A 55,290-nucleotide genomic window follows, 5' to 3' on the forward strand; every position below is an offset into this window, starting at 1 on the left:
GACACCCCCCACCCCGCACCCGACCCACCCACCGAACCCGAAGCGATTAGGGGCGCGGGGAACTGCGCAAAAAACGCCCGCCCCCACCGAACCCGTCACCCTCCAGACGTGTCCAGCTCCGCGTCCTCCCCGATCCCCGCACAGTCGTACGGGTCCTTCAACCAACCGTCCGGCAGGACAACCCTGTTGTTGCCGGAGGTACGCCCGCGGGGCCCGTCGGCGCCGGCCGGCCAGGCCTGGTCGAGATCCAACTCGTCCAACCCGGACCGGAGTTCCTCCAGCGAGGACGTGATCGCGAGCCGCTTACGCATCTCGCTGCCGACCGCGAACCCCTTGAGGTACCAGGCCACGTGCTTGCGGAAGTCGACGACCCCGCGCGCCTCGTCGCCGATCCACTCACCGAGGAGCGTGGCGTGCCGGACCATGACATCGGCGACCTCCCGCAGCGCGGGCCGGGCGATGTCGTCCGGGCGCCCCTCGAACGCGGCCACCAGGTCCGCGAACAGCCACGGCCGCCCCAGGCACCCCCGCCCCACAACCACCCCGTCGCACCCGGTGGCCCGCACCATCCGCAGCGCGTCCTCGGCCGACCAGATGTCGCCGTTGCCGAGCACCGGAATCTCCGGCACATGCTCCTTGAGGCGGGCTATGGCGTCCCAGTCGGCGGTGCCGCCGTAGTGCTGGGCGGCGGTACGGCCGTGCAGGGCGATGGAGGTCACACCCTCCTCGACCGCGATGCGCCCGGCGTCCAGATAGGTGATGTGGTCGTCGTCGATGCCCTTGCGCATCTTCATCGTGACCGGCAGATCACCCGCCCCGCTCACCGCCTCGCGCAGGATCGCCCGGAGCAGCGGACGCTTGAACGGCAGCGCGGAACCGCCGCCCTTCCGCGTCACCTTGGGGACCGGGCAGCCGAAGTTCAGGTCGATGTGGTCGGCGAGGTCCTCCTCCGCGATCATGCGGACGGCCTTGCCGACGGTGGCCGGGTCGACGCCGTACAGCTGGATCGAGCGCGGCTTCTCGGTCGCGTCGAAGTGGATCAGCTGCATGGTCTTCTCGTTGCGCTCGACCAGCGCCCGGGTCGTGATCATCTCGCTCACGAACAGGCCCTTGCCGCCACTGAACTCCCTGCACAACGTGCGGAAGGGCGCGTTGGTGATCCCGGCCATGGGGGCCAGGACGACGGGAGGCTGGACGAGGTGAGGACCGATCTGCATTCCCCCATTGTCACGCATCCCTCCGGGCCCCCCGTCCCCTGTCCACCGCCCCCGTCCAGCGATCATGTAGAGACCATTAGTTAGACGCACTATCGAACTCGGCGTACGATGGCGCGCATGCCCGAGCTCAGCCAACGCCGACGCATGCTGGTGCTCGCGATCTGCTGCATGAGCCTGCTGATCGTGAGTCTCGACACCACCGCGCTCAACGTCGCCCTGCCCGCCATGCAGCGGGACCTGGACGCGAGCACGGCCGGACTCCAGTGGACGATCGACGCGTACACGCTGGTCCTCGCCTCGCTGCTGATGCTCGCCGGCTCCACGGCCGACCGGATCGGCCGCAGGCGCGTCTTCATGGCCGGCCTGGTCGTCTTCACGATCGGCTCCGCGCTGTGCTCCCTCGCGCCGAACCTGGAGGCCCTGGTCGGCTTCCGCATGGTGCAGGCGGTCGGCGGCTCGATGCTCAACCCGGTCGCCATGTCGATCATCACCAACACCTTCACGGACCCGCGTGAGCGGGCCCGCGCGATCGGTGTGTGGGGCGCGGTCGTCGGCATCTCCATGGCGGCGGGGCCGCTGGTGGGCGGAGCGCTCGTGGACTCGGTCGGCTGGCGCTCGATCTTCTGGGTCAACATCCCGGTCGGCATCGCGGCCCTGCTGCTCACCCTGCGATACGTCCCCGAGTCCCGAGCGCCCAAGGCCCGCCGCCCGGACCCGGTCGGGCAGCTGCTGGTGATCGCGCTGTTCGGCTCGCTGACGTACGCGATCATCGAGGCGCCGGCGTCGGGGTTCTCGTACGTCCTGCCCTTCGCCCTCGTGGCGGTCGCCGCGCTGGCCGGGCTCCTCTGGTACGAGCCCCGCCGCGACGAACCCCTCATCGACCTGCGGTTCTTCCGGTCCGCTCCGTTCAGCGGGGCCACAGTGATCGCGATCAGCGCGTTCGCGGGGCTGGGCGGGTTCCTGTTCCTTTCGACGCTGTATCTGCAGAACATCCGGGGGCTGGACGCGCTGCACGCGGGCCTGTGGATGCTGCCGATGGCCGTGCCGATGTTCCTGTGCGCGCCGCTGGCCGGCCGGCTGGTGGGCAGCCGGGGGCCGAGGCTGCCGTTGGTCGCCGCGGGAGTCATGATCACCGCCAGCGGGGTGCTGTTCGCGGCCTTCGACGCGGAGACGTCCGACGGGACACTGTTCCTCGGGTACGTGCTGTTCGGGATCGGGTTCGGGCTGGTCAACGCGCCGATCACGAACACGGCGGTGTCGGGGATGCCGCGGGCCCAGGCCGGGGTCGCCGCCGCCGTCGCGTCCACGAGCCGTCAGCTCGGTATGACGCTCGGGGTCGCGGTGATCGGCGCGGTCCTGGCTTCCGGGGTGGGCTCGTCGTCGTACAAGGAGACGTTCGTGTCCGCCGCCGTGCCGGGGTGGTGGATTCTCGCCGGGTGCGGGCTCGCGGTGCTGGTGCTCGGAGCGGTGACCAGCGGACGGTGGGCTCGCGGAACCGCCGAGCGGACGGCCGAGCGGCTGGAGTCGGCCGAGGTGCGCGAGGCGGCGGGGGTCGTCGCGTGACCGGTCGACGGCCTCGCGCGTACTGAACAGAGGAACTCGGCCGTGCGGAAAAGGTAGTTGAGATCTCGCTCACACCCGTCCGCCGGGGCGTCGCCATGCACGATCATGACCGGAATGGACGCCCATTTCCTTGGCATCTCCGAGCTGACCGAAGTCCCGGCCGTGGCGGTCGTGGTCGACGTCATGCGCGCTTTCACCGTGGCCGCCTGGGCGTTCGCCCGGGGCGCGGAGAAGATCGTTCTCGCCGAGTCGCCGGACGAGGCCCTGGCCCTCAAGGCCCGCCACCCGGACTGGGTGGCGCTCAAGGACGGTGCGCCCGCGCCCGGGTTCGACACCGTCAACTCGCCGGGTCTGCTGCGGACCGCCGACCTCGGCGGGCGGACCGTCGTACAGAAGACCACCGCGGGGACGGTCGGCGCGCTCGCGGTCAAGAAGTCCCAACTGGTGCTGTGCGCCTCCTTCGTGGTGGCGGAGGCTACGGGTCGGCTCCTGCGGGCGCACGGGAGCGACCGCGTCACGTTCGTGGTCACCGGCGAGGACGGGCAGGGCGACGAGGATCTGGCGTGCGCCCAGTACATCGCCGGCCGAGCCGCAGGGGCCGGGACGGACGCCGCCCCGTTCCTGCGCCGTGCCGGCGCGTCCCGTGCCGCCGCCGAGCTGGCGCAGGGGGTACGCCAAGGAGTACACCCCGATGACGTCGCGCTCTGTCTCGAACTCGACCGGTTCCCCTTCGCCATGGTGGCGGCCCCGGAGGGCCCGCTCATGGTCCTGCGCCCGCACGCCGTGCCGTCGGCGGCCGGCGACACCCCGGTCTGACCCCATGCCCGACACCCGCGACTTGGCGAACGCCCCGTGAAGATACTGCTGTTGATGTTGTTCTTGCTGCACACTCCTAGCCGGAGGCGAGGTGCATGGTGCAGGCCAACACGAGCAAGGTGAGCCGCTGGGACGGGCGCGGCCGCGAACACGTCGTCCAGGTGCTGCGCACAGGCGCCCGGCGCACGATCAGCTGCGACACCTGCGGCTGGCGCAGGGACGCGCAGTTCCTGCCGTGGCTGAAGGCGGAGGAGCACCTGGCGGAGGAGCATCAGGCGACGGTGGATCCGTCGGCGGGCTGACCTTCAGGGACCCTCGGAGCCCGCGGGATGCTCCGGGGTGTCCAGGTCGCCGACCAGGCGCCGCAGCAGCGGGCCGTACTCGGGGTGGGCCAGGGCGTGGGCCATCTGGGCGACCAGGTAGTCGGCCGGATTCCCGGTGTCGTACCAGCGGCCCTGGATGACCTGGCCGTACACCGCCCGGGTGGCGGCGTAGGCGTTGATGGCGTCGGTCAGGTAGATCTCGCCGGTGCGGTGCTCGTACCAGCGGCGGGTCCGCTCCCGCAGTTCGTCGATGATGCCCGGGGTGATGACGTAGCCACCGATGGCCGCGTACGACGAGGGGGCGGCTGCCGGGTCGGGCTTCTCGACCAGGCCGGTGATGCGCAGGGTGCCGCCGCCGAGGTCCTCCTTGACGAGGGGCACGCCGTAGCGGCGTGATTCGGTGGGGTCCATGGGCAGCAGGGCGAGGACGGGGCAGCCGGTCTGCTCGTAGGCCCGGATCAGCTGCTGGGCGCGCGGCACCTCGGCCACGAACACGTCGTCCGGCCACAGCACCAGGACGGGCTCCTCGCCGAAGGAACGGGCGGCGTTCAGCACCGGGGTGCCGTTGCCGTAGGGGCCGTGCTGGTCGAGGTAGGTGATGTGGCCCCTGCGGGCCAGCTCGGCGATCTCCTCGACGGCGTCCGCGTAGGCCGTCTTGCCGTCGGCGCGCAGCTGTCCGACCAGGGCGGGGTTGGGGCGGAAGTGGTCCTGGATCAGGGACTTGCCGCCGGAGACGACGATGGTGATGTCGGTGATGCCGGAGTCCACCAGCTCCCGCACGGTGTGTTCGATCACCGGTTTGTCGCCGACCGGGAGCATTTCCTTCGGCGTCGCCTTGGTCAGGGGCAGCAGTCGGGAGCCGAGTCCGGCGGCGGGGATCACAGCCCTGCGGATGGTCGGGGGCATCGGGTCTCTCGGCTCTCTCTCGGGGCGCTGTCAGTCGGACGGTACCGCCCCGGCGCCGGGCCGGTACCGCAGCCCCTTGAGCAGCAGGTCCACGAGGGCCTCGAAATCCCGTTCCGCGCCCGGCTCCTCCCACTCCCTGGCGTAGGCCGGGTCGTGGAAGCGGCCGGTGGCCTGGAAGAGGGCGCGGGCCGTGGTGGCGGGGTCGGTGACCGCGAAGGCGCCCGCGTCGGCGCCGGCCCGGACCAGCTGCGTCACCTGGTCGGTCAGCTCGGCGATGTGCTCGGCGACCACACCGCCGTTCTCGGCCGTGAGCACCGTGTACGTGGCGAACAGCTCCGGGTCGGCGCCCGCCTTGCGGCGCTTGGCCGCGAACAGGGCGGTGAACCAGTCCCGCAACCGGGTCTCCGGGTCCCCGTCCTCGGCGACGATGCCGGCGAGGACCCCCGTGGTGCGGTCCAGCCACCGCTTGGTCACGGCGCCGCGCAACTCGGCCTTCGTCCCGAAGTGCCGGTAGACGCTGCCGTGGCTGACGCCGAGCGCTCGGGCCACGTCGACCACGGTGGCCTTGGCCGGGCCGTAGCGGCGCAACACCTCCTCGGTGGCTTCGAGGATGCGCTCGGCGGTCAGGGGCTGCGGGGGCGGTGCCATGGGTCAGACCGTACCGGTCCGGCCGATCACCGCTCGACCTGTGCCAGTTGCGCCGCCGCGTAGCGCTCGCCCGCGGCGGCACCGGCCGGCACCGCCTCCTCGATGGCCGCGAGCTCGGCGGTGTCCAGGGTGACGTCGAGCGCGCCCAGGGACTCCGTGAGCCGCTCGCGGGTGCGGGCGCCGACGAGCGGCACGATGTCGTCGCCGCGGGAGAGCACCCAGGCGATCGCGATCTGGGCCACGCTGACGCCCTTCTGTTCCGCGATCTTCCGCAGCGCCTCCACCAGGTTGAGGTTGTGCTGGAGGTTGTCGCCCTGGAAGCGGGGGGAGTGCGCGCGGAAGTCGGTCGCGGAGAGCTGCCGGTCGTGGGTGAAGTGGCCGGAGATCAGGCCGCGGGACAGGACGCCGTACGCCGTGACGGAGATCCCCAGCTCCCGGGTGACCGGCAGGATCCGGTCCTCGATGCCGCGCGAGATGAGGGAGTACTCGATCTGGAGGTCGGCGATCGGCGTGGTGGCGGCGGCCCGGCGGATCGTCTCGGCGCCGACCTCGCTGAGGCCCACGTGCCGGACGTACCCCTGCTCGACGAGTTCCGCGATCGCGCCGACGGTCTCCTCGATCGGTACGTCCGGGTCGAGCCGGGCGATCCGGTACACGTCGATGTGGTCGGCGCCGAGGCGCTGGAGCGAGTAGGCGGCGAAGTTCTTCACGGCGGCGGGGCGGCCGTCGTAGCCGGACCACTGGCCGTCGGGGGTGCGCAGGGCGCCGAACTTCACGCTCAGCAGGGCCTGTTCGCGCCGGGCGGCGGGGGCGGTGCGCAGCGCCTCGCCGATCAGCATCTCGTTGTGCCCCATGGCGTAGAAGTCGCCGGTGTCGAGCAGGGTGACTCCGGCCTCCAGGGCGGCGTGGATCGTCGCGATCGACTCCGCCCGGTCGGCCTCGCCGTACAGCGCGGACATGCCCATGCAGCCGAGGCCGAGGGCGGAGACCCGGGGGCCGGACGTTCCGAGGGTTCGGGTTCGCATCGTCATGCACCCACCTTGGCATGACAGCTGACAGATTTCAATATCTGTCAGTCGAGGTCAAAAAAACGCAGCCCCGCACCCACCCAGGGGTGCAGGGCTGCATCGATCTGCGGCTTCGCCGCGTGGCCGCGACCAGCCACGACGGACTAGCAGCCGACGAGCCGCCCGGCCAGGTAGCCCTCGATCTGGTCCAGCGACACGCGCTCCTGCTTCATCGAGTCACGCTCGCGGACCGTCACCGCGTTGTCCTCAAGGGTGTCGAAGTCGACCGTGACGCAGTACGGCGTACCGATCTCGTCCTGGCGGCGGTAACGGCGGCCGATCGCGCCGGCGTCGTCGAACTCGATGTTCCAGTTCTGGCGCAGCGCCTGGGCGAGGCCCTTGGCCTTCGGGGACAGCTCGGGGTTGCGGGAGAGCGGGAGCACCGCGACCTTCACCGGGGCCAGGCGGTGGTCGAGGCGCAGCACCGTGCGCTTCTCCAGCTTGCCCTTGGCGTTGGGGGCCTCGTCCTCGATGTACGCGTCGAGGAGGAACGCCAGCATCGCGCGGCCGACACCGGCCGCGGGCTCGATGACGTACGGCGTCCAGCGCTCCTGGGCCTCCTGGTCGTAATAGAAGAGGTCCTGGCCGGAGGCCTTGGAGTGGGCGGTGAGGTCGTAGTCGGTGCGGTTGGCCACACCCTCCAGCTCACCCCACTCGTTGCCGCCGAACTGGAAGCGGTACTCGATGTCGGCGGTGCGCTTGGAGTAGTGGGAGAGCTTCTCGGCCGGGTGGTCGTACCAGCGCATGTTCTCCTCACGGAGACCGAGGCCGGTGTACCAGTTCCAGCGCTGCTCCATCCAGTACTCCTGCCACTTCTCGTCCTCGCCCGGCTTGACGAAGAACTCCATCTCCATCTGCTCGAACTCGCGGGTGCGGAAGATGAAGTTGCCGGGCGTGATCTCGTTGCGGAAGGACTTGCCCATCTGCGCGATGCCGAACGGCGGCTTCTTGCGCGAAGCGACCTGCACCTGGGCGAAGTTGGTGAAGATTCCCTGCGCGGTCTCGGGGCGCAGGTAGGCCACGGAGCCGGAGTCCTGGGTCGGGCCGAGGTGGGTGGAGAGGAGGCCCGAGAACTGCTTGGGCTCGGTGAACTGGCCCTTGTTGCCGCAGTTGGGGCAGTTGATGTCGAGGAGGCCGTTCTCCGGGGCGTGCCCCTTCTTGGCCTCGTACGCCTCTTCCAAGTGGTCCGCGCGGTACCGCTTGTGGCAGGAGGTGCACTCGGTGAGCGGGTCGGAGAAGGTGGCGACGTGACCGGAGGCGACCCAGACCTCGGGGGCCAGGATGACGGACGAGTCGAGACCGACCACGTCCTCGCGCGACGTCACCATGTAGCGCCACCACTGACGCTTCAGGTTCTCCTTGAGCTCGACACCCAGCGGTCCGTAGTCCCAGGCGGCCTTCTGACCGCCGTAGATCTCACTGCAGGGGAATACGAAGCCACGGCGCTTGCTCAGGCTGACGATGGTGTCGATCTTGTCGGCGGCCACGGTGCTCTCTTCATTACGACGACGGGCGACGAAGCAGTCTCAACGGAGCAGTGCTTCAGAGCGAATGCCTCAGGTTACCGGCGGGGCCGCCCTCTCAATCAAATCGGTTCGGCTTGTGGGCCGCTTACGGGCCGCTCACCAGCTTTGTTGACAACGGTTTCCATATTTGATGAAAATGACTGTCATGAACGTACGACGACGCTCCATACCCGTCGCAGTGACCGCCGCGGCCGCCGCACTCGGCCTGACCACCCTCTCCGCCTGCTCCACCGACAGTGCCGCCGCGGGCAACACCGACCGGTTCGACGTCGTCGCGTCCTTCTACCCGATGGCCTTCCTCGCCGAGCAGATCGGCGGGGACCACGTGCACGTCACCACGCTGACCCAGCCCGGCCAGGAGCCGCACGACCTGGAGATCAGCGCCAAGCAGACCGCCGCGCTCCAGGAGTCCGACGCGGTGCTCTACCTCAAGAACCTCCAGCCCTCCGTCGACGACGCGGTGTCCCAGTCGGGTATCAAGACCAAGATCGACGCCGCCTCCCTCACCTCGCTGGAGAAGCACGGCAACGAGGTCGGCGGCCACGCGGCCGACCACGACGACCACGAGAACGAGGAGCTCGCGGGCCTGGACCCGCACATCTGGCTCGACCCGGTGCGCTACGCCCAGGTCGCCGAGGGCGTCGGCAAGGCCTTCGAGAAGGCCGACCCGGACAACGCGGCCGCCTACAAGGCCAACACCGCGGCGCTCGTGAGGAAACTCGGCGCCCTGAACACGCAGTTCGCGACGGGCCTCAAGGGCACCGGGACCAAGGTCTTCATCACCACCCACGCCGCCTTCGGCTACCTCGCCGAGCGCTACGGCCTGACCGAGGAGGCCATCAACGGCCTCGACCCCGAGTCGGAGCCCAGCGCCAACCGCGTCAAGGACCTTGAGAAGATGGCGAAGGCCGACGGCGTCACCACCGTGTTCTACGAGACGCTCGTCAGCGACAAGACCGCGAAGACCATCGCCTCCGACGCCGGGCTGAAGACGGACGTCCTCGACCCGATCGAGGGCATCACCGCCAAGTCCCGCGGCAAGGACTACTTCTCGGTCCAGGAAGCCAACCTCAAGGCCCTCCAGTCCGCGTTGGGGGCCAAGTGAGCACGAACCGGAGGACGGTATGAGCGAGTCCGTCGTATCGCTGCGCGGTGTCCGCGCCGACCTGGGCTCGCGCCCCGTCCTGCGCGGCATCGACCTCACCGTGAACCGCGGTGAGGTCGTCGCGCTGCTCGGCGCCAACGGCTCCGGCAAGTCCACAGCGATCCGCACGATCATCGGCCAAGTGCCCACGTCCGCAGGGGAGATCGAGCTCTTCGGCACCCCGCGCGCGCGGTTCAGGGACTGGGCGCGGGTCGGGTACGTCCCGCAGCGCACCACCGCCGCGGGCGGCGTCCCCGCGACCGTCACCGAGATCGTCTCCTCCGGGCGCCTGTCGCGCGCCCGCTTCGGCGTGCTCCGCAGGGCAGACCACGAGGCCGTGCGCCGGGCCCTGGAGCTGGTCGGCATGGCGGACCGCGCGAAGGACTCCGTGAACGCCCTGTCCGGCGGCCAGCACCAGCGGGTGCTGATCGCCCGCGCGCTCGCCGCCGAACCCGAACTGCTGATCATGGACGAGCCGATGGCGGGCGTGGACCTGGCCAGCCAGGAGGTGCTCGCACAGACCCTCACCCGACAGGTCGCCGAGGGCGCCACCGTCCTGCTCGTGCTGCACGAACTGGGCCCCCTGGAGCCCCTGATCGACCGGGCGGTCGTCCTGCGCGACGGCTGTGTGCAGCACGACGGACCCCCTCCGCGTGCGGTCGGCCAGCACGCGCTCCCCGGCCACGACCACGTCCATCCCCACGAACACGAACCGATCCGCACGGGACTGCTGAGCTGATGGATTTCCTCGACTACGCCTTCATGCAGCGGGCCCTGCTCGCCGCCGTCCTGGTCGGCATCACCGCCCCCGCCGTCGGCATCTACCTCGTCCAGCGCCGCCAGGCCCTCATGGGCGACGGAATCGGCCATGTCGCGATGACCGGCGTCGGCCTCGGCTTCCTGCTCTCCTGGTCGCCGGTGTGGATGGCGACCGTCGTCTCGGTGCTCGGCGCGGTCCTCATGGAGCTGATCCGCTGGTACGGCAAGACGCGCGGTGACATCGCCCTCGCGATGCTCTTCTACGGCGGCATGGCCGGCGGCGTGATGTTCATCAACCTCGCGCCCGGCGGCTCGAACGCCAACCTGACGTCGTACCTGTTCGGTTCGCTCTCCACGGTCTCCGAGTCGGACGTCACCGCGATCTGTGTGCTGGCCGCGTTCGTGGTCCTCGTCACCCTCGGTCTGCGCCGCCAGCTCTTCGCGGTCAGCCAGGACGAGGAGTTCGCCCGGGTCACCGGGCTGCCGGTGCGCGCACTGAACCTGCTGACGGCGGTCACGGCCGCGGTGACGGTGACCGTCGCGATGCGCGTGGTCGGACTGCTGCTGGTCAGCGCGTTGATGGTGGTTCCGGTGGCGGCGGCGCAGCAGCTCACCCGGAGCTTCGCGGCGACGTTCGCGATCGCCGTGGCCATCGGGGTGACGGTGACCATCGGCGGCACCGTGACCTCGTACTACCAGGACGTGCCGCCCGGTGCGACGATCGTGCTGCTGACCATCGCGGCCTTCGTCCTGCTGACCGTCCTGGCAACCCCGCTGGCCCGTCGTCGCGCCCGCGCGGTGGCAGCCCGGCAGCCGGCCGGCGATCCGGCGGAGTGCGTGATTCCGGCCAGTCGGGAGGCGGACGGCACGGTCGGCGTCCGACCCGGCACGGGCGGGGCTGGCACAATGGCCCGGCAGGCGCCGATGCAAGACGTGTGAGAGCCGAAGGGGCGCGGCGCGGCCCGGAGGGCCGAGCCCGGTCTCGGCCCCGGCACCGGAGCCCCGTAGGCGATCACGCCAGGTGAAGGAGGAACCCGTGACGACCGCAGGACCGCCCGTGAAGGGCCGCGCCACCCGGCAGCGGGCCGCAGTGGCGGCGGCGCTCGACGAGGTCGACGAGTTCCGCAGCGCGCAGGAACTGCACGACATGCTCAAGCACAAGGGCGACGCCGTCGGTCTGACCACGGTCTACCGCACGCTCCAGAACCTCGCCGACGCGGGCGAGGTCGACGTCCTGCGCACCTCCGACGGCGAGTCCGTCTACCGGCGCTGCTCCACCGGCGAGCACCACCACCACCTCGTCTGCCGGATCTGCGGCAAGGCGGTGGAGGTCGAGGGCCCGGCCGTGGAGAAGTGGGCGGACGCCATCGCGGCCGAGCACGGATACGTCAACGTGGCCCACACCGTGGAGATCTTCGGGACCTGCGCGGACTGCGCGGCGGCCAAGGACTGACCTGACCTGGAGTGACCTGATCTGACCTGATCTGACGTCAGGGCGACACGGACCCCACCCATGGAGCGACGGGTGGGGTTCTTTCATGGCCTCCTCACAGTCTTGTCGAGGGTTAACCCTTGAGTCACCCGCTCGTGAATGACATGGCCAGGTCAACCGTGCGACTCTCCGTCCTGTTCTCACGCAGTTCCCGCACGGCACCTCCACCCCACGTCGCAGTAGGAGTCACGAGTGAGACGTTCCCCCCGAAGATCGGCCGCCGCCGCCTCCCTGGTCGCCGCCGCATCTCTGCTCGCTGTGGGCATCCAGTCGGTCCCCGCGACTGCGAAGCCCGCGGCCCCCCACCCCAGCCCCCTGCGCACCGGAGGCCAGGAGGCGAAGGTCACCCCGGCCCAGCGCGCCACGCTGCTCAAGAACGCGGCCGGCCGAACCGCGGCCACCGCCCAGTCCCTCGGCCTCGGCGCCAAGGAGAAACTGGTCGTCAAGGACGTCGTCAAGGACAACGACGGCACCCTCCACACCCGTTACGAGCGGACCTTCGCCGGTCTGCCCGTCCTCGGCGGCGACCTGGTCGTGCACACGCCCCCGGCCTCGCTGGCCGCCGGCACCGTGAGCACGACCTTCAACAACAACCGCCGTACCGTCTCGGTCAAGTCCACGACCGCCACGTTCGGCAAATCGGCCGCCGAGACGAAGGCGCTCAGCACCGCCAAGGCGCTCGACGCCGAGAAGCCGGCCGCGCAGAGCCCCCGCAAGGTGATCTGGGCCGGCACCGGCACACCGAAGCTCGCCTGGGAGACGGTGGTCTCCGGGTTCCAGGACGACGGCACGCCCAGCAAGCTGCACGTCATCACCGACGCCACGACCGGCGCCGAGCTCTCCCGCTTCGAGGGCGTCGAGACCGGCACCGGCAACAGCCAGTACAGCGGCACGGTCACCATGAACACCACGCTGTCCGGCTCGACGTACCAGCTGTACGACACCACGCGCGGCGGCCACAAGACGTACAGCCTCAACAACGGCACGTCGGGCACCGGCACCCTGATGACGGACGCCGACGACGTCTGGGGCACCGGCTCCGGCTCCAACACCCAGACCGCCGGCGTCGACGCCCACTACGGCGCCCAGACCACCTGGGACTTCTACAAGAACACCTTCGGCCGCAGCGGCATCAAGAACGACGGAGTCGCCGCCTACAGCCGCGTCCACTACAGCTCGGCGTACGTCAACGCCTTCTGGGACGACGACTGCTTCTGCATGACGTACGGCGACGGCACCAGCAGCACCCACGCGCTGACCTCGCTGGACGTGGCCGGTCACGAGATGAGCCACGGTGTCACGTCCAACACCGCGGGCCTCGACTACTCCGGTGAATCAGGCGGGTTGAACGAGGCGACCTCCGACATCTTCGGCACCGGTGTGGAGTTCTACGCGGCCAACTCCACCGACGTCGGCGACTACCTCATCGGCGAGAAGATCGACATCAACGGCGACGGCACGCCGCTGCGTTACATGGACAAGCCGAGCAAGGACGGGGGCTCCGCGGACAGTTGGTACTCGGGCGTCGGCAACCTCGACGTGCACTACTCCTCGGGCCCGGCGAACCACATGTTCTACCTGCTCTCCGAGGGCAGCGGCAGCAAGACCATCAACGGTGTCACCTACAACAGCTCCACCTCCGACGGGGTCGCCGTCGCGGGCATCGGCCGGGCCGCCGCCCTGCAGATCTGGTACAAGGCGCTGACGACGTACATGACGTCCAGCACCAACTACGCGGGCGCCCGCACCGCCGCCCTGAACGCGGCGGCCGCCCTCTACGGCACCAGCTCCGCCCAGTACGCCGGGGTCGGCAACGCCTTCGCGGGCATCAACGTCGGCAGCCACATCACCGTGCCGTCGACCGGCGTGACGGTGACCAACCCGGGCAGCCAGTCCGCGACCGTCGGGACGGCCGTCAGCCTTCAGGTCAGCGCGAGCTCGACCAACAGCGGCTCACTGACGTACGCCGCGACCGGTCTGCCCACCGGCCTGTCGATCAGCAGCTCCACGGGCGTGATCTCCGGCACCCCGACCACGGCCGGCAGCTACAGCACCACGGTCACGGTCACCGACAGCACGGGAGCCACCGGCACGGCGGCCTTCACCTGGACGGTCAGCACGTCCGGCGGTGGCGGCACCTGCACCGTCACGCAGCTGCTCGGCAACCAGGGCTTCGAGTCGGGCAACACGACCTGGACCGCGTCCAGCGGGGTCATCACCAACTCCACCAGCCAGGCCGCCCGCACCGGCTCGTACAAGGCCTGGCTGGACGGCTACGGCTCCACCCACACCGACACGCTCTCCCAGTCGGTGACCGTGCCGAGCGGCTGCACGAAGACCACGTTCACCTTCTACCTGCACGTCGACACGGCGGAGACCACCACCAGCAGCCAGTACGACAAGCTGACGGTCACCGCCGGTTCGACGACCCTGGCCACGTACTCCAACCTCAACGCGGCCAGCGGTTACGTCCAGAAGTCCTTCAGCCTGTCGGCCTTCGCGGGGACCACGGTCGCCCTGAAGTTCTCCGGCGTCGAGGACTCCTCGCTCCAGACCAGCTTCGTGATCGACGACACGGCGGTCACCACCGGCTGAGCCACGGGGGAACCGCAGGGGCGGGTCGGAGGTCAGTCCTCCGGCTCGCCCTTCATCGCTTCCTCCATGGCGAGCAGCTCCTCGTTGGGTACGGCCCCGCCGAACCGCCGGTCCCGGGACGCGAACTCGACGCACGCCCGCCACAGGTCACGGCGGTCGAAGTCGGGCCACAGGACGTCCTGGAAGACCATCTCGGCGTAGGCGCTCTGCCAGAGCAGGTAGTTGGAGGTGCGCTGCTCGCCGCTGGGCCGCAGGAAGAGGTCCACGTCGGGCATGTCCGGGTAGTACAGGTACTTCGCGAGGGTCTTCTCGTTGACCTTGGACGGGTCGAGACGGCCCGCCTTCACGTCCTCGGCGAGGGCCTGCGCGGCGTCGGCGATCTCGGCCCGGCCGCCGTAGTTCATGCAGAAGTACAGGGTGAGCTTGTCGTTGTCCTTGGTCTGCTCCTGGGCGACCTGGAGCTCCTTGGCGACGGACTTCCACAACTTGGGCATCCGGCCCACCCAGCGCACCCGGATGCCGAGCGCGTCGAGCTGGTCGCGGCTCTTGCGGATGAAGTCGCGGTTGAAGTTCATGAGGAAGCGGACCTCGTCGGGCGAGCGCTTCCAGTTCTCGGTGGAGAACGCGTACAGCGAGATGTTGCGCACGCCCATCTCGACCGCGCCCTGGAGCACGTCGAGGACCTGCTCGGCGCCGACCTTGTGCCCCTCGGTGCGCGGCAGCCCGCGCTGCTTGGCCCACCGGCCGTTCCCGTCCATGACGATCGCCACATGCTCGGGGATCAGCTCACCGGGCAGCTTCGGCGCGCGAGCGCCGGACGGGTGCGGCTCCGGCTTCCTGTACTCGCGCCGCCGGCGCCCAAGGATCCCGTTAACGACCATGCTGGTTCTCGTCTCCCTCTCAGGGTTGCTTCTCTACGTAACGCAGGGATCTGAGCCCGCGTTCCAGATGCCAGTGCAGGTAGGCGGACACCAGCCCGCTGCCCTCCCGGACGTGCCGCGGCTCGCTGGAGTCCGCGGTCTCCCAGTCTCCCGTAAGCAGCGCGGCGAGGAGCTCCAGGGTCTGCGGCGACGGTACGACGCTGCCGGGCACCCGGCAGTCCACGCACACCGAGCCTCCGGCGGCCACGGAGAAGAAACGGTTCGGGCCGGGCATGCCGCACTTCGCGCAGTCGCTGAAGCTGGGGGCGTAGCCGTTGACGGCGAGGGAGCGCAGCAGGAAGGCGTCGAGCACGAGATGCGACGCGTGCTCACCCCGGGCGAGGGTCCTGAGCGCCCCGACGAGCAGCAGATACTGCTGCACGGCGGGCTCCCCCTCGTGGTCCGTGAACCGCTCGGCGGTCTCCAGCATGGCCGTCCCGGCGGTGTAGCGCGCGTAGTCGGAGACGATCCCGCCACCGTACGGAGCGATGGTCTCGCTCTGCGTGCACAACGGCAGCCCGCGCCCGATCAGCTCGCTCCCGCGCGCGAAGAACTGCACGTCGACGTGCGAGAACGGCTCCAGCCGCGCCCCGAACTTCGACTTGGTCCGCCGCACCCCACGGGCCACGGCCCGCACCCGCCCGTGCCCACGGGTGAGCAACGTGATGATCCGGTCCGCTTCTCCGAGCTTCTGGGTGCGCAGCACGATGCCGTCGTCACGGAAGAGGCTCACCGCACACCCCCGCGAGCATTCGGCCGGGCTTCCGGGGGTCGTCCCCCGGGACAACACAGCATGATCCGGTCCGCCTCGCCCAGCTTCTGGGTGCGCAGCACGATGCCGTCGTCGCGGAAGAGGCTCATCGCACACCCCCGCGGGCATTCGGCCGGGGGTCCGGGGGTCGTCCCCCGGGACAACACAGCATGATCCGGTCCGCCTCGCCCAGCTTCTGGGTGCGCAGCACGATGCCGTCGTCACGGAACAGACTCACCGCACACCCCCGCGGGCATTCGGCCGGGGGTCCGGGGGTCGTCCCCCGGGACAACACAGCATGATCCGGTCCGCCTCGCCCAGCTTCTGGGTGCGCAGCACGATGCCGTCGTCGCGGAACAGACTCATGGGATCCATTGTCGCCTACGCGGGCACCGGGGATGCCGGTGTCCGTGGTTGTGGTCGGCTCGGGCCCGCACGGGGGATCACGGCGAGGGCCCTTCCCCGCGGGCGCGGGCGGGCGCCGTCGGCCGGGTACGGTGGCGGCGCCCCGAAGGGCCATGGGGCTTCCGGAGCCGGTGGCCTGGGGTAAACCCCCCTACGGACAAGGCAGTTGCCCGGATGGGGTGGGCGCGTGGGGTCCGCGAGGCTCATGGCCATGAAGCAGATGACGAAAAGCCTCGCCCTGATCGCGGCCGCCTCGGGGGTCGTATTCGGTGGCCTGACCCCGCTGTCCGCCTCCGCCGCCTCCGAACCGACGGCGCTGAAATGGACCAAGTGCGAGGGCAGCGGCCTCGATCCGCGTCAGCGGTGCGCGACCGTCTCCGTGCCCATGGACTACGCCGACCCGCACGGCCCGAGGATCGAGATCGCCGTCTCCCGTATTCCCAGTGAGCGTCCGGACGCCCGGCGCGGTGCCCTGCTGCTGATCCCGGGCGGGCCCGGCGGGGACAGCATGAACGATCCCTCGGAGAAGGGGCAGAAGCTGCCGCAGAAGGTGCGGGACGCCTACGACCTGATCGGGTTCGCGCCGCGCGGCATGGCGCCCTCGACGGCCGTCGACTGCGGTCTCGAACACCGGGACCTGGCCCGGACGACCCTGCTTCCCTGGCCCGCCGTGAACGGCTCGGTCGACACGACCATGGCCGCGGGCAAGCGCATCTCCGATGCCTGCGCACGCAACGGCGGCGAACTGATCCGGCACATCAGCACCCTCAACGAGGCCCGCGACCTGGACCGTGTCCGCGCCGCGCTCGGCGAGCGCAAGGTGTCCGCGTGGGGCGTGTCGTACGGCACCTACGTGGGCGCCGCCTACCTCCAGTTGTTCCCGCAGCGCACCGACCGTGTCGTCCTGGACAGCAGCGACAACCCGGACCCCGTCCTCGCGGAGCGCGCCTGGCTCGCCGCGTTCGAGCGGGGCGCCGAGGACAACTTCCCGGAGTTCGCCACATGGGCGTCCGCACCCGGCAATCCGGACCGTCTGACCGGCACGGCCGCCGAGGTGCGTCCGCTCTTCCTGCGCCTCGCCGCCCGCCTCGACCGCGAGCCGATCCCCTGGCCGGGCGCCAACCCCGAGGAGCTGAACGGCAACGTCCTGCGCCAGTCGATGCTCGACTCCTTCTACGACCCCGACGACTACCCGGCCCTCGCCAAGCTGATCCTCGCCGCCGAGAAGGGCACGGTGCCGCCCGCGCCGGCGGGTCCGCCCGAGGCCGTCCTCCAGAACGTCACCGCGGTCGCCGCCGCCACCATCTGCAACGACGCCGACTGGCCGGGCGACCCGGAGGTGTACCGCAAGGGTGTGGCCGAGAGCCGCGCCCGGTACCCGCTGACCGGGGGCATGCCGAGGAACGCCATGCCGTGCGCCGCCTGGCCGTGGGAGCCGAAGGAGGCGCCGGTGCACGTCACCGGCCGCGGCCCCTCCACCATCCTGATGGTGCAGAACGAACGGGACCCGGCCACCCCGCTCAGCGGCGCCCTCAAGCTCCGCGAGGCCCTCGGCCGGCGTGCCGTCATGGTCACCAACGACTCCACCGGCCACGACGCGTACCTGGGCAACGGCACCGCGTGCGGCGACGCGACGGTGTCCCGCTTCCTGGCCACCGGCAAGCGGCCCGCCGCGGACCTCTACTGCGGGTGAGCGCACCTTCCGTACCGGCGGGCCAGGGCGTGGAACGCCTCCTTCGGTTCCCAGTGCCAGTCCGAACCCGGGTCGTCGGGTCGGTCCTTGATCGCCTTGGCGATGCCGTAGCTCGCCATGTCGAGGTCGTGGCGCGGGTCGTCGGGGCGGTGGGGGGCGTCCGCGGTGAGGAACTCGAAGGCCATCGCGGCGTAGAGGCCCATCGACTCGAAGACGTCCAGGAGTTGGGTGAGGTAGACCGCCTGGGTGTGCTCGCTGCGGACGACGTTGCCCTTGATCTCCGGCGGGTTCTTGTCGTAGTCGACGATGTCCCAGCCCATGCCGCCGGCCTCGGGGGCGCCGACGAAGGTGCAGGTGCCGAACTCGGTGATGGCGACGGGTTTGCCCCAGCGCAGGTACTGCCGCAACTCGCGTACGTAGTCACGCGGTTGACGGAAGTACGAGTAGTAGTCGATGCCGACCACGTCGAACAGGTTCCAGTCGACCCGGTCGTCCTGGGCGGCGGCGTAGCTGAGGCGGCCGTGGAAGACCGAGCGGCCCACCCTGGCTGCCTTGGCGGTGAAGCGGTCCAGTTCGCGCTGCATCCGTACCGGGTCGTAGTGACCCTTCATCCGGTTCTCGACCCGCTCCAGGACCGTGTCCCCCGGCAGGATCCCGGGCACGAACAGCCAGAACTCGCAGCCCACGCTGAACTCCACGCTCGCACCCTGTCGGCGCAGCCGCTCCGCGAACCGGCCGCACTCCGCGAGGTGGTCGAGGATGTCCCGCTGCGGGACGTCCCCGAGGGTCGGCTGGAGCCACACGTGCAGTCCGCGTTCGGCCGCCTCGGCGGCGGTGGCGGTGAGGCGTTCGACGCCGTCGCCGGTGACGTCGACGGTGTCGGCGTGCAGGTCGTCGTGGATGGCCCGGATGTCGCCGCGCATCCGGGCGGTGCTGAAGGCGGTGCCGGGCGTCTCGCCCGCTCCGACGGTGTAGACGACTCCGTGGCGCCTGAGTCCGGGCTTGCGCGCGTTCCCTTCCGCCCGGGCCGCCGGCAGGAGCAAAGCAGCCCCGGCCCCTGCGACCCCCGCCAGAAACCGTGCCCGGTCGATCCCCGCTGTCTTCTCCATGCCGCCACTGTGTCGGCCACGGGCGGGCCTGTCCGTCCGCCGATGGTCTACGGCGGTGCAACCGAGGGATGAGCCCCGGCGTCGATCATTGAAGAGATCGGCTGCTGTCCCCGAGCGAAGGAGAACGAGATCTTGGGCTCCGGAAACCTGTCCCGACGCACCCTCCTGGCCGCCGGTACGGCCACCTTCCTGACCGGCACGACCGCGTATGCCGCCGACGACGACGTCACCACCCGTCTGCGCGCGCTGGAAGAGCGGTACGACGCGCGGCTGGGTGTCTTCGCGCTCCACCTCGCTACCGGGCGGTCCGTCCGGTACCGCGCCGACGAGCGCTTCCCCATGTGCTCCGTGTTCAAGACCCTCGCGGCCGCCGCCGTCCTGCGCGACCTCGACCGGCACGGCGAGGTGCTCACCCGCCGGATCCACTACACCGAGGACGACCTGGTGATCCCGGGCTCGGACCGGACGGCCGAGCACCTGGCGGAGGGCATGACGATCGCCGAGCTCGCCGAGGTGGCCATCACCTACAGCGACAACACGGCCGGCAACCTCCTCCTGCGCGAACTCGGCGGTCCCACCGCCATCACCCGCTTCGCCCGCTCCCTCGGTGACGGGGTCACCCGCCTCGACCGCTGGGAGCCCGAGCTGAACACCGCCGAGCCGTGGCGGCGCACGGACACGACGAGCCCGTACGCCGTCGGTCGCACCTACGGCCGGCTGGTCCTCGGCGACGCGCTGAACCGCCGGGACCGTGGGCTGCTCACGCACTGGCTGCTGAACAACACGACCAGCGTGAACCGGTTCCACGCGGGCCTGCCGAAGACGTGGACGATCGCCGACAAGACGGGCAGCGGCTCCTACGGCACGGCCAACGACGTGGGCGTCACCTGGACCGAAGACGGCGACCCGATCGTCCTGTCGGTGCTGTCGACCATGCCCGCGCCGGACGCCGTACGGGACGACGCCCTGGTCGCCGACGCGGCACGGGCGGTCGCCGACACCCTCACCTGACCGGTCGGAACCGGCGTACGTACCGGCGCTGCCACGGTGTCTCCACCGCGCGCCGGTCGTAGTGCTCGCGTACGTACGCCACGGCCTCCTCGGGCCGTACGCCGTCCAGAACCGCCAGACAGGCCAGGGCCGTTCCGGTGCGGCCCCGGCCGCCCCCGCAGGCGATCTCGACCCGTTCGGTGGCCGACCGCTCCCAGGCGTCGGTCAGGACACCGCGGGCCTCCTCCCGGTCCGTCGGCAGCCGGAAGTCCGGCCAGTGGAGCCGGCGGGAGGCCCAGGGGACCTCCGGCGGGCTGCCGCCGAGCAGATAGACGCCGTACGACGGTGTCGGCGCGTCCGGATCCAGCGGGTGCCGCAGGCCCCGGCCCCGGACCAGGCGGCCGGACGGCAACCGGAGGACACCCGCGTCCTGTTCGTCCCACACCTTCATGACCCCATTCGAACCCGTCATCGACTCCCGGGCAACCGAATCCGTCCCCACCGTGGTCTGGTGGGCGAGGGAGGGTGCTTGATGCAGGCCGAACAAGAGGATCGGTTCCAGGAATTCGTCAGAGCCAGGTGGTCGCACCTCGTGCGGACCGCCTATCTGCTCACCGGTGACGCCCATCTCGCCGAGGATCTGACGCAGACGGCGCTGGCGAAGGCGTACCGCTCCTGGCGGCGCGTGTCGGGCAGCGACAACCCCGAGGCGTACGTCCGGCGGATGCTCGTCACGTGCAACAGCGACCGCTTCCGCAAGCGGCGCGTCAAGGAGTCGCTGACCGACGCGCCGCCGGAGCGGGCGGGCCGGGACGAGGCCGTGGCGCGGGTCGACGAACGCGGGGTGCTGCTGGGCGCGTTGGCCGGGCTGCCGCCCAGACAGCGGGCGGTGGTCGTGATGCGCTACTGGGAGGACCTGTCGGAGCTGGAGGTCGCCGAGGTGCTCGGCTGCTCCCAGGGCACGGTCAAGAGCCAGGCGTCCAAGGGGCTGGCGAAGTTGCGTACGTATCCGGGGCTCGCGCAGGTCATGGACCGCGCCCCGCAGGGAGGCACGAAGTGAGCGAACAGGAGCGGGACTTCGAGGAGCAACTGCGGGAGCTGCTCGCCGAGGACGCGTACACGATCCGGCCGTCGCCGGTGCCGTATCCGCAGATCCGCCGTCAGGGCGTGGTCGAGCGGCGCCGCCGGGTGGCGGTGGCCGGCGCGGTCCTGGTGACGCTGGCCGCGGTGCCGGTGGGGGCGTTCGCGCTGGACGGCGGGGGAACGGGGGTGGCGGACACGGCGACGACACCGACGGCGTCCGCGAGCGCCACCCGGGCTCCCACCTCCACCCCCTCCCCCACCCCGAGTGGGCCCGCCGGGCCGGCCACGGCCGGGCAGTTGCGGGACGGGATCACGCTGGAGCAGTCCGTGGACGGGCTGGGCAAGTGCCTGGCGTGGCAACGCCACAACGAGGCCCAGGGCTCCGGCAAGATGAACCTGGGCACGGCGGACGACTACCGGATCATCCTGGCGCTCGACAGCACCGGCGACCTCAACTCGCCCGGTGACGGCGTCTTCGTGGTCGCCGTGAAGGAGAAGGCGACGCGGGTCCGGCTGGTCTGCAACGTCAAGGGCGGCGTGGGCTCCGGCCTCAACACCGTCATCGGCAACGAGCGGCAGCCGGACTCTCCGCCCGTGCTGGTCGACGTGAACGCCAACAAGCTCTACCAGCAGTCGTTCATGAACAAGGGCAAGTGGAAGCTGCCGTTCAGCTGGGGCTTCATCGGCTCGGTCGATCCGACGGTGGCCAAGGTGACCGTCTCCTACGGCGGCGTCGTCAGCCAAGCCGTCCTCGACCACGGCTGGTTCGTCGCCTCCGGCACCCTGACGGAACAGGTCACCAAGAACCCGCACGTCAAGGGCTACGACAAGGGCGGCAAGCTGATCTACGACTCCGACGAGGACACGACGTACCAGCAGACGATGTAGCCGCGGGACCCGTCGAGGAGGGGGCGCCGTACAGGGGTCGGCGCCCCCTTCCGACGGACATGCCGGGACGACCCGCCCGTCACGGGGTCCCCGGCGTCACCATGCCCGACTCGTAGGCCACGATCACCAGTTGCGCCCGGTCCCGCACCTCGAGCTTCCCCATGATCCGGCTGACGTGGGTCTTCGCGGTGAGCGGGCTGAGGCCCAACGCCTGCGCGATCTCCGTGTTGTTGAGGCCCCGCGCGACCAGGGCCAGCACCTCGCGCTCCCGGTCGGACAGGCACTCGGGGCCGTTGCCCGCCCCGGGGACCGGCATCGACGGGCTGCGCAGGAACCGTTCGATCAGCCGTGCCGTGGGGCCCGGGGACAGCAGCGCCTCACCGGCCGCGACCGTCCGGATGGCGTCGAGGAGTTCGGCCGGCCGGGTGTCCTTGACCAGGAAGCCGGAGGCCCCCGCGCGCAGCGCCTCGACGATGTTCTCGTCGGTGTCGTACGTGGTGAGGACCAGCACCCGCACCCCGGCGAGTTCCTCGTCGGCCGCGATGAGCCGGGTCGCCTCGATGCCGTCCAGGTCGGGCATGCGGATGTCCATCACCACCAGGTCGGGCCGCACTGCGCGGGCCGCCCCCACGGCCTCCCGCCCGCTGCCCGCCTCGCCCACGACCTGCATGTCCCGCGCCGACTCGACGAGCATGGCGAACGCGGCCCGCACCAGCGTCTGGTCGTCGGCGAGCAGTACGCGGATGGTCATACGGTTCCCTCCCCCATGGTGAGCGGCAGCGCCGCCGTCACCTCGAAGCCACCGTCGGGGCGTGGCCCGGCGTCGAGTGTGCCACCGACGCTGCGGGCCCGCTCCCGCATGCCGACCAGCCCGAACCCGGGGGTGCCGCCGGGGGTGGGCCCGGTGCCGTCGTCGCTCACGGCGAGGCGCAGGGCGCCCGGTTCGTCGTACAGCCTCAGCCGTACGGCGGGTGCGGGTCCCGCGTGCCGGACGGCGTTGGTGAGCGCCTCCTGGACGATCCGGTAGGCGGCGGCGCCGACGGCGGGTGGCGGCTCGGTGCGGATGCGCAGGTCCTGTTCGACGCGGGCGCCCGCGAGCCGTGCCGCAGCGACGAGGTCGGGCAGGCCGTCGAGGCCGGGCAGCGGGCCGCGCGCGTCCGGTGAGCCGTGTTCGCGCAGCACCTCCAGGGTCGTACGCAGTTCGCCGCGCGCGGTCCGGCAGGTCTCGGCGATGTCGTCGAGAGAGGCGGCGACCGCCTGCCGGTCTAGGCGATCGGGGTCGGCGGCCAGGACGTGCGCTGCGACGGAGGTCTGGACGCCGATCAGGGTGATGGTGTGGGCGAGCAGGTCGTGCAGGTCGCGGGCGATGCGCAGGCGTTCCTCGGCGACCCGGCGGCGGGCCTCCTCCTCGCGGGTGCGTTCGGCACGGACGGCCCGTTCGACGATGGCGGCGACGTACTGGCGGTAGTAGCGGACGTCGATGCCGCAGAACAGGACGGCGATGATCCAGCCGGAGGTCCGCAGGAGTTCGACGGCCTGGTGGGCGCTGACGGTGAGCATGACGCTCGTGGAGACGACGAGGACGGTGGCGCCCGTCAGGATCGTCCGCAGCGGGCGGCCCGTGACGGCGACCGTGTAGAGGGCGACGTAGGCGGCCGGGGTGGGCGCGAGGTGGTTGTACTCGAATGCGTGGTACGGCACGATCAGCGCCACCACCGCGGCCAGCACGAGCAGCGGACGGCGGCGCCGCCACACGATCGGCACGTGGGCGGCGAGCAGCAGCGTCCAGCCGACGGAGTCCGGGCGGCGGGCCTCGTCGGTGAACAGGCCGAGGCACACGGCGAGAACCGCCAGGGCGACGGCGAGCAGCGCGTCGTTGCGGGTGCCGTGCGGGGCGGTCCGCGGGTCGCGGTTGACGGCCGCCATGATCCGTTCGCCGAGCCGGGGGTTCCTGGTCTCCTGCACGGGCTCATCTTCCGGGACTTCCGGGCCAAGGGCGCCCCTCCGGGAGGGAGGGGCGCCGGTCGGGAGCGTGGTCACACGCGTTCCGGCTCGCGCTCGGCCCGTACGGGCGGCTCGGGCGTCCGGGACAGCGGACCCGGCCACCACACCTTCCGCCCCAGGGCGACGGCGGCACTGGTGACGAGGTAGGTCCGCACGAGGAAGGTGTCGAGGAGAACGCCCACCGCGATCACGAAGCCCAGCTCGACGAGTTGGACCAGCGGCATGTTGGTGAGTACCGCGAAGGTGGCGGCGAGGACGAGTCCGGCGGAGGCGATGACCCCGCCCGTGGTGCGCAGCGCGGTGAGGGCGGCGGTGACGGGTTCGGTGCCGGCGAGGGACTCCTCGCGCATCCGGTGCATCAGGAAGATGCCGTAGTCGACGCCCAGGGCGACCAGGAAGACGAAGGACAGCAGCCCGAGTCCCGGATCGGTGCCCTCGAAACCGAACACCGGCCCGAAGACCAGTCCGCCGATGCCGAGGGCCGCGGCCCACACGGCGATCACGGCGGCCACCAGGATCAGCGGCGCGACCAGTGACCTGAGCAGGGCGATCAGGATGAGCAGCACGGAGACGAGGACGATCGGCACGACGATCATCCGGTCCCGGCTGTTGGTGTCCTTCAGGTCGAGCTGCTGGGCGCTCGGGCCGCCGACGTAGGAGCCGTCGAGTCCGGCGCGCAGTGCCTTGATGGTGGCGGTCTCCCCGGTGGACTGGGGGGCGCCTTTCGCCGTGACGGAGATCTCGGTCCAGCCGTCTCCGGTACGGCCCTTCCGCGCGCTGTCGACGCCCTCGGTACCGCGGATCGTGTCGAGGGTGGCGTCGGCGCGGCCGGCCGGGGTGATGACGGTGACGGGCTGGGTCCCCCGCTCGGGATACGCCTTCGCGAGCGTCTCCATGGCGGCGACGGCGTCGGGTGTGCTGGTGAAGGAGTCCTGCTGCTTGATGGCGCCGGGCAGGTTCAGCACGCCCAGCGCGAGCACCCCGAGCAGCACGGCCCCGCCGGCCAGCACGGTGAGCGGCCGCCGTCCGGCCGAGCTGCCCATGGCGGCGAACAGCGACCGGCGGACCTTGGGTGTGCTGCCGTGGCGGGGGACGAGCGGCCAGAAGACCCGGCGGCCGAGCAGCACGAGGACCGCGGGCAGCAGCGTCATCATCGCGGCGAGCGCGCACAGCACGCCGACCGTCCCGAGCGGACCCATGCCGCGGCTGCTGTTGAGGTCGGCGGCGAGCAGACACAGCAGCCCGGCGGCGACGGTCCCGGAGGAGGCGAGCACAGCGGGCCCGCAGCCCTTCAGGGCGGCCGCCATGGCGTCGTACGGCCGCTCGGTGCGCCGTAGTTCCTCGCGATAGCGGGAGACGAGGAGCAGGGCGTAGTCGGTGCCCGCGCCGAACACGAGGATCGTCATGATGCCGGCGCTCTGGCCGGTCACGGAGGTCCCGAACCCCTGGTTGAGCCCGTAGGCGACGGCCCGTCCCAGGAACTCCGACATGCCCGCGACGCCGAGCGGCACCAGCCACAGCACCGGACTGCGGTAGATGACGATCAGCAGCAGGGCGACGACCGCGGCGGTGGTGTAGAGCAGCGGTCCGCCGAGCGAGTCGTAGACCTCGGCGGCGTCGGTGGCGAGGGCCCCTTCCCCGCCGACGTCGACGCCGAGCCCGGCGCCGCCGCGGGCGATGTCCCGCACGTCGTTGACGAGCCGGTCGCGGGCCTTCTCGTCCGTGCCCGGCTCGGTGCTGGCGACGGGGTACATCACGGTGGTCCCGTCCGAGGACGGGATGCCCCGCGGCTCGGCGGTGAGGGTGTGCTCGTCCGCGATCCGCGCGATCTGCGCGGCGGCGGTGGTCCTGTCCGCCGCCGTCAGCCCGCCGTCCCGGTGGTAGACGACGACCATCTGCGTGGCCTCGCCCCCGGGCAGCCGGTCCTGGATCTTCGCGACCTGCGTCGAGTCGGCGCTCGCCGGCAGATAGTCCACGGCCCGGTCGTGCTGCACGTCCGCGAGCTTCGACGCGAACGGCGACACGGCCGCCAGGACGACGATCCACAGCCCCAGCACCAGCCATGGCACGGCTCGACGCCGCCGTACAGATGTCTTCGCGGCCCCCATGACGGGCCCTCCTCCGGTCGAGTGTCTGAGTCGGTTCCAGACTCCCGGCAGGGAGGGCGCGAATCGTCGGGCGGGAGGGCGAGTCGGGGGCTACTGCCGGGGGTGACCCGCGGCCGGCGGTTACTCCCCCGGGAGTATCAGGACGGTGTCCTGGCCGCCGCCAGCAGCCTGCTCACGTCGTCCGCGCAGATCGTCAGGGCCGTGCCGATCGTGCTGAGGGCGTCCCGTTCCGGTGGGGTGTACGGGCCGTCCGCGAGGGCGATGCGGGCCGCCTGCAGGAGGATCGATTCGCGGCCCGCGGGCGCGAGGTGGGGGGCGAGCGGGTCGAGGGCCTCGTGGAGCTCTATGGCGAGACCGGCGGCGCAGGGGCGGTCGTAGACCCGGCCGGTGTCCTCGGCGAGCGCCTCGACCAGCGCCTCCAGCTGGTCCTCCGTGCAGTCGTCGAAGCCCGCCGCGCGGACCGTGGCGGCCGCGACCTCCAGGGAGGTGCGGGAGCAGGTGCCGCCCGCCGTCAGGACCGCCAGCGCGACCGTGTGGACGGCGTCGCGGAGCATCGCGGAGAAGCGGGTCGTGGTCGGGTGGTCGAGGACGTCCGTGCCGAAGTGCCGTTGGCAGGCGGCGCATTCCGTCACCGGGCCGGTGTCGCCGCGCGGCAGGACCGGAACGCCGAGGAGTGTGAAGCGGCGGCGGCCGGTCAGGCGCCGGTAGTTGCGGTCGCCCCCGCATCCGGGGCAGAAGAACTCACCGTCGCCGACGGTGGTCCACGCGGTACGGGTGCCCAGGAGGCGCGCAGGCCTGGTGGCACGGCCGTTTTGTCCCCGTCCTGGCAGCACGTCGCACCTCCGTGTAACCCCGCGGCAACATCGCCGCGCTTGCGTGATGTTAGCCACATGAGTGAGGTGGAGTCAGCACCTCTGACGAGACCTGCTCGTGACCTCCACGCGCCGATGGCCGATAAACGACGGGGCCTTGATCGCCGTATACAGCGATCAAGGCCCCAAAACTGCCGGTCAGAGTGACTATCGAGCTGCCCGGTTGACGGCCGAGACGACCGCCTTCAGCGACGCACGCGTCGTGTTCGCGTCGATCCCGATTCCCCACAGAACCTTGCCGTCGATCGCGCATTCGATGTAGGAGGCGGCCTGCGCGGAGGCGCCCTCGCTCATCGTGTGCTCCTGGTAGTCCAGCAGCCGGGCGTCGATGCCGACCTTGGCCAGCGCGTCGAAGAAGGCCGAGATCGGGCCGTTGCCCGAGCCGGTCAGGACGGTGTCGGCGCCGTCGACCGTGGCCTCCACCTTCAGGGTGTCCACCCCGTCGGTGTCGGTGGTCGACTGGCCGTTCCTGACCTGGATACGGCCCCACGGGTTCTCGGGGTTGGGCAGGTACTCGTCCTGGAAGGTGGCCCAGATGTCCGAGCCGGTGACCTCGCCGCCCTCGGCGTCCGTCTTTGCCTGGATGAGCTTCGAGAACTCGATCTGCATCCGGCGGGGCAGGTCCAGCTTGTGGTCGTTCTTCAGGACGTACGCGATACCGCCCTTGCCGGACTGCGAGTTGACCCGGATGACGGCCTCGTAGGAGCGGCCGACGTCCTTCGGGTCGATGGGCAGGTACGGGACCGCCCACTCGATGTCGTCGACGGTGACGCCCTTGGCCTTGGCGTCGGCCTCCATCGCGTCGAAGCCCTTCTTGATGGCGTCCTGGTGGGAGCCGGAGAAGGACGTGTAGACCAGGTCGCCCACGTACGGGTGGCGCGGGTGGACCTCCATCTGGTTGCAGTACTCCCACGTACGACGGATCTCGTCGATGTCGGAGAAGTCGATCTGCGGGTCGACGCCCTGCGAGAACAGGTTCATGCCCAGGGTGACCAGGTCGACGTTGCCGGTGCGCTCGCCCTGTCCGAACAGACAGCCCTCGACGCGGTCGGCGCCGGCCATCAGCGCCAGCTCGGCGGCGGCGACGGCGGTACCGCGGTCGTTGTGCGGGTGGATCGAGATGCACACGTACTCGCGGCGGGAGAGGTTGCGGTGCATCCACTCGAAGCGGTCCGCGTGCGTGGAGGGGGTCGAACGCTCCACCGTGGCGGGCAGGTTGAGGATGATCTCGCGGCCCGGACCCGGCTGGTAGACGTCCATCACCGCCTCGCAGACCTCCAGCGCGAAGTCCAGCTCGGTGTCGGTGAAGATCTCGGGGCTGTACTGGTAGCCGAACTCCGTCTCGGGGCCCAGCAGTTTCTCCGCGTACTCCATCACCAGGCGCGTGCCGTCCACGGCGATCTGCTTGATGTCGTCCTTGGAGCCGCGGAAGACCACGCGGCGGAAGACGGGCGCGGTGGCGTTGTACAGGTGGACGGTGGCCCGCTTGGCGCCCTTCAGGGACTCCACGGTCCGCTCGATCAGGTCCTCGCGGGCCTGGGTCAGTACGGAGATCGTGACGTCGTCGGGGATGACACCGGGCTCCTCGATGATCGAGCGCACGAAGTCGAAGTCCGTCTGGCCCGAGGCCGGGAAGCCGACCTCGATCTCCTTGTAGCCCATCTTGACCAGCTGGTCGAACATCCGGCGCTTGCGCTCGGGCGACATCGGGTCGATCAGGGACTGGTTGCCGTCACGCAGATCGGTGGAGAGCCAGCGCGGGGCGACGGTGATCCGCTGGTCGGGCCAGGTGCGGTCGGGGATGTCGACCTGCTCGTACCGGCCGTACTTGTGGATCGGCATGGTGCTGGGCTGCTGGCGGTTCGCCATGATTGCGGGGCTCCTCAGGATGTCCGGGAAGGACGGCCGACACGCAACGCGAAGCTCCGCGGGGAGGGAGTCGACCTGGACTACAGGCCCTCGCCGCGGCAGCTAAGAAGAAGCAGCCCGAAACGCATGATGCGAAGCATGCTAGCCGAGCCTCTTCGGACGCGGGGCGCCGTATCAGTATGCGGGACCGGAGAAACCAAAGGGAGAAAACGGGGCGAAAAGTGCGCCATACCACTTCGTCACGGAGAGTGCCCGTTCCTGTCCGTATATTTCACCAATCATGGTTGCGACTAGTGACACCTCCATGACCCAGTGCAAGGGTGCCCGGCATGACGACAAACGGGGGCTTCGAGCCCGTCTTCTGCACCGTCGTTCCGCCGCATGTCCTTGACAGGCTGGCGCGGAACGACGACCCCGCACTCTCCGGTCCCGCCCAGCGCACCCTGATGCGCGACAGCGAACTGCGCGGCAAACGAAGGGTCACCACCGAGTACTCCCTCGCCGTGGCACCGCAGGCGAAGGCTCCGTCGGACCGACCGCTGCGCACCCTCTACGACGCCGGGCACAGGACCGGCCTCCCCGGCACCGAGGTGCGCGCCGAGGGCTCCGACCCCGGCCAGGACGCCACCGTGAACCGCGCCTACGCCGGCCTCGGCGCCACCTTCGAGCTGTACCTGAAGGCCTACGCGCGCCACTCCATCGACGGCGACGGCCTCCCGCTCGACGCCACCGTCCACTACGACGAGAACTACAACAACGCCTTCTGGAACGGCGAGCAGATGGTGTTCGGCGACGGCGACGGCGAGATCTTCCTCGACTTCACCATCCCGATCGACGTCATCGGCCACGAACTCACGCACGGCGTCACGCAGTACACGGCGAACCTCACCTACTACGGCCAGCCGGGCGCCCTCAACGAGTCGATGTCCGACGTCTTCGGCTCGCTCATCAAGCAGTACACGCTCGGCCAGACCGCCGCCGAGGCCGACTGGCTGATCGGCGCGGGCCTGCTCGCACCGAGGGTCTCCGGCAAGGCCCTGCGTTCGATGAAGGAGCCGGGCAGCGCCTACGACGACGACGTGCTCGGCAAGGACCCGCAGCCCGCGACCATGGACGACTTCGTCCGCACCGGCCGCGACAACGGCGGCGTCCACATCAACTCCGGCATTCCCAACCACGCGTTCTACCTGGTCGCGACCGCCCTCGGCGGCCACGCCTGGGAGCGCGCGGGCCAGATCTGGTACGACGTCCTGACCGGCGGCGAGCTCTCCGAGAAGGCACTGTTCACCGACTTCGCGGGACTCACCGCGAAAGCCGCGCGCAGGCTCTACGGTGACGGCAGCGACGAACTCCAGGCCGTGTCGAAAGCCTGGGAGCAGGTGGGGGTGCGGATCCTGTGAGTCCGTACTAGACAGGGACCCATGCGTATTCAGGTGAGGCGCACGGGCGGGTTCGCGGGCATCGAGCGGCACAAGGTGGTCGACACCTCAGGGCTGCCCGATGCCCGCGCATGGCACGCCCTGGCCGAGAAGGCGTTCGCGGCAGGCCGCGACACCCGGTCCGTCGGGGTTCCGGACGGCTTCAGTTACGAGATCACCGTGGACGGCAAGACCGTGTACGCGGCCGATCCCCGGCTGACGGAGGAGCAGCGGACACTGATCTCGAAGGTGCTCAAAGAGGGTGCGTAACTGGTTGTTCACGCCTGCCCGTTGACTTCCCTACCCGCCAGTACCGATGATCCGGCGCATGGCGACTGAAGAGCATGCGATCCCCCGGTTCCCGGCCGGCTTCCTGTGGGGTGTCTCGACCTCGGCCCATCAGATCGAGGGCGCGGTGGACGAGCGTGAGCGGTCCGTGTGGGACACCTTCACGGCCGAACCGGGCCGGGTGAAGGACGGTTCGACGGCGGCGGTGGCCTGCGACCACTACCACCGCTACCGCGAGGACGTGTCCCTTCTCGCCGGCCTGGGCGTGGACGCGTACCGATTCTCCATCTCCTGGCCGCGCGTGCGGACGGACAAGGGCCTGGACTTCTACGACCGCCTGGTGGACGAACTGGCCGCGGCGGGCGTGCGTCCGGTGCCGACGCTCTTCCACTGGGACCTGCCGGTGTCCCTCCAGGAGGAGGGCGGCTGGCTGGAGCGGGACACCGCTTCCCGGTTCGCCGAGTACGTCTCCGTCGTGGCCGAGCGTCTCGGTGACCGCGTCAAGAAGTGGATCACCCTCAACGAGCCCGCCGAACACACCCTGTTCGGCCACGCGCTCGGCGCCCACGCCCCCGGCAAGCAGCTGATGTTCGACGCGCTGCCCGCCGCCCACCACCAGCTCCTGGCCCACGGCCTGGCCGTCCAGGCCCTGCGCGCGTCCGGTGCCACGGACATCGGGATCGCCAACTCGCACGGCCCGACCTGGCCGGCCTCCCGGGACCAACCGGACCTGGAGGCGGCCGACTTCTACGACCTGCTGCTCAACCGGCTCTTCGCGGACCCGGTACTGCTGGGCGAATACCCGTCCGGTCTGGGCGACTTGATGCCGGGCGACGTCGCCGCCGACCTCAAGGTGATCAGCGAACCCCTCGACTTCTACGGCGTCAACTACTACGCCCCGACCCGCGTGGGCGCCCCGCAGGGCGAGGACATCGAGTTCGGCGGCCTCACGATCCCCGCCGAACTCCCCTTCTCCGTCCAGGAGATCGAGAACGTCCCGGTGACCGACTTCGGCTGGCCGGTGGTCCCGGAAGGGCTCACCGAACTCCTCACCGCCTTCCACGAGCGCTACGGCGAACGGCTCCCGCCCGTGGTCATCACCGAGAACGGCTGCTCCTACGAGGGCGTCGACGACCAGGAACGGATCGCCTACCTGGACGGCCACATCCGCGCCCTGCACAAGGCCGTCGAGGCGGGCGTGGACGTGCGCGGGTACTTCGTGTGGTCGCTGATGGACAACTTCGAGTGGGCGGAGGGATACGCGCGGCGGTTCGGTCTGGTGCACGTGGACTTCGACGACCCCGAGAAACTCACCAGGACCCCGAAGGCGTCCTACGGCTGGTTCCAGGAGCTGTTGCGGGCCCAGAAGTGACGACGGTCCGCCCGGACGCCCTCGCCGAACCCGTCGAACGGGTCGGCAAGGGCTGGACCGCGTCCCTGTCGCTGGCCAACGTGGCGATCTGGGTGGGCTGGTACGGGCCGTTGCAGATCCTGCTGGCCCGGCAGGCGGAGGACTTCGCGCCCGGAACCGGCATGTCGAAGGAGACCCTGCTGGCCTGGGTGACAGGGGTCGGCGCGGTGGTGTCGCTGGCGGCGAACCCGTTCTTCGGCGCCCTGTCGGACCGCACCACGGCCCGCTGGGGCCGCCGCAGCCCGTGGATCGTGGCCGGTGCGGCGGGCGGCGCGCTGTCGCTGCTGGTGCTCGCCGGTGCGGGCGGTCTGTGGGTCATGACGCTCGGCTGGTGTCTGGTCCAGCTGACCCTGAACGCGTCCTTCGCGGCCGTCACCGCGGCCGTACCGGACCGGGTGCCGCGGTTCCAGCGGGGCGCGGTGGGCGGCTGGATCGGCGCGGCGCAGATCCTCGGCGCGGTCGTCGGCACGGGACTCGCGACCGCGGCGGGCGGCATCGCGGCGGGCTACGCGGCCTGCGCGGTGTTCACCCTGGCGGGCGTGCTGCCGTACGTGCTCGCGCACCGGGATCTGCGGCTGGCGGCCACGGACCGGCCCGCCTGGTCGTGGCGGTCGTTCGCGCGCGGCTTCTGGCTGAGCCCGCGCCGCCACCCGGACTTCGCCTGGGCCTGGCTGACCCGCTTCCTGATCAACCTCAGCAACGCGCTGGTCCTCCTCTACCTCCTCTACTACCTGCGGGACCGCCTCCACTACGACGATCCCGAGCGGGGCGTCCTGATCCTGACCGCGGTGGACAGCGTGGCGCTGCTGGCCACGGTGGTCGTGGGCGGCGTCTGGTCGGACCGGGTGGGGCGGCGCAAGCCCTTCGTGCGCTGGTCCGGGGTGCTGATGGCGGTCGCCACGGGACTGCTCGCCGTCTGGCAGACCTGGCCGAGCGCGATCGTCGTGGCGGCACTGCTGGGCGTGGGCCTCGGGGTGTTCATGTCGGTCGACTTCGCGCTGATGACGGACGTCCTGCCGACGGCCCTCGACCGGGGAAAGGACCTCGGCATCATCAACGTCGCCAACGCCCTGCCCCAGGTGGCCGCCCCCGCGTTGGCGGCACCGATCGTGACGCACCTCGGGGGGTACAGGGCCCTGTACGGGGTGGCGGCGGTGGTGGGTCTGGCGGGAGCGGTACTGGTGGGTCGCATAAGAAACGTCGACTAGACCGTTTTAGGGGCGCGGGGCTGTATCGATGTGCGGCTCCGCCGCGTGGGCGCGGCCAGCCCCAACGGACCCGCGCCCGCCCACCGGCCTCAAAGCGCCCCGGCCTCCCGAGCCGCGTAAACCGACGGATACAACGGCCGATACCCCAGCTCCCGCCGAATCCGCTCGGTAGAAGTGATCACCAGCCACGGATCGGGATCGACCCGCTCGTACAACTCCGCCGGAATCTCGGCCCCGTTGAGCTGATGCAGCTCCACCGCCGTCACCGGCGCGTCGTCGGCGATGTTGTACACCCGCCCCGAGATCCCCGGCGCGTGCAGGATCCGCAGCAACGCCTGGCCGACATCCGCATGGTGCCCCATCTGGAGCCGCTGGTTCGCCGCCCAGTTCTTGGCCCACATCAGGGACTGCGCGAGATGCGGATCCCCCTCGCCGTAGACGAAGGGAAGCCGCCCGACGCGCACGTCGAGACCCTCCATGGCCAGCAACCGCCGCTCGGCCTCCGCCTTGGACTCGGGATAGGCACCCCACATCGCCCCGCCCGGCCGGCTCTCGTCGTCCTCGGTCAGCGGCCGCCCGCGTCCGGTGCCGTATACGAGACCCGTGCTGACCTGCACGAACCTCTGCACCCCGGAGGCCAGCGCGGCACGGCCCAGCTCGACGGCCGCGTCCCGGTTGACCGCCCACGCCTCCTCGTCCGGCACTCCGCGGAAGGACGCGGCGACGTTCACGACCGCGTCGGCGCCCGCGACCGCCTTGCCCAGCACCTCGGTGTCGCGCAGATCCCCTACGACGACCTCGGCGCCGAGTTCGGCGAAGGGCTCACCGCGCGAGGCGTCCCGTACGAGAACCCGCACCTGCTCCCCCGGCCGGGTCTGCGCCAGCAGCCTCGGCACGAAGCGCCGGCCGACCTGTCCTGTCGTGCCTGTCACCAAAGTCAGCATGTTCCGTTCCTTTCGTCCGGACCAGCGTGGAACGGTCGGCCGCGCACCGGGAGAGACCTCTTGATCGGGGGACCGGCAGTCCCTGGATAAGACGGAGGGGCTGCCGCAGGCTGGAGGGGTGAACCGAGCCGAACTCGCCGACTTCCTGCGCCGTGGCCGTGCCCGGCTGAACCCGTCCGACGTGGGCCTCGCGCAGGGCGCCCGGCGTCGCACGCCCGGGCTGCGCCGCGAGGAGGTGGCCCAGCTGGCGGGGATGTCGGTGGACTACTACACCCGCCTGGAACAGTCCCGGGGCCCGCGCCCGTCCCGGCAGATGCTGACCGCGCTGGCCCGCGCGCTGCGTCTGACCGACGTGGAGCAGGACCACCTGTTCCACCTGGTCGGCGAGGAGCCCCCGCGGCGCGAGACGGCGTCGGCGCATGTCCGCCCGGGGCTGCTGCTGATCCTGGACCGGCTGCACGACACCCCGGGGCAGGTGGTGAACGACTGCGGTGAGGTGCTGGCGCAGAACGCGATGGCCAGGGCGCTGGTGGGCGACGTGATGTCACGTCCGCGCCGCGACCGCAACCTGGTCCGCCGCTTCTTCCTGGACCCGGCCGCGCGCACGCTCTTCCCCGAGGAGGACCTCGCGGACCACGCGCGCACCCAGGTCGCCACCCTGCGCGCGGTGGCCGCGGCCCGCCCCGACGATCCGGAGCCGACCGCGCTGGTCGCCGAACTCCGTTCAGCGAGCGAGGAGTTCGCGCGGCTGTGGGACGAGCACGAGGTGTCCCAGCGAGACAGGGCGACGAAACGCTTCGTGCACCCCGTGGTCGGTTTGCTGGAGCTGGACTGCGAGGTCATGGTCAGCCACGAACACCACCACCTCCTGGTGGTCCACACGGCCCGCCCGGGAACGGAGTCCTACGACCGCCTGCACCTGCTGCGGGTAGTGGGCTTGCAGAACCTGGCCCCGACCTGAACCGGCACCCGCTCCTCAAACGCCGGAGGGGCTGATTTCAGCCCCTCCGGCGTTTGAGGACGAGGCCCTTCGGGCCGAAGGGGGGCTGGGGGCGCAGCCCCCAGGGACGGGACGGGTAGGGGCGGCGGGGGCGAAAATCCCCTAGAACCCCAGCTTCCGCAGCTGCCGCGGATCCCGCTGCCAGTCCTTCGCCACCTTCACGTGCAGATCCAGGAACACCGGCGTCCCGAGCAGCGCCTCGATCTGCTTCCGCGACTTGATGCCGACCTCCTTCAGCCGCTTGCCCTTGGGCCCGATGATGATGCCCTTCTGGCTCGGCCGCTCGATGTAGACGAAAGCGTGGATGTCGAGGAGGGGCTTGTCGGCGGGCCGGTCCTCACGGGGCAGCATCTCCTCCACGACGACCGCGATGGAGTGCGGGAGCTCGTCGCGGACACCCTCCAGCGCCGCCTCCCGGATCAGCTCGGCGATCATGACCTGCTCGGGCTCGTCGGTGAGGTCGCCCTCGGGATAGAGCGCCGGGCCCTCGGGAAGCATCGGGATCAGCAGGTCCGCCAGCAGGTCGACCTGCTGGTTCGCGGTCGCCGACACCGGGACGATCTCCGCCCACTCGATGCCCAGCTCCTTGCCGAGCTGGTCGACGGCGATCAGCTGCTCGGCGAGGGTCTTGGAGTCGACGAGGTCGGTCTTCGTGATGATCGCGACCTTCGGGGACTTCTTGATCCCCGCCAGCTCCTTCGCGATGAAACGGTCACCCGGGCCGAGCTTCTCGTTCGCGGGCAGGCAGAAGCCGATCACGTCGACCTCGGCCCAGGTGGTGCGCACGACGTCGTTCAGCCGCTGGCCGAGCAGCGTGCGCGGCTTGTGGAGGCCGGGGGTGTCGACCAGGATCAGCTGGGCCTCGGGCCGGTGGACGATTCCGCGTACCGTGTGCCGCGTCGTCTGCGGCTGGTTCGCGGTGATCGCCACCTTCTGGCCGACCAGAGCGTTCGTAAGGGTGGACTTGCCCGCGTTGGGGCGGCCCACGAAGCAGGCGAAGCCGGCGCGGTGGGGTGCCGCCGACGACGCCGACGACTCGGATGACTGGCTGCGAACGCTCATGCGCCCCATTCTCCCTGATCCACAGAGCCCCGCCGCACAAGCGCCCGAACACCGTCCCGACGGTGAGCTTCCGGTAACCCGACCGCAATGAAACACATCGGAAACACCCCCGTGCACAACCGGAAACGCACGCCGGTGACCCTCTGACGAGCCCCCACCTCGTTGGAGACCTTCATGCCCCTCGCCGCGCAAGGCGTCGACACCGGCGACACCGCCTGGCTGCTCGCCGCCACCGCCCTCGTCCTGCTGATGACCCCGGGCCTCGCCCTGTTCTACGGCGGCATGGTCCGCACGAAGAGCGTCCTCAACATGCTGATGATGAGCTTCGTGTCGATCGCCCTCGTCACGGTGGTGTGGCTGGCCGCCGGGTACTCACTGGCCTTCGGGGACGACATCGGCGGAGGACTCATCGGCGGCCTGAAGCACGCCGGCATGAGCGGCCTCGGCCCGGACAGCGTCCAGGGCACCGTCCCGACGCTCCTCTTCGCCACCTTCCAGCTCACCTTCGCGATCATCACGGCGGCCCTGATCAGCGGCGCGATCGCGGACCGCGCGAAGTTCGGGGCGTGGCTGGTGTTCGTGCCGGTGTGGGCGCTGCTCGTATACGTTCCCGTCGCCCACTGGGTGTGGGGCCCGGGCGGCTGGATCCTGGACAGGCTCGGCGCCCTCGACTTCGCGGGTGGTATGCCGGTGGAGATCACCTCCGGCGCCTCCGGTCTGGCGCTCGCGCTGGTCCTCGGCCCGCGTCTGGGCTTCAAAAAAGATGCCATGCGCCCGCACAACCTGCCCATGGTCATGATGGGTGCCGGTCTCCTCTGGTTCGGCTGGTTCGGCTTCAACGCGGGTTCCGCCCTGGGCGCCAACGGGCTGGCGGCCGCGGCCTTCCTCAACACCCTGGCCGCCGGCTGCACCGGACTGCTCGGCTGGCTCTTCGTCGAGCAGAGGCGCGACGGCCACCCGACCACGCTCGGCGCCGCGTCCGGCGCGGTCGCGGGCCTGGTCGCGATCACCCCGTCCTGCGGTTCGGTCTCACTCCTGGGCGCGCTCGTCGTCGGCCTCGCCGCCGGTGTCGCCTGCTCGTACGCCGTGGGCTGGAAGTTCCGGCTGAACTACGACGACTCGCTCGACGTGGTCGGCGTCCACCTGGTCGGCGGAGTCATCGGCACGCTCCTGATCGGCGTGTTCGCGGAGAAGGCGATGACCGGCGGCGCCGAGGGCCTGCTCTACGGCGGCGGGCTCGCCCAGCTCGGCAAGCAGCTGGTGGGCGTGGCCGCCGTGGGGACGTACGCCTTCGTCATGACGTACGGCATCGGGAAGCTGATCGACAGGGCGATGGGCTTCCGGGCGGACGAGGAGCACGAGCACACCGGCCTGGACCTTACGGTGCACGCCGAGACCGCATACGATCACGGCGTCCTGGGCCACGGTGCCCCGGTCGGCGCGTCCTCCGTCCCCTCCGCCCAGAAGGTCAAGACCCAGGCATGAAGCTCATCACCGCGATCGTCAAGCCGTACCGCCTCGACGAGGTCAAGACCGCGCTCCAGGAGATCGGCGTCCACGGCCTGACCGTGACCGAGGCCAGCGGCTACGGCCGGCAGCGCGGCCACACCGAGGTGTACCGCGGCGCCGAGTACCAGGTCGACCTGGTGCCCAAGGTCCGCATCGAGGTCGTCGTCGACGACGCCGACTCGGACGCGGTCATCGACGCCATCGTCAAGGCGGCCCGGACGGGCAAGATCGGCGACGGCAAGGTCTGGGCGCTGCCGGTCGAGGCGGTCGTACGGGTGCGGACGGGCGAGCGGGGTCCGGACGCGCTGTGACGCGGCCCCCGGCGGGCCCGGATCAGTGCGCGGGTGCGCCGCGCAGCCGTGCCCAGCCTCGCCGGCGCGACGACCGCAGGCGCATCCACAGCACCGCGCCGACCACCGCAGCCACGAACAGCACGACGGCGACCAGCCACGGCAGGGCGAAGAACGCCGCGCTCGCCGACTCGCGGGTGTCCTTGGCGCTGGCCGTCAACGTGATGTCTCCCCAGTCGAGTTGAGGAGCACCCTGCCACGGCTCGGTCAGCCGTACCTGCTGGCCCGGCAGCAACTCCCCCGGGATCTGCGCGAGTTCGCGGGCGAGCAGCGTACGTCCGAACAGTCCCGTCGCCCGTAGCTCGACCTTCGGGCTGAGCGTGACATTCCCGGTGTTGCGCAGGGTGTACGAGACCGTCGCGCCGCTGTCCCCCAACCCCGGTACCAGCGGCTGGTGATGGCTGATGTGGACGTTCTCGACGCTGATCGCGGGGACGGTGGGCCCGCCGACGCGGAGGTAGATCCGGGCGGCGACGGCCCGCTGCACCCCGAGCGCCACCGTGCCGTCGCCCTTGTCGACCCGTTCGTCCAGGGCCACCAACGCGCCGGGGTGGTCGCCCGGTTCGGCGCCTTCGGGCACCGTCAGTGTGAAGGGCACGGTGACCTTGCCGTGCGCGGGGATCGTGACCCGGGACTTCGCGGGCTTCGCCCACGCCCCCACCCCGCGCTGCTTCTCCTGCGCGGTCCGGACGGCGAAACCGCCGTCGCGGGCGGTGTTGTAGGCGTCGGCTGCGTAGAGCCGGAAGGCCAGCGGTTCATCCGTCTTGTTGGTGACGACCACCTTGTCGTCGATGCTCTGCCCGGGGTCGGCGGAGAGATAGAAGTAGGGGCGCGCCGCGATCTGGGAGGCGGCGGGATACACGGACCAGCTGCCGTTGTCGGCGGCGTGCGCGGGCGCGGCCTGTATGCCGATGCCGAGGAACAGGATCAGGAGGAGGACGTACGGCTTTCGCATGGGTGCGGACCCCCACGGGTGCGAGAAGGACGGGACGGGCGGGTGCGGGCGCCCGTACGGTCAGCTGAGCGTGAGGGTGAGAACGCCGGAGTACGTGCCCGGAGGCGTGAACGCCGGTACGTTCAGGGAGAGTTTCGCGTCCGCGGTGAACTCACCGCCGGTGAGTGTGCCGTTGGGGGTGGACGCGAGGGTGGCTCCCGAGGAACCGACCGTGCCGGGCGAACCGGCCTGGCAGGTGCTCGGGCTGCCCGCCTTGGTGGCACAGGCGGGGGTCCAGCTCAGTGCCCCGGCATCGATCTTGGCGCCGGGCCCGGTGAAGTCGGTGACCTTGCCGGTCAGGGACCAGCCCGCGGGGCCGCCGCGGAAGTCCTTGACGGTCACCCTGTTGAGGTCGCCGTTCGACAGTCCGCCCGTGCCGTAGTCCACCGGCGTGAGACCGACGGAGTCCCCGGCCTGGGACATGGACAGGCTGCCCGCGTTCACCTTGCTGGTGAGCTTCTGGCTGCCCGCCGGAACGGGTGTGTTGTCGATGACGACGTACGCCTTGGGGCCGGCCCCCTTGGCGTCGCTGTACGCGCTGCCCTCGAACGCCACGACGCCGGTCGTCGTCTTGTCGTTGACGACGAGCGACCCGCTGAAGGCGCCCGAGGAGTCGGCGGTGGCGGTGGCGGTGTCCGCTGTCTGGGCGGCGCCGGACCGCCCGGCCAGGGTGACCGTCGCCCCCGGTGTGAACTTGCTGCCGGTGACGGTGACGCTGTCACCGGGTTTGCCGGATGCCGAACCCAGCGCGATGTCACGCTCGTTGACGGGGTTCGCGTCCGTCGCGGTGGCCGTTTCGGACACCGGGGCGGGCGGGTTCGTCACCGTGCAGGGAGTGTCCAGCTCCAGGATGTAGCTGGTGTGGATGTTGTAGTCGCCGGGCGAGAGCGTGATCGCGCCGGGTGCGGTGACCTTGAAGGTGCCGGTCATGCTGAACCCCGGGAAGGCCGCGTTGCCGGCCACCGGATCGTTCTTCTTCGGGCCCGCCACGGTGACGGACCCGGTCTGGGCCCCGCCCAGGGTGACCTTGCCGGTCGGCGTCATGATGTCGGCCGGCAGGCTGATGGCGGTCGGGTTGCTCGCGGCGGGCTTGACCACCTTGTAGGTGACGGTGACGGTGTCGCCGACCTTGGGGCTGGTGTTGTCCACCGAGATGTTGGCCGTGGTGGTGCCGTCGATCGGCGGGATGCCCGCAACCGCGGGCGGGATGCAGTGCGTGGCGAAGTCCACGTTCGTGGCGGCACCGGCCGGACAGGCCAGTGCGCCGCCCGCGGTGACCGCGAGTGCGGTCGCCCCGAGCAATGACACCAAACGGCGTCTTCGGGTCGTCGAACCCATGGGTGTGCCCCCTCCGGAAGCTCCTGAAGTCCTGTGCCGACAGGGGGCATTGATGTGTGGATTGCGCGAGAAGTCAATGGAGCTGCCGCAAGAATCTGATGGCCCATCAGTTCCTGCGGCAGCGCGAGCGGTTGCTCGATCGGTTGCTCGATCGATTGCTCAGTCGAACACGAAGGGCCCCGGCGCCTGCGGTCCGGTCGCCGTGCAGGTGACGGTGATCCCGAAGACGACGATCTGCAGCGAACCGCCGTACGACTCCAGGCTGTCACCGGCCGCCACGGTGCCGTCGAGGGGGCCGACGACGACGGGGTCGCCGGTCGCGATGGCGGGGTTCTCCGTACCGGAGAAGGTGGTGGTGCCGCCGTTCGCGTTCACGAAGGTGAGGGTCGAGGCGATCGAGTCCTCGGAGAGGGCGAGCGGAGCGTTGATCGCCGAGGTGACGGTGACGGTGGCGGCGGTGCCGTCCTGGGTGGCGGTGAGGGTGGCCTCACCGCTGCCGAAGAGGCCGCAGTCCGCGGTGATGGTCGCGGTGTCGGGGGTGACGGCCAGGGCGGCGGGTGCGAACGCGAGTGCGGCGGCCGCGAGTGCGCCGACCGCCAGTGCCGCACCGGTTGCTGTGCGTGTACCTCTCATGGAATCCGGTTCCCTTCCCGTGGTGGGGACTGCCATGTGGGGATGGACGGGGGGTGCGTTCCGAGGAGCGGCCGGTGCTCGCGGGCGTGGTGCGGGACGCTTCGCGAGCTGGAATCTGACGGTCCGTCGGAATCTCCGGTTCCATTGATGCGCGAGGGACGACAAACGGCAAGCGGGATTTCCGGCCAAGTGTTACCCCGGGTATCAGCCAGCGGTGACGGTGCTCCGCACGGTGCCGTCGACCCCCGCCACCAGTACCGGGGTGTCCGGCCCGCCCAGGTCCCGCACGGCGGCGAGGTCGGCCGCGGCCGCCGCGTCCGCCTCGGTGACGACCGCGGCCGCCTCCAGGGACTTCGCCCCGGACGCCACCGCCATGGCCACCGCGGTTTGCAGGGCACTCAGCCGCAAAGAGGCCAGTTCCACCGTCCCCGCCACATACGTCCGACCGGTCTCGTCCCGCACGGCCGCCCCCTCGGGCACGGCGTTGCGGGCCCGCGCCGAACGGGCCAGGGTGACGATCTTGCGGTCCTCGGGGTCGAGCGCGCTGTTGTCGGTCATGACAGGAGCATACGAAGCGCCGCCACGCTCACCCCGCCACGGGGTACATCGCCCCGCGCCGCCCCTCCGGCGAAGCCAGCCACTCCAGCTTGGCCGCGGTGTTCGCCTCGTCCAGCGGGGTGTGCAGGACCACCGTCAGATCGGGCCGCGCCGGCACCCGCATCGCCGTGGACTCCACGCACAGCAGCCCGACCAGCGGATGGTCGAGCTCCTTGCGGATCACCCCGGCGTCCTCGATGTCCCGCCGCTCCCAGAGCTCCGTGAACCCGGTACCAGTCTCCTTCAGCCGGGCCAGCACCTCCTGGAAACCCTCGTCGTGCGGACGCGCCGAGGAGGCGGCCCGGAACTGCGCGACGACCGTGCGCGCGTTCTCTTCCCAGCTGTGCGAACGCGATCGGTACAGCGGATCCGTGAAGAAGTCGATGATGCAGTTCTGCGTGTTCTCCGGCCGCATGCCGAGCACCCAGCCCGCGGCCTCGTTGTACATCACACAGTTGTAGTACGGGTCCATGATGTGCGCCGGATACGGCAGCCACGCGTCGATCAGCCGCCGCAGCCCCTCACAACCGTGGTCGACGGCCGGTTCCGGCGCCGGCGGGTTCAGCCCGGCCAGGACGTACAGGTGCCGCCGCTCGGCGTTGCTGAGCCGCAGCACCCGCCCGACGGAGTCGAGAACCTGCGGGGAGACGGAGATGTCCCGCCCCTGCTCCAGCCACTGGTACCAGGAGGCGCCCACCCCGGCGAGCACGGCGACCTCCTCGCGCCGCAGCCCGGGCGTCCGCCGCCGCGCCCCACCGTCCGGCAGCCCGGCCTCGGTGGGCGAGACCCGGGCCCGCCGGCTCATCAGGAACTCGCGCAGTTCACGGAGCCGATGCGTCTTGCCCGCACCGGTCTCGATCACGTCCGCCACGTACTCCCCCTGTGCTCACGCCTGACTGGTGGTGCCACCACCAGGACAACTTCCCGCTCCCCACGGACATTCCGACGGCCGCAGGCTCTCACCCATGGCGATCGACACCCCTCCCACCGTAATCCCGGCCCCGGCACTCGACACCCCCAGGCTGTCGACGCGCGACAAACTCGTCCTCTTCGTCCTGTGCGCCGCCCAGTTCATGGTCGCGCTGGACTTCTCCGTCCTGAACGTCGCCCTGCCCGTCCTCGGCGCCGACCTCGGCATGAGCCGGTCCGCCCTGCAGTGGGCGGTCACGGCGTTCGCGCTGCCGTCCGGCGGTTTCCTGCTCCTGTTCGGCCGCACGGGAGACCTGTACGGCCGTCGGAAGCTGTTCCTCAGCGGGCTCGCCCTGTTCGGCGCGGCCTCCCTGCTCGCGACCTTCGCCTGGAACCCGGCGTCGTTCCTCGCCGGACGCGCCCTGCAGGGGCTCGGCGCGGCGGCGATCGTACCGACCGGCATGGCCCTGCTGACCACGACCTTCCCCGAGGGCCCCGCCCGCCACCGCGCCCTGGGCATCTCCGGCACGCTGCTCTCGCTCGGTTTCACCGTCGGCATGGTGGCCGGCGGCACCCTCACCGACACCTTCGGCTGGCGCTCCACGATGGGCCTGCTCTCCCTGTTCGCCCTGATCGTGCTGCCGCTGGCCCCCGCACTGCTGCCCGAGTCCCGCACTCCGGACCGCCCCCGGCTCGACGTGCCCGGCGCGATCACGGTCACCGGCGGACTGCTCTCGCTGATCTACGCCCTGTCCACGGCCGCCGACCACGGCTTCGCCCGCGCCGACGTGATCACGACCCTGATCGCCGGCCTGCTGCTCCTCGCCGCGTTCGTCACGATCGAGTCCCGGACCGCGACTCCGCTGGTCTCCCTGCCCATGCTGCGCCGCCGCACGGTGGCGTGGGGCAACATCGGCGGCCTGGTCACCTTCTCGATGATGTCGACGGTCGTCTTCGCGCTGACCCTCTACCTCCAGGAGGTGCTGCACCTGTCCGCGTTCGAGACCGGCCTGGTCTTCGGCGTCCAGGGCGTGCTGTCGGCGGTCGCGGGCAGCTACGCCTCCAAGGTCATCGGCCGCTTCGGCGCCCACCGCACACTGGTCGGCTCGCTCCTCGGCCAGGGCGTCCTGATCGCCGCCCTGCTGGGCCTGAACACCCAGAGCTGGTCCGTCTGGCTCGCCACCGCCGCCGTCTCCCTGGCCAGCATGTGCCACCTGGGCGCGATCATCTCGTACGGCGTCACGGTCACCTCCGGCGTCCCGGACGAGGAACAAGGCCTGGCCACCGGCCTGGTCACCTCGACCCAGCAGGTCGGCCTCACGATCGGCATCCCCCTGCTCGGCGTCCTCGCCACCACCTCGCACGACCTGCTGTCCGGCGTCCACACGGTCCTCGCCCTGGACGCGGTGATCGTGCTCGCGGCGGCGGTACTGGTCGCGGTGGGACTGCGGGTGCGCTCAGGAGCGGTCGAGGCGAAGCCGCTCGGCGCGCGGTAGACCGGCCACCACCAGGTCGTACGAGTCCTCGACGAGCTCCCGGACCAGCCGGTCCGGGAGTTCGCCGTCGACCGTGACGGTGTTCCAGTGGCGCTTGTTCATGTGGTAGCCGGGAATGATCAGGCCCGGATGCTCCCCGCGCAGCCGGATCGCGTCCTCCGGATCGCACTTGAGGTTGACCTTCAGAGGCCGCGCGTCGGTCCAGCTCAGGGCGAACATCTTGCCCAGCACCTTGAAGACCGAGATCTCCGGCCTGAACGGGAAGTCCTCCACCGTCGCGTTGAACGACAGACACAGAGCACGCAGTTCCTCGGGGCTCACGCCTGCTCCGTCTCCTTCGCCGAGGAGCCCACCGGCTCCACCAGCACCGTCACGATCTTGTTCCGGCGGCCCGCCGCGGCCTCCGCGGTCAGCCGCAGCCCACGCCCGTCGGGAAGCTCGACCACACTCGACGCCCCGGCGATGGGGACCCGGCCGAGGGCCTTCGCGAGCAGCCCGCCGACGGTCTCCACGTCCTCGTCGTCGTACTCGTCGAGCCCGTACAGCTCGCCCAGGTCGGTGATGTCGAGGCGGGCGGTGACCCGGTGGCGGTCGTCGCCGAGCTCCTCCACCGGCGGCAGCTCGCGGTCGTACTCGTCGGTGATCTCACCGACGATCTCCTCGAGGATGTCCTCGATGGTGACGATGCCGGCCGTGCCGCCGTACTCGTCGATCACGACGGCCACGTGGTTGCGGTCCTGCTGCATCTCGCGCAGCAGGTCACCGGCGTTCTTCGTGTCGGGCACGAAGGCGGCCGGACGCATGGTCGTGGAGACCAGCTCGGACTCGGCGTCCCGGCTGATGTGCGTCTTGCGGACCAGGTCCTTCAGATAGACGATCCCGACGATGTCGTCCTCGCTCTCGCCGCTCACCGGGATGCGCGAGAAGCCCGACCTGAGCGCCAGGGTCAGTGCCTGACGGATCGTCTTGTACCGCTCGATGACGACGAGATCGGTCCGCGGGACCATGACCTCCCGCACCAGCGTGTCCCCCAGCTCGAAGACCGAGTGCACCATCCGGCGCTCGTCGTCCTCGATCAGGGACTCCTTCTCGGCGAGGTCGACCAGCGCGCGCAGCTCCGCCTCGGAGGCGAAGGGGCCGCGACGGAAGCCCTTGCCGGGCGTCAGCGCGTTGCCGATGAGAATCAGCAACGACGGGATCGGGCCCATGACCCGGGCCAGCGGGACGAGGATGTACGCCGCCGCGGTCGCCGTGTTGAGCGGATGCTGACGCCCGATGGTGCGCGGGGAGACCCCGACGGCGACGTACGACACGAGGACCATGACGCCGATCGCGACCAGCAGGGCGCGCGTCGTGCCCGGGAACTCCTGGAGGCAGGCGTAGGTGACCAACGCCGCCGCGGCCATCTCGCAGGCCACGCGCAGCAGCAGCGCCAGGTTGAGATACCGGGTCGGGTCGGCGGCGACCTGCGCGAGCTTCGCACTGCCCCGACGGCCGTTGCGTACGGCTTCCTCGGCGCGGAAGCTGGAGACGCGCGCGAGGCCCGCCTCCGCGCAGGCGGCGAGCCACGCGACGACGACCAGGGCGATCGCGCCGGAGACGAGGGACGGACTCATGAGACGGTCGGCGCCGGGGACGGCCCGGTGAGGCCCTTCTCCTGCCGCCACCCGTCCACGATGGCCGCCTGGAGGCCGAACATCTCGGCCTTCTCGTCCGGCTCCTCGTGGTCGTAACCGAGAAGGTGCAACACCCCGTGGACGGTGAGCAGTTGGAGCTCCTCGTCCATGGAGTGCTGCGTCTCGGCCTCCTCGCCCTGCCGCTTGGCGACCTCGGGACAGAGCACGATGTCGCCGAGGAGGCCCTGCGGGGGCTCGTCGTCGTCCTTGCTGGGCGGCCGGAGCTCGTCCATCGGGAAGGACATGACGTCGGTGGGCCCCGGCAGGTCCATCCACTGGATGTGCAGCTGCTCCATGGCGTCGTCGTCCACGACGATCACCGAGAGCTCGGAGAGCGGGTGGATGCGCATCCGCGCGAGCGCGTAGCGGGCGATGTCGAGGATCGCCTGTTCGTCGACCTCGGTTCCGGACTCGTTGTTGACGTCGATCGACATGGTGCTGGCTTGTCTACTTCCGCTTGTTCCGGCCGCCCTTGTGGGTGCCGTTCTCCGTACCGTTCTCGCTGTCGTACTTCTCGTACGCGTCGACGATACGGCCGACCAGCTTGTGCCGTACGACGTCCTGGGACGACAGGCGGGAGAAGTGCACGTCGTCGAGGCCCTCCAGGATGTCCTGCACCTGCCGCAGACCCGACTTGGTGCCGTCGGGCAGGTCGACCTGCGTGACGTCACCGGTGATCACGATCTTCGACTCGAAGCCGAGCCGGGTGAGGAACATCTTCATCTGCTCGGGGCTCGTGTTCTGAGCCTCGTCCAGAATGATGAAAGCGTCATTGAGGGTCCGACCCCTCATGTACGCCAGCGGCGCGACCTCGATCGTCCCCGCCGCCATCAGCTTCGGGATCGAGTCCGGGTCCAGCATGTCGTGCAGGGCGTCGTACAGCGGGCGCAGGTAGGGGTCGATCTTCTCGTAGAGGGTGCCGGGCAGGAAGCCCAGCCGCTCGCCCGCCTCGACCGCGGGGCGGGTCAGGATGATGCGGCTGACCTGCTTGGACTGCAGGGCCTGCACCGCCTTGGCCATGGCGAGGTAGGTCTTGCCGGTACCGGCGGGGCCGATGCCGAAGACGATCGTGTGCGTGTCGATCGCGTCGACGTACCGCTTCTGGTTGAGGGTCTTGGGGCGGATGGTGCGGCCGCGCGAGGACAGGATGTTCTGCGTGAGCACGTCGGCCGGGGTCTCCTGGCCGTCGCTCGTCCCGTTCTCGCTCGCTCGCAGCATGGCGATCGAGCGTTCCACTGCGTCCTCCGTCATCGGCTGTCCGGTGCGGAGCACCAGCATCATCTCGTCGAACAGGCGCTGCACGAGGACGACGTCCGCCGCCTCGCCGGTCGCGCTGATCTCATTGCCCCGGACATGGATGTCGGCCGCCGGGAAGGCCTTCTCGATCACGCGCAGGAGAGAGTCGCCGGATCCCAGGATCGAGACCATGGGGTGCTGGGCGGGGACGGTGAACTGTGCTCTCGCCTGCCCCTGCGCGGGGCTGTGACCTGTGGGTGTCTGAGTCATGGGCCGGCGCTGAAGGCCTGCGGTTCCTCCTCGTCACGGCCGCGCATCTGGAGACGGCCTCGCGGTTCCAAGAGTACGACGGTGCACTGACAACCCCGTAGGGCTTTTCGACAGTGAGGGCGCCCTCCGTGCGGCGGTGAGCCCTGCATGCTCCCCCACCGGCCCGGGGAAGAATGCGCTCGCTGCCACGTGCGTTCGAAAGTCGCGCGTGTTCGAGGGCCCCGGCTGCGGCGTCGGCCACGTAAGTCCGTACGGAGAAAGCAGGAAGACCGTGCTGTTGCGTCTGCCCACGTCCCTGCCCGAGGCACAGGAGTGTCTGGCCGAGGGGGCGATACCGGTCGGCGGTGCCACGCTCGTGTGGGCCGCCTGGCAACGCGACGGCTTCCCCGAGCAGTCCGTGTCACTGCGCGAGGTGCCGGAGGCGAACGTCCTCGACGCCGGGGCGGTCGGGGCGGCGGTGCTGCTGCACCGGATCGACGAGCGGGTGCCGGAGGTGCTGCGGCGGGCCGCGTCCGGCATCGGGACCGGGGCCGTGCGCCGGACCGCCACGGTGGGCGGGAACATCGTCGGCAGCACCCTGCGCTGTCTGCTGCCCGCGGCGCTCGTCCTGGACGCCCGGGCGCGGGTGCTGGCGGCGGAGGGGCCGTTCGAGACCGACCTCGCCGAGCTGCTCGCCAAGAAGCCGCTGCTGCTGAGCCTGCACTGGAGCGAACCGCTGGTCAGCGGCTACCGCAAGGTGTCCGAGGCCCCGGGCGGCCCGCCCCCGCTGGTCGTCGCCACGGCCGTCCACGCGGGCGACCGTCCCGTCCTGCGCGTCGCCGTCCGCGACGGCTACGACTTCCTGGACGAGAGCGTGCCCTGCGGGGCGGGCGCGGAGAGCGTGCTCGACGTGTTGAGCGGTACGCCCATCGGGGCGCTGCCCGCCGAGGCCCGCGAGGTGGTCCGGGACCAGGTGGTGTCGGTGCTGGAGCGGTCGGGCAAGCACTGACACCGGCGGGCCGGCGCGTGGTGCGGCGCGTCCGTGAATGCGCAACCACTGCCCCGAGGCCCCGAACCGGTCCGGCACGCACGGACACCGACCCGGCCGCGAACCGTGCACGGCGGGCCGACGCGCGGCACGCCGGGCCCGCGAGCGCGTAGCCACTGCCATCGAGGCCCCGAAGCAGTCCGGCAAGCACTGACGACACCGACCCGGCCGCGAGCCGCGCACGCCCGACGGCCCTGCAGCGGGGCGCTGATGGGGTCCCGCCTCAGCGGCCGGTGTCGTCGGGTCCGCGCCGGCTCGATGTGTTGGACGGGCCGGCGGCGAGGCGGCACTGTCTCCGGGTCGTCAGGCCGATCTGCCGAACCCGATCGTCGGTACCGCCCGCCGCAGTGGCCAGCCCGGGGACTCCTCCTCCGGGACCAGGGCCGCGAGGAACGCGTACCGTCGCAGGGCCTCCGGGTCCTGGGAGTCGAGGGACTGGACCTTGCGCCACCAGGAGCCGATCTCGGACCAGCCCGGCGCGGACAGGGAGCCGCCGAACTCCTGGACGGAGAGCGCGGCGGTCAGGCCGGCGAAGGCCAGCCGGTCCGCGAGCGGCCAGCCCGCCAGGGTGCTGGTGACGAAGCCCGCGACGAAGACGTCTCCGGCGCCGGTCGGGTCGAGCGCCTCGACCTCGATCGCCGGGACCTCGGCCGTCTCGCCGGTGCGCCGGTCCACGGCGTAGGCGCCGTCCGCGCCGAGGGTGACCACGGCGAGCGGCACGTGTTCGGTGAGTGCGTGCGCGGCTTCCCGGGGGCAGGTGGCGCCGGTGTACCGCATGGCCTCCTCGGCGTTCGGCAGGAAGGCCTCGCAGTGTTCGAGGTCGGCCAGGCCCGCCAGGTCCCACGCCCCGGTCTCGTCCCAGCCGACGTCGGCGAAGATCCGGGTGCCGTGGCTCGCGGCCCGGGCGATCCAGGGTGCGCGTCTGCCCGGTTCCAGCGAGGCCACCGCCGCACGCGCGCGGGGCGGGTGGTCGGGGGCGCTCTCCTGGAGGAGCGCGGCCTCCGGGGGCGGCTCGTGGCCGTGGGAGACCATCGTGCGCTCGCCCTCGTACGCCATGGAGACGGTGACCGGGGAGTGCCAGCCGGGGACGGTGCGCGACGGGGAGAGGTCGATGCCCTCGCCCTGCTCCAGCGCGTCCCAGCAGTACTCGCCGTAGTGGTCGTCGCCGAAGGCCGCGGCGAGCGAGGTGCGCAGCCCGAGGCGGGCCAGGGCGGTCGCCATGTTCGCGACACCGCCGGGGCTGGAGCCCATCCCGCGGGCCCAGGACTCGGTGCCGCGCACGGGGGCGGAGCCGAGCCCGGTGAAGACGATGTCGAGGAAGACGGTGCCGGTGAGATAGACGTCGCAGGGCGGATCGCCGGGTTCGCGCACGGCGGCCAGGGGATCGACCCGGGCCTGGCACGGCCCGGTCTCTCCGAAGTGCGACGGTCCCTTTCCGGTGGACGCGTTGGACGCGATCACGGTGCGCTCCCTGACGTGTTGCCGATCAGGCCAGTCTGCACCACACCACCGACAACGCGTCGGCGGTCACGTCCGTGCCACGCCGGACGGCCTGTGCGGCGTTCCGGAAGCGGGGCACTGCCAGTGGGGCTCTACCAACGGGCACTACCAGCGGGGCACGGCCGGTGTGACCCAACCCGGCTCGGCGACCCGCATCGCCGCCGCGTCGTCCCGCTCCCGCAGCGAACCGTCGTCGTCGAGCCACCGCTGGTGCAGGAACCGCACCTTGTCGTGGTCGAGCTCGACACCGAGGCCCGGAGCGTCGGACACCGTCACGGCCCCGCCCCGGAACGTCAGCCGCTCGGTGAGGACGTCCTCCGACTGCCACGGGTAGTGCGAGTCGCAGGCGTGGTGAAGGTTCGGCACGGTGGACGCCACATGCGTCATCGCGGCCAGCGAGATCCCGAGGTGGGTGTTGGAGTGCATGGACACGCCGACCCCGAACGTCCGGCAGATCGCGGCGAGTTGCTGGGTGTTGCGCAGACCGCCCCAGTAGTGGTGGTCGGAGAGCACCACCTGGACCGCGTCCTTGGCGAACGCCTCCTTGATCTCGGCGAAGGTCGTCACGCACATGTTGGTGGCCAGCGGCACGTCGGTCCCGGCGGACACCTCGGCCATGGCGGCGGTGCCGAGGGCGGGGTCCTCCAGGTACTCAAGGACGTCTCCGATTTCCTGGGCCACCTTCAGTGAAGTCGCCACGCTCCAGGCCCCGTTGGGGTCGAGCCGCAGCGGGTGCCCGGGGAACGCCTCGGCCAGTGCCCGTACCGCCGCGATCTCCTCGTCCGGCGGGAAGACCCCGCCCTTGAGCTTGAAGGAGGTGAAGCCGTACCGCTCGGTGAACAGGCGGGCCTGCTCGACCACCCCGGCGGGATCGACGGCGGCCCCCCAGTCGTCCTTCTCGGAGGTCACGCCTTCCGGATGGGCGGCCCACTTGTAGAACAGGTACGCGCTGTACTCGACGGCGTCCCGCACCTTGCCGCCGAGCAGCGCGTGCACGGGCAGGCCGAGTGCCTTGCCGAGGGCGTCGAGGCAGGCGACCTCGAATCCGGAGACGACGGACAGCCGGAGCTTGTCGGCGGTCTGGACGCCCCGCAGCCCGCCGACGTCGACCTGCCCGGAGACCCGGGAGGAGTCGACGGCCACCTCGTCCGCGACTGTGAACAGCCCGTTCAGGTCGCTGACCTGACGGCCGATCAGCTTCTCCGCGAACGGCCGTGCCAGCTCCAGGTACTTGGTGTCCCCGTACGTCTCCCCGACCCCAGTCACCCCGTCGGCGGTCTCGACCTCGACGATCAGCCGGGGGGTGTACGGCTGGTGGACGCCCTGCGTGTTCAGCAGCGGCGGGTCGGCGATGAGGATCGGGGTCAGGCGGACGTCGGCGATCGTGAGGTTCACAGCTGGGCTCCTACGAGGTCGAGTCCGGTGGTGAGCAGCGCCGTGAGGTCCGCCAGGTCGGCGGGGGACGGGTCGGTGAGGGGGGCGCGCACGGGTCCCACCGGGCGTCCTCGCAGCCGTGCGGCCGCCTTCACCAGGGACACGGCGTAGCCGGGCACCCGGTCGCGGAGTTCGACGAGCGGGACGTAGAAGTCGCGCAGCAGCTTGTCGACCGTGCCGTCGTCGCCGTCACGCAGGGCTGCGAAGAAGGCGTTAGCGATCTCGGGGGCGAAGGCGTGGACGGCCGAGGAGTAGGCGGGGACCCCGACGGTGGCGTAGGCGCGGGCCTGGATCTCGGCGGTGGAGGCGCCGTTGAAGAAGAGGAAGCCCTCGGGGGCGGCGAGGGTGAGGCGCTGGAGCCGGTCGAGGTCGCTGTGGCCGTCCTTGAGGCCGATGACGCCGGGGATCGCGGCGACGCGCCTGAAGGCGTCCACACCGAAGGCGACCTGGCCGCGCTGGTAGGCGATGAGCGGCAGCCGGGTCCGGTGCGCGATCTGCTCCAGCTGGGCGACGAGACCGTCCTGCGGGGCGGCGACCAGGTAGTGCGGGAGGACGAGCAGGGCGTCCGCGCCCGCCTCCTCGGCGATCCGGGCGAAGCGGACGGCCTGGGCCCAGCCGTAGCCGGTCCCGGCGACGACGGGCAGCCGGCCGCCGGCCTCCTCGACCGCGATGGTGACGACCTGCCGGTACTCGTCCTCGTCGAGCGAGAAGAACTCGCCGGTGCCGCAGGCCGGGAAGAGAGCGCCTGGGCCGGTGGCGATCTGGGCGGCGACGTGCGCGCGGAAGCCGTCCGGGTCGAGGGTGCCGTCGTCGTGGAAGCTCGTGAGCGGGAACGACAGCACACCGTGTGCCATGCCGTCCCGCAGTCGTCGGGCCGTGTCCGGATCGAGGGCCACCCTCAGTCATCTCCCCATGTAGATGCAATCTACGTATGAAGATGGAGATTAGATACGCGAACCGTTCTCGTCAATGGGGCGACGCGAGGTTTGGCGGGACGATTACGATCGGCGCATGTCGGAGACAGGGGGCGAACGCCCGGAGAGCGCTGGCGTCCGCGAGGTGAAGTCGGCGGCCCGCACGGTCGAACTCCTCGAACTGCTGGCGGCGCGCGGCGACCGGCCGGCCCGGCTGCAGGAGCTCGCGGCCGCCCTGGAGGTGCCGCGCAGTTCGATGTACGCGCTGCTCCAGACCCTGATCTCGCGCGGCTGGGTCCGCACGGACAGCACCGGCTCGCTCTACGGCATCGGCATCCACGCCCTGCTCACCGGCACCAGCTACCTGGACTCCGACCCGCGCGTCCAGGCCGTACGGCCCTATCTCGACGAGGCGTCCCAGGCGCTGGGCGAGACGATCCACCTGGGGCGGCTCGACGGCCGGGACGTGGCGTATCTGGCGACCCGCGAATCGCACGAGTACCTGCGGACCATCAGCAGGGTGGGCCGCCGCCTGCCCGCGCACGCGGGCGCGCTGGGCAAGGCACTCCTGGCCGAGTGTCCCGACGAACGGGTGCCCGAGGGGCCGTACGAGGCGCTCACCCCGAACTCCCACACCACCCGCGACTCCCTGCTGGCCGACCTCGCCGAGGTCCGCGCCCGCGGCTACGCGGTCGACCGCGAGGAGGGCGTCCCCGGGATCGTCGGCTTCGGCTTCGCCCTGCGCTACGACTCCCCCGCCCAGGACGCCGTCAGCTGCTCGGTCCCGGTCGCCCGCCTCACACCGGAACACGAGCAGCAGATCATCGCGGTGATGCGGGAGATCAGGGGCAAGATCGAGGCGACGGCACGGGGCACGGGGGGCGCGCCGAACTGGCGTTGACCGCACCGGAAAAGGAACTCTGCTACCCGCCATCACTCGTCCCAAACGGAACGTGAGTCAGATCACGCCACCCGGGCTTCTTCCGCAACCGCGTGCTTGATACAAATTCTCTTCGCGCGTTCCTGTCCGTCGACGGCCTGCGCCCACCCCCTTCTTGAGCCGCTTCTTTCGCATGCCCTGGGAACGCCCGTGTCCGCCCGTCGCTCCACCCTGCCCTGGCCCCTCGTCGCCCTCTTCACAGCCGGGTACCTCGCCCCCTATCTCCTGCCCACCACCGTCGGAAGGCTCGACTCGGGGCTTGCTCTGACCGCCACCGAGGCGGGTGCCGTCGGCAGCGCGCTGCTGCTGAGCTCGGCGGCCGCCGGCTTCCTGCTCGCCTCCCGCGTCGACCGCATCGGCCCCCGCACACTGGCCCGCGTCGGCCTCACCCTCGCCGTCCTCGGCTACGGCGGCGCCGCCCTCGCCCACGCCGTCCCGGCCGTCGTCGCGGGCGCGCTGATCGGCGGTTTCGGATCCGGTACGTCGACGGCGGTGGCCGCCACCGGCATCGCCGCCCAGCCGGACCCGCACCGCACGACCACCGTCGGCCTCCTCGGCGTCTCCGCGCTCGCGGGCGCCGTCTACCTCACCGTGCCGCACCTGGGCCCCGGTCACGGCCAGCCGTTGGCCGCGATCGCCCTCACCGCCCTCGCGGTCTGGCCGCTGACGAGCCGCCTCCCGCTGTGCACGGCCCCCGCCCGCAGCCGGGACACCGGCACCCCGCTCCCCCACCTCCGAGCCGGCCTCCTCCTCGCCGTCGCGCTCCCGTGCTGGTCCCTCGCCCAGAACGCCCTCTGGGGCGTCAGCGGCCGCATCGGCCTCACCCAGGCCCACCTCTCCGAGACCACGGTCGGCGCGGTCTTCGCGATCGCGCTCGGCACCGGACTGCTGGGGGTCGTCGGAGCCGGCGCGCTCGGCCCACGGCTCGGCCGCGCCCTGCCCATCGGCGGCGGCACGGTCCTCATCGCCGTCTGCATCACCCTCAGCGCCTCCGCGCACGACCTGACGTCCTTCGCGGCCGGCGAGATCGCCTGGAACACGCTCTACCCGATCGTCCTGTCGTACGTCATCGGCCTCGCCGCCTCCCTCGACCCCCGTGGACGCTGGGCGGTCCTGGTCGGCTCGGCGTCATCGCTGGGCACGGCGGCGGGCCCGCTGACCGGCAGCCTCCTCGCCTCCCAGGCCGGCTTCCCGGCGATGGGCACGGTCCTGGCAGCGGGCCTGCTGGTGATCGCCGTACCGATGACGGCGGTGGCGATGGGGGCGGGGCGCCGGACATTGCCGGTCGTGGAGGTCCAGCTGGAGACCCAGGCATACGACAAAGCAACGGCCGCGTGAGTGCCTTTGGTCTTTAGGGGCGCGGGGCTGTGTCGATCAGCGGCTCCGCCGCGGGGCGCGACAAGCCACGACGGCGCGGCAGACGACAACGCACCTCAGAACTCGTACGCATCAACTTCCGCAAGATACCGAGCCCGCAGCTCCTCATCATGCTCAAGGAAGGACGCAAGGAACGAGTTCCGGGCAAGCTCCCGCAACCGCTCCTCACTCAGCCCCAGAGTCTTCTGAACGGCCTCGAAGTTGTCGCCCGCGTATCCACCGAAGTACGCGGGGTCGTCGGAGTTCACCGTGCACATCAACCCGGCATCCAACATCGCGGGCAACGGATGATCGGCCAGCACATCGACCGTACGGAGCCGCACGTTGGACAGCGGGCACAGAGTCAACGGCACCCGGTCCCGCACAAGGCGAGCCACCAGCTCAGGCGACTCCACGCACCGCAGCCCGTGGTCGATCCGCTCCACCCCGAGCACGTCCAGCGCCTCGACGATGTACTCCGGCGGCCCCTCCTCCCCGGCGTGAGCCACCCGCCGCAGCCCCAGTGCGGCCGCGGCCTCGTACACCTCGCGGAACTTCACCGGCGGATGCCCCACCTCGGCGGAGTCGAGCCCGACCCCGACGATCCGGTGGAGATACGGCTTGGCGGCCTCAAGGGTCGCAAGGGCCGACTCGGCCGACTCGTCCCGCAGGAAGCACATGATCAGCTGCGTGGAGACGCCGTGGTTCGCCACGCTGCTGCCCAGCGCCCGCCACAGCCCCTCGACGACCGTCCCCATGTCCACGCCCCGCGCGATGTGCGCCTGCGGGTCGAAGAAGATCTCCGCGTGCCGTACCCCCTGCGCGGCGGCCCGGGCAAGGTACGCGTTGGCCAGGTCCTCGAAGTCCCGCTCGGTGCGCAGGACGGCCATGAGCTCGTAGTACAGGTCCAGGAAGGACTGGAGGTCCTCGAACCGGTACGCCTTGCTCAGTGCGTCCGCGTCGGCGTAGGGCAGTTCGACGCCGTTGCGCGCGGCCAGCTCGAAGGCCAGCTCAGGCTCCAGGGTGCCTTCG

At 70.8% G+C, this 55,290-nt stretch carries 52 protein-coding genes and 2 pseudogenes (1 of these 54 only partly in view); 23 read left to right on the forward strand and 31 right to left on the reverse strand.

The features are described 5' to 3' along the window. Window positions 1-95 precede the first annotated feature (95 nt). Entirely contained in the window at window positions 96-1,217 is a 1,122-nt protein-coding gene (gene dusB, locus ACZ48Z_RS16980; protein WP_468736636.1) for a tRNA dihydrouridine synthase DusB, read from the reverse strand. Window positions 1,218-1,334: 117 nt separating this feature from the next. Here dusB and ACZ48Z_RS16985 point away from each other — a divergent pair, with 117 nt between their 5' ends. The 3 genes from ACZ48Z_RS16985 to ACZ48Z_RS16995 all read left to right on the forward strand — a co-directional run bounded on the left by ACZ48Z_RS16985 (window position 1,335) and on the right by ACZ48Z_RS16995 (window position 3,898). Continuing rightward, complete coding sequence (locus tag ACZ48Z_RS16985; RefSeq protein WP_468736637.1) at window positions 1,335-2,780, forward strand: MFS transporter; 1,446 nt, start codon at window positions 1,335-1,337, stop codon at window positions 2,778-2,780. A 114-nt stretch (window positions 2,781-2,894) separates the two neighbouring features. Further along, window positions 2,895-3,596 (forward strand): 2-phosphosulfolactate phosphatase, encoded by a 702-nt coding sequence (locus tag ACZ48Z_RS16990; RefSeq protein ID WP_468736638.1) that lies wholly within the window; start codon window positions 2,895-2,897, stop codon window positions 3,594-3,596. Between the two features lie 95 nt (window positions 3,597-3,691). After that, the gene (locus tag ACZ48Z_RS16995; RefSeq protein WP_468736639.1) at window positions 3,692-3,898 is read left to right on the forward strand and encodes a hypothetical protein; all 207 of its coding nucleotides are present in this window, start codon (window positions 3,692-3,694) and stop codon (window positions 3,896-3,898) included. Between the two features lie 3 nt (window positions 3,899-3,901). On the opposite strand, the gene ACZ48Z_RS17000 is transcribed toward ACZ48Z_RS16995, so the two are convergent. The 4 genes from ACZ48Z_RS17000 to ACZ48Z_RS17015 all read right to left on the reverse strand — a co-directional run bounded on the left by ACZ48Z_RS17000 (window position 3,902) and on the right by ACZ48Z_RS17015 (window position 8,027). Continuing rightward, on the reverse strand, window positions 3,902-4,825 hold the full coding sequence (locus ACZ48Z_RS17000) for a UTP--glucose-1-phosphate uridylyltransferase (RefSeq protein WP_468736640.1): 924 nt from the start codon (window positions 4,823-4,825) through the stop codon (window positions 3,902-3,904). Window positions 4,826-4,855: 30 nt separating this feature from the next. Further along, complete coding sequence (locus tag ACZ48Z_RS17005; RefSeq protein WP_468736641.1) at window positions 4,856-5,473, reverse strand: TetR/AcrR family transcriptional regulator; 618 nt, start codon at window positions 5,471-5,473, stop codon at window positions 4,856-4,858. Between the two features lie 26 nt (window positions 5,474-5,499). After that, window positions 5,500-6,504, reverse strand: coding sequence for an aldo/keto reductase (locus tag ACZ48Z_RS17010; protein ID WP_468736642.1), 1,005 nt, complete (start codon window positions 6,502-6,504; stop codon window positions 5,500-5,502). A 140-nt stretch (window positions 6,505-6,644) separates the two neighbouring features. Next, entirely contained in the window at window positions 6,645-8,027 is a 1,383-nt protein-coding gene (locus tag ACZ48Z_RS17015) for a glycine--tRNA ligase (RefSeq protein ID WP_468736643.1), read from the reverse strand. A 184-nt stretch (window positions 8,028-8,211) separates the two neighbouring features. On the opposite strand from ACZ48Z_RS17015, the gene ACZ48Z_RS17020 reads away from it, so the two are divergent. The 5 genes and pseudogenes from ACZ48Z_RS17020 (at window position 8,212) to ACZ48Z_RS17040 (ending at window position 14,056) form a co-directional block, all read left to right on the forward strand. Further along, on the forward strand, window positions 8,212-9,171 hold the full coding sequence (locus ACZ48Z_RS17020) for a metal ABC transporter substrate-binding protein (protein ID WP_468736644.1): 960 nt from the start codon (window positions 8,212-8,214) through the stop codon (window positions 9,169-9,171). Between the two features lie 19 nt (window positions 9,172-9,190). Beyond that, window positions 9,191-9,949 (forward strand): metal ABC transporter ATP-binding protein, encoded by a 759-nt coding sequence (locus tag ACZ48Z_RS17025; protein ID WP_468736645.1) that lies wholly within the window; start codon window positions 9,191-9,193, stop codon window positions 9,947-9,949. Continuing rightward, window positions 9,949-10,848 (forward strand): annotated as a pseudogene (locus ACZ48Z_RS17030) (metal ABC transporter permease); the annotation flags it as partial. The gene ACZ48Z_RS17025 and the pseudogene ACZ48Z_RS17030, both read left to right, overlap by 1 nt. A 157-nt stretch (window positions 10,849-11,005) precedes the next feature. After that, window positions 11,006-11,422, forward strand: a complete 417-nt coding sequence (locus tag ACZ48Z_RS17035; protein ID WP_468736646.1) for a Fur family transcriptional regulator — start codon at window positions 11,006-11,008, stop codon at window positions 11,420-11,422. 231 nt (window positions 11,423-11,653) lie between these two features. Continuing rightward, window positions 11,654-14,056, forward strand: coding sequence for a M4 family metallopeptidase (locus tag ACZ48Z_RS17040; protein WP_468736647.1), 2,403 nt, complete (start codon window positions 11,654-11,656; stop codon window positions 14,054-14,056). Between the two features lie 32 nt (window positions 14,057-14,088). Here the strand turns inward: ACZ48Z_RS17040 and ACZ48Z_RS17045 are convergent, their stop codons facing one another. From ACZ48Z_RS17045 to ACZ48Z_RS17055, 3 genes are all read right to left on the reverse strand, one after another. Beyond that, window positions 14,089-14,937, reverse strand: coding sequence for an isoprenyl transferase (locus ACZ48Z_RS17045; RefSeq protein ID WP_468736648.1), 849 nt, complete (start codon window positions 14,935-14,937; stop codon window positions 14,089-14,091). 19 nt (window positions 14,938-14,956) lie between these two features. Then, window positions 14,957-15,709: a DNA repair protein RecO gene (gene recO, locus ACZ48Z_RS17050; protein ID WP_468736649.1), complete on the reverse strand. Its 753-nt coding sequence runs from the start codon at window positions 15,707-15,709 to the stop codon at window positions 14,957-14,959. Between the two features lie 252 nt (window positions 15,710-15,961). Then, complete coding sequence (locus ACZ48Z_RS17055; RefSeq protein WP_468736888.1) at window positions 15,962-16,093, reverse strand: hypothetical protein; 132 nt, start codon at window positions 16,091-16,093, stop codon at window positions 15,962-15,964. A gap of 250 nt (window positions 16,094-16,343) precedes the next feature. On the opposite strand from ACZ48Z_RS17055, the gene ACZ48Z_RS17060 reads away from it, so the two are divergent. Beyond that, window positions 16,344-17,825, forward strand: a complete 1,482-nt coding sequence (locus ACZ48Z_RS17060; protein WP_468736650.1) for an alpha/beta hydrolase — start codon at window positions 16,344-16,346, stop codon at window positions 17,823-17,825. Here ACZ48Z_RS17060 and ACZ48Z_RS17065 read toward each other — a convergent pair. Beyond that, the gene (locus tag ACZ48Z_RS17065; protein ID WP_468736651.1) at window positions 17,813-18,934 is read right to left on the reverse strand and encodes an abortive phage infection protein; all 1,122 of its coding nucleotides are present in this window, start codon (window positions 18,932-18,934) and stop codon (window positions 17,813-17,815) included. The genes ACZ48Z_RS17060 and ACZ48Z_RS17065 overlap by 13 nt on opposite strands. Window positions 18,935-19,066: 132 nt before the next feature. Here ACZ48Z_RS17065 and bla point away from each other — a divergent pair, with 132 nt between their 5' ends. Continuing rightward, window positions 19,067-19,945 (forward strand): class A beta-lactamase, encoded by an 879-nt coding sequence (gene bla, locus ACZ48Z_RS17070; RefSeq protein ID WP_468736652.1) that lies wholly within the window; start codon window positions 19,067-19,069, stop codon window positions 19,943-19,945. On the opposite strand, the gene ACZ48Z_RS17075 is transcribed toward bla, so the two are convergent. Next, window positions 19,938-20,375 (reverse strand): phosphatase domain-containing protein, encoded by a 438-nt coding sequence (locus tag ACZ48Z_RS17075; protein ID WP_468736653.1) that lies wholly within the window; start codon window positions 20,373-20,375, stop codon window positions 19,938-19,940. The two genes, bla and ACZ48Z_RS17075, sit on opposite strands and share 8 nt — an antisense overlap. Window positions 20,376-20,456: 81 nt before the next feature. Here ACZ48Z_RS17075 and ACZ48Z_RS17080 point away from each other — a divergent pair, with 81 nt between their 5' ends. Next, window positions 20,457-20,984 carry a SigE family RNA polymerase sigma factor gene (locus ACZ48Z_RS17080; RefSeq protein WP_468736654.1) on the forward strand — a complete coding sequence of 176 codons (528 nt, stop codon included), beginning with the start codon at window positions 20,457-20,459 and terminating at the stop codon, window positions 20,982-20,984. Next, window positions 20,981-21,895, forward strand: coding sequence for a hypothetical protein (locus tag ACZ48Z_RS17085; protein WP_468736655.1), 915 nt, complete (start codon window positions 20,981-20,983; stop codon window positions 21,893-21,895). The genes ACZ48Z_RS17080 and ACZ48Z_RS17085 overlap by 4 nt, the downstream gene beginning before the upstream one ends. A 79-nt stretch (window positions 21,896-21,974) precedes the next feature. On the opposite strand, the gene ACZ48Z_RS17090 is transcribed toward ACZ48Z_RS17085, so the two are convergent. The 5 genes from ACZ48Z_RS17090 to leuA form a co-directional block, all read right to left on the reverse strand. Continuing rightward, the gene (locus tag ACZ48Z_RS17090) at window positions 21,975-22,646 is read right to left on the reverse strand and encodes a response regulator transcription factor (protein WP_468736656.1); all 672 of its coding nucleotides are present in this window, start codon (window positions 22,644-22,646) and stop codon (window positions 21,975-21,977) included. Continuing rightward, window positions 22,643-23,821 carry a sensor histidine kinase gene (locus ACZ48Z_RS17095; RefSeq protein ID WP_468736875.1) on the reverse strand — a complete coding sequence of 393 codons (1,179 nt, stop codon included), beginning with the start codon at window positions 23,819-23,821 and terminating at the stop codon, window positions 22,643-22,645. The genes ACZ48Z_RS17090 and ACZ48Z_RS17095 overlap by 4 nt, the downstream gene beginning before the upstream one ends. 110 nt (window positions 23,822-23,931) lie before the next feature. Then, on the reverse strand, window positions 23,932-26,007 hold the full coding sequence (locus ACZ48Z_RS17100; RefSeq protein ID WP_468736657.1) for an MMPL family transporter: 2,076 nt from the start codon (window positions 26,005-26,007) through the stop codon (window positions 23,932-23,934). A gap of 137 nt (window positions 26,008-26,144) precedes the next feature. Beyond that, window positions 26,145-26,840, reverse strand: coding sequence for a TerB family tellurite resistance protein (locus ACZ48Z_RS17105; protein ID WP_468736658.1), 696 nt, complete (start codon window positions 26,838-26,840; stop codon window positions 26,145-26,147). A 186-nt stretch (window positions 26,841-27,026) separates the two neighbouring features. After that, the gene (gene leuA, locus ACZ48Z_RS17110; protein ID WP_468736659.1) at window positions 27,027-28,748 is read right to left on the reverse strand and encodes a 2-isopropylmalate synthase; all 1,722 of its coding nucleotides are present in this window, start codon (window positions 28,746-28,748) and stop codon (window positions 27,027-27,029) included. Window positions 28,749-29,077: 329 nt separating this feature from the next. Here leuA and ACZ48Z_RS17115 point away from each other — a divergent pair, with 329 nt between their 5' ends. The 4 genes from ACZ48Z_RS17115 to ACZ48Z_RS17130 are packed head-to-tail and all read left to right on the forward strand — an operon-like array spanning window position 29,078 to window position 33,073. After that, window positions 29,078-30,148 carry a M4 family metallopeptidase gene (locus ACZ48Z_RS17115; RefSeq protein WP_468736660.1) on the forward strand — a complete coding sequence of 357 codons (1,071 nt, stop codon included), beginning with the start codon at window positions 29,078-29,080 and terminating at the stop codon, window positions 30,146-30,148. Between the two features lie 21 nt (window positions 30,149-30,169). Then, on the forward strand, window positions 30,170-30,436 hold the full coding sequence (locus tag ACZ48Z_RS17120; protein WP_468736661.1) for a protealysin inhibitor emfourin: 267 nt from the start codon (window positions 30,170-30,172) through the stop codon (window positions 30,434-30,436). A gap of 46 nt (window positions 30,437-30,482) precedes the next feature. Then, entirely contained in the window at window positions 30,483-31,826 is a 1,344-nt protein-coding gene (locus ACZ48Z_RS17125; RefSeq protein WP_468736662.1) for a GH1 family beta-glucosidase, read from the forward strand. Next, entirely contained in the window at window positions 31,823-33,073 is a 1,251-nt protein-coding gene (locus ACZ48Z_RS17130; RefSeq protein WP_468736663.1) for an MFS transporter, read from the forward strand. Before ACZ48Z_RS17125 ends, ACZ48Z_RS17130 begins: the two co-directional genes overlap by 4 nt. An 89-nt stretch (window positions 33,074-33,162) precedes the next feature. Here the strand turns inward: ACZ48Z_RS17130 and ACZ48Z_RS17135 are convergent, their stop codons facing one another. Next, the gene (locus ACZ48Z_RS17135) at window positions 33,163-34,017 is read right to left on the reverse strand and encodes an NAD-dependent epimerase/dehydratase family protein (RefSeq protein ID WP_468736664.1); all 855 of its coding nucleotides are present in this window, start codon (window positions 34,015-34,017) and stop codon (window positions 33,163-33,165) included. A gap of 118 nt (window positions 34,018-34,135) precedes the next feature. Between ACZ48Z_RS17135 and ACZ48Z_RS17140 the strand changes: the two genes are divergently transcribed. Further along, the gene (locus ACZ48Z_RS17140; protein WP_468736665.1) at window positions 34,136-34,978 is read left to right on the forward strand and encodes a helix-turn-helix transcriptional regulator; all 843 of its coding nucleotides are present in this window, start codon (window positions 34,136-34,138) and stop codon (window positions 34,976-34,978) included. Here ACZ48Z_RS17140 and ACZ48Z_RS17145 read toward each other — a convergent pair. Beyond that, window positions 34,960-35,142, reverse strand: a pseudogene (locus tag ACZ48Z_RS17145) (cobyrinate a,c-diamide synthase); the annotation flags it as partial. The gene ACZ48Z_RS17140 and the pseudogene ACZ48Z_RS17145 sit on opposite strands and share 19 nt — an antisense overlap. Beyond that, window positions 35,120-36,088 (reverse strand): GTPase Era, encoded by a 969-nt coding sequence (gene era / locus ACZ48Z_RS17150; RefSeq protein WP_468736666.1) that lies wholly within the window; start codon window positions 36,086-36,088, stop codon window positions 35,120-35,122. The gene era and the pseudogene ACZ48Z_RS17145, both read right to left, overlap by 23 nt. Window positions 36,089-36,253: 165 nt before the next feature. Here era and ACZ48Z_RS17155 point away from each other — a divergent pair, with 165 nt between their 5' ends. Further along, the gene (locus ACZ48Z_RS17155; RefSeq protein WP_468736667.1) at window positions 36,254-37,564 is read left to right on the forward strand and encodes an ammonium transporter; all 1,311 of its coding nucleotides are present in this window, start codon (window positions 36,254-36,256) and stop codon (window positions 37,562-37,564) included. Beyond that, window positions 37,561-37,899 (forward strand): P-II family nitrogen regulator, encoded by a 339-nt coding sequence (locus tag ACZ48Z_RS17160; RefSeq protein ID WP_468736668.1) that lies wholly within the window; start codon window positions 37,561-37,563, stop codon window positions 37,897-37,899. Before ACZ48Z_RS17155 ends, ACZ48Z_RS17160 begins: the two co-directional genes overlap by 4 nt. 22 nt (window positions 37,900-37,921) lie before the next feature. Here the strand turns inward: ACZ48Z_RS17160 and ACZ48Z_RS17165 are convergent, their stop codons facing one another. From ACZ48Z_RS17165 to ACZ48Z_RS17185, 5 genes are all read right to left on the reverse strand, one after another. Next, window positions 37,922-38,893: a WxL protein peptidoglycan domain-containing protein gene (locus ACZ48Z_RS17165; protein ID WP_468736669.1), complete on the reverse strand. Its 972-nt coding sequence runs from the start codon at window positions 38,891-38,893 to the stop codon at window positions 37,922-37,924. A 60-nt stretch (window positions 38,894-38,953) separates the two neighbouring features. Next, complete coding sequence (locus ACZ48Z_RS17170) at window positions 38,954-40,270, reverse strand: WxL domain-containing protein (RefSeq protein ID WP_468736670.1); 1,317 nt, start codon at window positions 40,268-40,270, stop codon at window positions 38,954-38,956. A 159-nt stretch (window positions 40,271-40,429) separates the two neighbouring features. Next, entirely contained in the window at window positions 40,430-40,903 is a 474-nt protein-coding gene (locus tag ACZ48Z_RS17175; protein WP_468736671.1) for a hypothetical protein, read from the reverse strand. 204 nt (window positions 40,904-41,107) lie between these two features. Continuing rightward, window positions 41,108-41,461 (reverse strand): cytidine deaminase, encoded by a 354-nt coding sequence (locus ACZ48Z_RS17180; RefSeq protein ID WP_468736672.1) that lies wholly within the window; start codon window positions 41,459-41,461, stop codon window positions 41,108-41,110. A 28-nt stretch (window positions 41,462-41,489) separates the two neighbouring features. After that, window positions 41,490-42,305 (reverse strand): helix-turn-helix transcriptional regulator, encoded by an 816-nt coding sequence (locus tag ACZ48Z_RS17185; protein WP_468736876.1) that lies wholly within the window; start codon window positions 42,303-42,305, stop codon window positions 41,490-41,492. 160 nt (window positions 42,306-42,465) lie between these two features. On the opposite strand from ACZ48Z_RS17185, the gene ACZ48Z_RS17190 reads away from it, so the two are divergent. Then, complete coding sequence (locus ACZ48Z_RS17190; RefSeq protein WP_468736673.1) at window positions 42,466-43,905, forward strand: MFS transporter; 1,440 nt, start codon at window positions 42,466-42,468, stop codon at window positions 43,903-43,905. Here the strand turns inward: ACZ48Z_RS17190 and ACZ48Z_RS17195 are convergent. The 4 genes from ACZ48Z_RS17195 to ACZ48Z_RS17210 are packed head-to-tail and all read right to left on the reverse strand — an operon-like array spanning window position 43,867 to window position 47,087. Next, on the reverse strand, window positions 43,867-44,226 hold the full coding sequence (locus tag ACZ48Z_RS17195) for an MmcQ/YjbR family DNA-binding protein (protein ID WP_468736674.1): 360 nt from the start codon (window positions 44,224-44,226) through the stop codon (window positions 43,867-43,869). The two genes, ACZ48Z_RS17190 and ACZ48Z_RS17195, sit on opposite strands and share 39 nt — an antisense overlap. After that, a complete protein-coding gene (locus ACZ48Z_RS17200; RefSeq protein WP_468736675.1) occupies window positions 44,223-45,521 on the reverse strand; it encodes a hemolysin family protein in 1,299 nt (432 codons plus the stop codon). The genes ACZ48Z_RS17195 and ACZ48Z_RS17200 overlap by 4 nt, the downstream gene beginning before the upstream one ends. Further along, on the reverse strand, window positions 45,518-46,015 hold the full coding sequence (gene ybeY, locus ACZ48Z_RS17205; protein WP_393599760.1) for an rRNA maturation RNase YbeY: 498 nt from the start codon (window positions 46,013-46,015) through the stop codon (window positions 45,518-45,520). The genes ACZ48Z_RS17200 and ybeY overlap by 4 nt, the downstream gene beginning before the upstream one ends. A gap of 13 nt (window positions 46,016-46,028) precedes the next feature. Further along, window positions 46,029-47,087, reverse strand: a complete 1,059-nt coding sequence (locus ACZ48Z_RS17210) for a PhoH family protein (protein WP_468736676.1) — start codon at window positions 47,085-47,087, stop codon at window positions 46,029-46,031. A gap of 271 nt (window positions 47,088-47,358) precedes the next feature. Here ACZ48Z_RS17210 and ACZ48Z_RS17215 point away from each other — a divergent pair, with 271 nt between their 5' ends. Beyond that, complete coding sequence (locus ACZ48Z_RS17215; RefSeq protein ID WP_468736677.1) at window positions 47,359-48,075, forward strand: FAD binding domain-containing protein; 717 nt, start codon at window positions 47,359-47,361, stop codon at window positions 48,073-48,075. 342 nt (window positions 48,076-48,417) lie between these two features. On the opposite strand, the gene ACZ48Z_RS17220 is transcribed toward ACZ48Z_RS17215, so the two are convergent. From ACZ48Z_RS17220 to ACZ48Z_RS17230, 3 genes are all read right to left on the reverse strand, one after another. Further along, the gene (locus ACZ48Z_RS17220; protein ID WP_468736678.1) at window positions 48,418-49,575 is read right to left on the reverse strand and encodes a carbohydrate kinase family protein; all 1,158 of its coding nucleotides are present in this window, start codon (window positions 49,573-49,575) and stop codon (window positions 48,418-48,420) included. A 144-nt stretch (window positions 49,576-49,719) separates the two neighbouring features. After that, window positions 49,720-51,009: a glucarate dehydratase family protein gene (locus ACZ48Z_RS17225; RefSeq protein WP_468736679.1), complete on the reverse strand. Its 1,290-nt coding sequence runs from the start codon at window positions 51,007-51,009 to the stop codon at window positions 49,720-49,722. Further along, the gene (locus ACZ48Z_RS17230) at window positions 51,006-51,902 is read right to left on the reverse strand and encodes a 5-dehydro-4-deoxyglucarate dehydratase (protein WP_468736877.1); all 897 of its coding nucleotides are present in this window, start codon (window positions 51,900-51,902) and stop codon (window positions 51,006-51,008) included. The genes ACZ48Z_RS17225 and ACZ48Z_RS17230 overlap by 4 nt, the downstream gene beginning before the upstream one ends. 157 nt (window positions 51,903-52,059) lie before the next feature. On the opposite strand from ACZ48Z_RS17230, the gene ACZ48Z_RS17235 reads away from it, so the two are divergent. Together ACZ48Z_RS17235 and ACZ48Z_RS17240 are read left to right on the forward strand one after the other, a co-directional pair. Further along, window positions 52,060-52,863 (forward strand): IclR family transcriptional regulator, encoded by an 804-nt coding sequence (locus ACZ48Z_RS17235; RefSeq protein WP_468736680.1) that lies wholly within the window; start codon window positions 52,060-52,062, stop codon window positions 52,861-52,863. Between the two features lie 189 nt (window positions 52,864-53,052). Continuing rightward, window positions 53,053-54,240, forward strand: coding sequence for an MFS transporter (locus ACZ48Z_RS17240; RefSeq protein ID WP_468736681.1), 1,188 nt, complete (start codon window positions 53,053-53,055; stop codon window positions 54,238-54,240). Window positions 54,241-54,335: 95 nt separating this feature from the next. Here ACZ48Z_RS17240 and ACZ48Z_RS17245 read toward each other — a convergent pair whose 3' ends face one another. Next, window positions 54,336-55,290: the 3' portion of an adenosine deaminase gene (locus ACZ48Z_RS17245; RefSeq protein ID WP_468736682.1), read on the reverse strand. Its footprint extends 35 nt past the window's final position; 955 of the gene's 990 nt are visible here — the last part of the coding sequence; the start codon falls outside the window, past its right edge; its stop codon occupies window positions 54,336-54,338.

Source organism: Streptomyces sp. NPDC031225, from assembly GCF_055570355.1.

Excerpts from the sequence above, each read along its gene's own strand:
- ACZ48Z_RS17090 (WP_468736656.1), bottom strand. The coding sequence starts at position 22,646 with ATGACCATCCGCGTACTGCTCGCCGACGACCAGACGCTGGTGCGGGCC.
- ACZ48Z_RS16990 (WP_468736638.1), top strand. The coding sequence starts at position 2,895 with ATGGACGCCCATTTCCTTGGCATCTCCGAGCTGACCGAAGTCCCGGCC.
- ACZ48Z_RS16995 (WP_468736639.1), top strand. The coding sequence starts at position 3,692 with ATGGTGCAGGCCAACACGAGCAAGGTGAGCCGCTGGGACGGGCGCGGC.
- ACZ48Z_RS17055 (WP_468736888.1), bottom strand. The coding sequence starts at position 16,093 with ATGAGTCTGTTCCGCGACGACGGCATCGTGCTGCGCACCCAGAAGCTG.
- era (WP_468736666.1), bottom strand. The coding sequence starts at position 36,088 with ATGGGGCGCATGAGCGTTCGCAGCCAGTCATCCGAGTCGTCGGCGTCG.
- dusB (WP_468736636.1), bottom strand. The coding sequence starts at position 1,217 with ATGCAGATCGGTCCTCACCTCGTCCAGCCTCCCGTCGTCCTGGCCCCC.
- ACZ48Z_RS17200 (WP_468736675.1), bottom strand. The coding sequence starts at position 45,521 with ATGAGTCCGTCCCTCGTCTCCGGCGCGATCGCCCTGGTCGTCGTCGCG.
- ACZ48Z_RS17135 (WP_468736664.1), bottom strand. The coding sequence starts at position 34,017 with ATGCTGACTTTGGTGACAGGCACGACAGGACAGGTCGGCCGGCGCTTC.
- ACZ48Z_RS17075 (WP_468736653.1), bottom strand. The coding sequence starts at position 20,375 with ATGAAGGTGTGGGACGAACAGGACGCGGGTGTCCTCCGGTTGCCGTCC.
- ACZ48Z_RS17190 (WP_468736673.1), top strand. The coding sequence starts at position 42,466 with ATGGCGATCGACACCCCTCCCACCGTAATCCCGGCCCCGGCACTCGAC.
- ACZ48Z_RS17060 (WP_468736650.1), top strand. The coding sequence starts at position 16,344 with ATGAAGCAGATGACGAAAAGCCTCGCCCTGATCGCGGCCGCCTCGGGG.
- ACZ48Z_RS17005 (WP_468736641.1), bottom strand. The coding sequence starts at position 5,473 with ATGGCACCGCCCCCGCAGCCCCTGACCGCCGAGCGCATCCTCGAAGCC.
- ACZ48Z_RS17045 (WP_468736648.1), bottom strand. The coding sequence starts at position 14,937 with ATGGTCGTTAACGGGATCCTTGGGCGCCGGCGGCGCGAGTACAGGAAG.
- ACZ48Z_RS17080 (WP_468736654.1), top strand. The coding sequence starts at position 20,457 with ATGCAGGCCGAACAAGAGGATCGGTTCCAGGAATTCGTCAGAGCCAGG.
- ACZ48Z_RS17020 (WP_468736644.1), top strand. The coding sequence starts at position 8,212 with ATGAACGTACGACGACGCTCCATACCCGTCGCAGTGACCGCCGCGGCC.
- ACZ48Z_RS17235 (WP_468736680.1), top strand. The coding sequence starts at position 52,060 with ATGTCGGAGACAGGGGGCGAACGCCCGGAGAGCGCTGGCGTCCGCGAG.
- ACZ48Z_RS17000 (WP_468736640.1), bottom strand. The coding sequence starts at position 4,825 with ATGCCCCCGACCATCCGCAGGGCTGTGATCCCCGCCGCCGGACTCGGC.
- ACZ48Z_RS17115 (WP_468736660.1), top strand. The coding sequence starts at position 29,078 with ATGACGACAAACGGGGGCTTCGAGCCCGTCTTCTGCACCGTCGTTCCG.
- ACZ48Z_RS17065 (WP_468736651.1), bottom strand. The coding sequence starts at position 18,934 with ATGGAGAAGACAGCGGGGATCGACCGGGCACGGTTTCTGGCGGGGGTC.
- ACZ48Z_RS17100 (WP_468736657.1), bottom strand. The coding sequence starts at position 26,007 with ATGGGGGCCGCGAAGACATCTGTACGGCGGCGTCGAGCCGTGCCATGG.
- ACZ48Z_RS17160 (WP_468736668.1), top strand. The coding sequence starts at position 37,561 with ATGAAGCTCATCACCGCGATCGTCAAGCCGTACCGCCTCGACGAGGTC.
- ACZ48Z_RS17095 (WP_468736875.1), bottom strand. The coding sequence starts at position 23,821 with ATGGCGGCCGTCAACCGCGACCCGCGGACCGCCCCGCACGGCACCCGC.
- ACZ48Z_RS17185 (WP_468736876.1), bottom strand. The coding sequence starts at position 42,305 with ATGAGCCGGCGGGCCCGGGTCTCGCCCACCGAGGCCGGGCTGCCGGAC.
- ACZ48Z_RS17025 (WP_468736645.1), top strand. The coding sequence starts at position 9,191 with ATGAGCGAGTCCGTCGTATCGCTGCGCGGTGTCCGCGCCGACCTGGGC.
- ACZ48Z_RS17230 (WP_468736877.1), bottom strand. The coding sequence starts at position 51,902 with ATGGCACACGGTGTGCTGTCGTTCCCGCTCACGAGCTTCCACGACGAC.
- ACZ48Z_RS17175 (WP_468736671.1), bottom strand. The coding sequence starts at position 40,903 with ATGAGAGGTACACGCACAGCAACCGGTGCGGCACTGGCGGTCGGCGCA.
- ACZ48Z_RS17155 (WP_468736667.1), top strand. The coding sequence starts at position 36,254 with ATGCCCCTCGCCGCGCAAGGCGTCGACACCGGCGACACCGCCTGGCTG.
- ACZ48Z_RS17010 (WP_468736642.1), bottom strand. The coding sequence starts at position 6,504 with ATGACGATGCGAACCCGAACCCTCGGAACGTCCGGCCCCCGGGTCTCC.
- ybeY (WP_393599760.1), bottom strand. The coding sequence starts at position 46,015 with ATGTCGATCGACGTCAACAACGAGTCCGGAACCGAGGTCGACGAACAG.
- ACZ48Z_RS17125 (WP_468736662.1), top strand. The coding sequence starts at position 30,483 with ATGATCCGGCGCATGGCGACTGAAGAGCATGCGATCCCCCGGTTCCCG.
- ACZ48Z_RS17180 (WP_468736672.1), bottom strand. The coding sequence starts at position 41,461 with ATGACCGACAACAGCGCGCTCGACCCCGAGGACCGCAAGATCGTCACC.
- ACZ48Z_RS17210 (WP_468736676.1), bottom strand. The coding sequence starts at position 47,087 with ATGACTCAGACACCCACAGGTCACAGCCCCGCGCAGGGGCAGGCGAGA.
- ACZ48Z_RS17170 (WP_468736670.1), bottom strand. The coding sequence starts at position 40,270 with ATGGGTTCGACGACCCGAAGACGCCGTTTGGTGTCATTGCTCGGGGCG.
- ACZ48Z_RS17165 (WP_468736669.1), bottom strand. The coding sequence starts at position 38,893 with ATGCGAAAGCCGTACGTCCTCCTCCTGATCCTGTTCCTCGGCATCGGC.
- leuA (WP_468736659.1), bottom strand. The coding sequence starts at position 28,748 with ATGGCGAACCGCCAGCAGCCCAGCACCATGCCGATCCACAAGTACGGC.
- ACZ48Z_RS16985 (WP_468736637.1), top strand. The coding sequence starts at position 1,335 with ATGCCCGAGCTCAGCCAACGCCGACGCATGCTGGTGCTCGCGATCTGC.
- ACZ48Z_RS17120 (WP_468736661.1), top strand. The coding sequence starts at position 30,170 with ATGCGTATTCAGGTGAGGCGCACGGGCGGGTTCGCGGGCATCGAGCGG.